The 57,671-nt window shown below is 56.4% G+C and carries 54 protein-coding genes (2 of these 54 only partly in view); 18 read left to right on the forward strand and 36 right to left on the reverse strand.

Translation table 11 applies throughout. The features are described from left to right. On the forward strand, positions 1-410 hold the 3' portion of the coding sequence (gene yajL, locus N5C09_RS05535; protein WP_203464227.1) for a protein deglycase YajL. 181 nt of this gene lie to the left of the window's left edge; the window shows 410 of its 591 coding nt (coding positions 182-591); its start codon lies beyond the left edge, outside the window; it ends in the stop codon at positions 408-410. 86 nt (positions 411-496) lie between these two features. On the opposite strand, the gene thiI is transcribed toward yajL, so the two are convergent. Then, a complete protein-coding gene (thiI, locus tag N5C09_RS05540; protein ID WP_112791900.1) occupies positions 497-1,945 on the reverse strand; it encodes a tRNA uracil 4-sulfurtransferase ThiI in 1,449 nt (482 codons plus the stop codon). Positions 1,946-2,123: 178 nt separating this feature from the next. On the opposite strand from thiI, the gene xseB reads away from it, so the two are divergent. The 4 genes from xseB to N5C09_RS05560 all read left to right on the forward strand — a co-directional run bounded on the left by xseB (position 2,124) and on the right by N5C09_RS05560 (position 6,190). Further along, positions 2,124-2,366, forward strand: a complete 243-nt coding sequence (xseB, locus tag N5C09_RS05545) for an exodeoxyribonuclease VII small subunit (RefSeq protein WP_003859094.1) — start codon at positions 2,124-2,126, stop codon at positions 2,364-2,366. Next, a complete protein-coding gene (ispA, locus tag N5C09_RS05550) occupies positions 2,367-3,266 on the forward strand; it encodes a (2E,6E)-farnesyl diphosphate synthase (protein ID WP_112791899.1) in 900 nt (299 codons plus the stop codon). Between the two features lie 24 nt (positions 3,267-3,290). Further along, a complete protein-coding gene (dxs, locus tag N5C09_RS05555) occupies positions 3,291-5,153 on the forward strand; it encodes a 1-deoxy-D-xylulose-5-phosphate synthase (RefSeq protein WP_131636073.1) in 1,863 nt (620 codons plus the stop codon). A 62-nt stretch (positions 5,154-5,215) separates the two neighbouring features. Next, entirely contained in the window at positions 5,216-6,190 is a 975-nt protein-coding gene (locus N5C09_RS05560; protein WP_279748617.1) for an aldo/keto reductase, read from the forward strand. Between the two features lie 90 nt (positions 6,191-6,280). On the opposite strand, the gene thiL is transcribed toward N5C09_RS05560, so the two are convergent. From thiL to nrdR, 5 genes are all read right to left on the reverse strand, one after another. Beyond that, positions 6,281-7,252, reverse strand: a complete 972-nt coding sequence (gene thiL / locus N5C09_RS05565; protein WP_279748619.1) for a thiamine-phosphate kinase — start codon at positions 7,250-7,252, stop codon at positions 6,281-6,283. A gap of 77 nt (positions 7,253-7,329) precedes the next feature. Next, positions 7,330-7,749: a transcription antitermination factor NusB gene (gene nusB / locus N5C09_RS05570; protein ID WP_006809908.1), complete on the reverse strand. Its 420-nt coding sequence runs from the start codon at positions 7,747-7,749 to the stop codon at positions 7,330-7,332. 21 nt (positions 7,750-7,770) lie between these two features. Then, complete coding sequence (gene ribE / locus N5C09_RS05575; protein WP_003859098.1) at positions 7,771-8,241, reverse strand: 6,7-dimethyl-8-ribityllumazine synthase; 471 nt, start codon at positions 8,239-8,241, stop codon at positions 7,771-7,773. 87 nt (positions 8,242-8,328) lie between these two features. Continuing rightward, positions 8,329-9,432: a bifunctional diaminohydroxyphosphoribosylaminopyrimidine deaminase/5-amino-6-(5-phosphoribosylamino)uracil reductase RibD gene (ribD, locus tag N5C09_RS05580; RefSeq protein ID WP_204643834.1), complete on the reverse strand. Its 1,104-nt coding sequence runs from the start codon at positions 9,430-9,432 to the stop codon at positions 8,329-8,331. 4 nt (positions 9,433-9,436) lie between these two features. Continuing rightward, positions 9,437-9,886 (reverse strand): transcriptional regulator NrdR, encoded by a 450-nt coding sequence (gene nrdR, locus N5C09_RS05585; RefSeq protein ID WP_003859099.1) that lies wholly within the window; start codon positions 9,884-9,886, stop codon positions 9,437-9,439. A 152-nt stretch (positions 9,887-10,038) separates the two neighbouring features. On the opposite strand from nrdR, the gene N5C09_RS05590 reads away from it, so the two are divergent. After that, positions 10,039-10,578 carry a DUF3251 domain-containing protein gene (locus tag N5C09_RS05590; protein WP_077221137.1) on the forward strand — a complete coding sequence of 180 codons (540 nt, stop codon included), beginning with the start codon at positions 10,039-10,041 and terminating at the stop codon, positions 10,576-10,578. A 268-nt stretch (positions 10,579-10,846) separates the two neighbouring features. Further along, positions 10,847-11,731: a nucleoside-specific channel-forming protein Tsx gene (locus N5C09_RS05595; RefSeq protein ID WP_063451799.1), complete on the forward strand. Its 885-nt coding sequence runs from the start codon at positions 10,847-10,849 to the stop codon at positions 11,729-11,731. A gap of 88 nt (positions 11,732-11,819) precedes the next feature. Here the strand turns inward: N5C09_RS05595 and N5C09_RS05600 are convergent, their stop codons facing one another. The 7 genes from N5C09_RS05600 to queA form a co-directional block, all read right to left on the reverse strand. Then, complete coding sequence (locus N5C09_RS05600; protein ID WP_112791894.1) at positions 11,820-12,500, reverse strand: YafY family protein; 681 nt, start codon at positions 12,498-12,500, stop codon at positions 11,820-11,822. A 10-nt stretch (positions 12,501-12,510) separates the two neighbouring features. Continuing rightward, on the reverse strand, positions 12,511-12,876 hold the full coding sequence (locus tag N5C09_RS05605) for a VOC family protein (RefSeq protein ID WP_112791893.1): 366 nt from the start codon (positions 12,874-12,876) through the stop codon (positions 12,511-12,513). A 142-nt stretch (positions 12,877-13,018) separates the two neighbouring features. Further along, positions 13,019-13,990, reverse strand: a complete 972-nt coding sequence (gene secF / locus N5C09_RS05610) for a protein translocase subunit SecF (RefSeq protein WP_003859105.1) — start codon at positions 13,988-13,990, stop codon at positions 13,019-13,021. Positions 13,991-14,000: 10 nt separating this feature from the next. Beyond that, the gene (gene secD, locus N5C09_RS05615; protein WP_003859106.1) at positions 14,001-15,848 is read right to left on the reverse strand and encodes a protein translocase subunit SecD; all 1,848 of its coding nucleotides are present in this window, start codon (positions 15,846-15,848) and stop codon (positions 14,001-14,003) included. Between the two features lie 27 nt (positions 15,849-15,875). Beyond that, positions 15,876-16,208, reverse strand: coding sequence for a preprotein translocase subunit YajC (gene yajC / locus N5C09_RS05620; RefSeq protein WP_003859109.1), 333 nt, complete (start codon positions 16,206-16,208; stop codon positions 15,876-15,878). A 22-nt stretch (positions 16,209-16,230) separates the two neighbouring features. Next, positions 16,231-17,358, reverse strand: a complete 1,128-nt coding sequence (gene tgt, locus N5C09_RS05625) for a tRNA guanosine(34) transglycosylase Tgt (protein ID WP_003859110.1) — start codon at positions 17,356-17,358, stop codon at positions 16,231-16,233. 53 nt (positions 17,359-17,411) lie between these two features. Then, entirely contained in the window at positions 17,412-18,482 is a 1,071-nt protein-coding gene (queA, locus tag N5C09_RS05630) for a tRNA preQ1(34) S-adenosylmethionine ribosyltransferase-isomerase QueA (RefSeq protein ID WP_279748620.1), read from the reverse strand. Between the two features lie 92 nt (positions 18,483-18,574). On the opposite strand from queA, the gene acpH reads away from it, so the two are divergent. Both acpH and N5C09_RS05640 read left to right on the forward strand, forming a co-directional pair. Then, on the forward strand, positions 18,575-19,156 hold the full coding sequence (acpH, locus tag N5C09_RS05635; protein ID WP_279748621.1) for an ACP phosphodiesterase: 582 nt from the start codon (positions 18,575-18,577) through the stop codon (positions 19,154-19,156). Positions 19,157-19,283: 127 nt separating this feature from the next. Next, the gene (locus tag N5C09_RS05640; RefSeq protein WP_003859113.1) at positions 19,284-19,886 is read left to right on the forward strand and encodes a peroxiredoxin C; all 603 of its coding nucleotides are present in this window, start codon (positions 19,284-19,286) and stop codon (positions 19,884-19,886) included. 40 nt (positions 19,887-19,926) lie between these two features. On the opposite strand, the gene N5C09_RS05645 is transcribed toward N5C09_RS05640, so the two are convergent. The 7 genes from N5C09_RS05645 to phoB form a co-directional block, all read right to left on the reverse strand. Beyond that, entirely contained in the window at positions 19,927-21,312 is a 1,386-nt protein-coding gene (locus N5C09_RS05645) for a DUF3999 domain-containing protein (RefSeq protein WP_279748622.1), read from the reverse strand. Continuing rightward, on the reverse strand, positions 21,309-23,912 hold the full coding sequence (locus N5C09_RS05650) for a DUF2339 domain-containing protein (RefSeq protein ID WP_279748623.1): 2,604 nt from the start codon (positions 23,910-23,912) through the stop codon (positions 21,309-21,311). The genes N5C09_RS05645 and N5C09_RS05650 overlap by 4 nt, the downstream gene beginning before the upstream one ends. A gap of 91 nt (positions 23,913-24,003) precedes the next feature. Beyond that, positions 24,004-25,821 (reverse strand): maltodextrin glucosidase, encoded by a 1,818-nt coding sequence (malZ, locus tag N5C09_RS05655; protein ID WP_279748624.1) that lies wholly within the window; start codon positions 25,819-25,821, stop codon positions 24,004-24,006. A 164-nt stretch (positions 25,822-25,985) separates the two neighbouring features. After that, positions 25,986-27,359, reverse strand: a complete 1,374-nt coding sequence (gene proY, locus N5C09_RS05660; RefSeq protein WP_063451712.1) for a proline-specific permease ProY — start codon at positions 27,357-27,359, stop codon at positions 25,986-25,988. Positions 27,360-27,440: 81 nt separating this feature from the next. Further along, entirely contained in the window at positions 27,441-28,760 is a 1,320-nt protein-coding gene (brnQ, locus tag N5C09_RS05665) for a branched-chain amino acid transporter carrier protein BrnQ (RefSeq protein WP_063451713.1), read from the reverse strand. Between the two features lie 409 nt (positions 28,761-29,169). Further along, entirely contained in the window at positions 29,170-30,465 is a 1,296-nt protein-coding gene (gene phoR / locus N5C09_RS05670) for a phosphate regulon sensor histidine kinase PhoR (RefSeq protein WP_063869094.1), read from the reverse strand. Between the two features lie 21 nt (positions 30,466-30,486). After that, a complete protein-coding gene (gene phoB / locus N5C09_RS05675) occupies positions 30,487-31,176 on the reverse strand; it encodes a phosphate response regulator transcription factor PhoB (RefSeq protein WP_003859122.1) in 690 nt (229 codons plus the stop codon). Positions 31,177-31,363: 187 nt separating this feature from the next. Between phoB and sbcD the strand changes: the two genes are divergently transcribed. Next, on the forward strand, positions 31,364-32,569 hold the full coding sequence (gene sbcD, locus N5C09_RS05680) for an exonuclease subunit SbcD (RefSeq protein WP_102749802.1): 1,206 nt from the start codon (positions 31,364-31,366) through the stop codon (positions 32,567-32,569). Continuing rightward, positions 32,566-35,697, forward strand: a complete 3,132-nt coding sequence (sbcC, locus tag N5C09_RS05685; RefSeq protein WP_279748625.1) for an exonuclease subunit SbcC — start codon at positions 32,566-32,568, stop codon at positions 35,695-35,697. Before sbcD ends, sbcC begins: the two co-directional genes overlap by 4 nt. Before the next feature lie 85 nt (positions 35,698-35,782). Here sbcC and mak read toward each other — a convergent pair whose 3' ends face one another. Continuing rightward, a complete protein-coding gene (mak, locus tag N5C09_RS05690) occupies positions 35,783-36,688 on the reverse strand; it encodes a fructokinase (protein ID WP_279748626.1) in 906 nt (301 codons plus the stop codon). 123 nt (positions 36,689-36,811) lie between these two features. Between mak and rdgC the strand changes: the two genes are divergently transcribed. Continuing rightward, on the forward strand, positions 36,812-37,726 hold the full coding sequence (gene rdgC / locus N5C09_RS05695) for a recombination-associated protein RdgC (protein ID WP_006809928.1): 915 nt from the start codon (positions 36,812-36,814) through the stop codon (positions 37,724-37,726). A 40-nt stretch (positions 37,727-37,766) separates the two neighbouring features. Here the strand turns inward: rdgC and ppnP are convergent, their stop codons facing one another. The 5 genes from ppnP to N5C09_RS05720 all read right to left on the reverse strand — a co-directional run bounded on the left by ppnP (position 37,767) and on the right by N5C09_RS05720 (position 40,404). Then, positions 37,767-38,054: a pyrimidine/purine nucleoside phosphorylase gene (ppnP, locus tag N5C09_RS05700; RefSeq protein WP_003859131.1), complete on the reverse strand. Its 288-nt coding sequence runs from the start codon at positions 38,052-38,054 to the stop codon at positions 37,767-37,769. A gap of 72 nt (positions 38,055-38,126) precedes the next feature. Beyond that, positions 38,127-38,804 carry an AroM family protein gene (locus N5C09_RS05705; protein WP_063451718.1) on the reverse strand — a complete coding sequence of 226 codons (678 nt, stop codon included), beginning with the start codon at positions 38,802-38,804 and terminating at the stop codon, positions 38,127-38,129. Between the two features lie 236 nt (positions 38,805-39,040). Beyond that, positions 39,041-39,232 (reverse strand): protein YaiA, encoded by a 192-nt coding sequence (gene yaiA / locus N5C09_RS05710; protein ID WP_063451719.1) that lies wholly within the window; start codon positions 39,230-39,232, stop codon positions 39,041-39,043. A gap of 44 nt (positions 39,233-39,276) precedes the next feature. Continuing rightward, on the reverse strand, positions 39,277-39,801 hold the full coding sequence (gene aroL / locus N5C09_RS05715; protein WP_063869102.1) for a shikimate kinase AroL: 525 nt from the start codon (positions 39,799-39,801) through the stop codon (positions 39,277-39,279). Positions 39,802-39,945: 144 nt separating this feature from the next. Further along, entirely contained in the window at positions 39,946-40,404 is a 459-nt protein-coding gene (locus N5C09_RS05720; RefSeq protein WP_063451721.1) for a YaiI/YqxD family protein, read from the reverse strand. Between the two features lie 97 nt (positions 40,405-40,501). Here N5C09_RS05720 and proC point away from each other — a divergent pair, with 97 nt between their 5' ends. After that, positions 40,502-41,311, forward strand: a complete 810-nt coding sequence (gene proC, locus N5C09_RS05725) for a pyrroline-5-carboxylate reductase (protein ID WP_063451722.1) — start codon at positions 40,502-40,504, stop codon at positions 41,309-41,311. A gap of 199 nt (positions 41,312-41,510) precedes the next feature. On the opposite strand, the gene psiF is transcribed toward proC, so the two are convergent. From psiF to N5C09_RS05745, 4 genes are all read right to left on the reverse strand, one after another. Then, positions 41,511-41,831, reverse strand: coding sequence for a phosphate starvation-inducible protein PsiF (psiF, locus tag N5C09_RS05730; protein WP_063869104.1), 321 nt, complete (start codon positions 41,829-41,831; stop codon positions 41,511-41,513). A 295-nt stretch (positions 41,832-42,126) separates the two neighbouring features. Further along, positions 42,127-42,387, reverse strand: coding sequence for an anti-adapter protein IraP (gene iraP / locus N5C09_RS05735; protein ID WP_003859148.1), 261 nt, complete (start codon positions 42,385-42,387; stop codon positions 42,127-42,129). A gap of 208 nt (positions 42,388-42,595) precedes the next feature. Then, complete coding sequence (locus N5C09_RS05740) at positions 42,596-43,810, reverse strand: multidrug efflux MFS transporter (protein WP_063869108.1); 1,215 nt, start codon at positions 43,808-43,810, stop codon at positions 42,596-42,598. A gap of 169 nt (positions 43,811-43,979) precedes the next feature. Continuing rightward, the gene (locus N5C09_RS05745) at positions 43,980-44,663 is read right to left on the reverse strand and encodes an extensin family protein (protein ID WP_112791884.1); all 684 of its coding nucleotides are present in this window, start codon (positions 44,661-44,663) and stop codon (positions 43,980-43,982) included. Positions 44,664-44,767: 104 nt separating this feature from the next. Between N5C09_RS05745 and ddlA the strand changes: the two genes are divergently transcribed. Then, positions 44,768-45,865, forward strand: coding sequence for a D-alanine--D-alanine ligase (gene ddlA / locus N5C09_RS05750; RefSeq protein WP_063869112.1), 1,098 nt, complete (start codon positions 44,768-44,770; stop codon positions 45,863-45,865). A 3-nt stretch (positions 45,866-45,868) separates the two neighbouring features. Here the strand turns inward: ddlA and N5C09_RS05755 are convergent, their stop codons facing one another. Beyond that, on the reverse strand, positions 45,869-46,090 hold the full coding sequence (locus tag N5C09_RS05755; RefSeq protein WP_063869114.1) for a DUF2754 domain-containing protein: 222 nt from the start codon (positions 46,088-46,090) through the stop codon (positions 45,869-45,871). A gap of 247 nt (positions 46,091-46,337) precedes the next feature. Between N5C09_RS05755 and N5C09_RS05760 the strand changes: the two genes are divergently transcribed. Further along, entirely contained in the window at positions 46,338-46,640 is a 303-nt protein-coding gene (locus tag N5C09_RS05760) for a DUF2755 family protein (protein ID WP_279748627.1), read from the forward strand. On the opposite strand, the gene N5C09_RS05765 is transcribed toward N5C09_RS05760, so the two are convergent. Both N5C09_RS05765 and sbmA read right to left on the reverse strand, forming a co-directional pair. After that, a complete protein-coding gene (locus N5C09_RS05765; RefSeq protein ID WP_279748628.1) occupies positions 46,641-47,738 on the reverse strand; it encodes a DUF1615 domain-containing protein in 1,098 nt (365 codons plus the stop codon). It lies immediately after the preceding gene. 12 nt (positions 47,739-47,750) lie between these two features. Beyond that, on the reverse strand, positions 47,751-48,971 hold the full coding sequence (sbmA, locus tag N5C09_RS05770; protein ID WP_193036392.1) for a peptide antibiotic transporter SbmA: 1,221 nt from the start codon (positions 48,969-48,971) through the stop codon (positions 47,751-47,753). Positions 48,972-49,322: 351 nt separating this feature from the next. Here sbmA and ampH point away from each other — a divergent pair, with 351 nt between their 5' ends. Beyond that, on the forward strand, positions 49,323-50,483 hold the full coding sequence (gene ampH, locus N5C09_RS05775; protein ID WP_279748629.1) for a D-alanyl-D-alanine-carboxypeptidase/endopeptidase AmpH: 1,161 nt from the start codon (positions 49,323-49,325) through the stop codon (positions 50,481-50,483). A 2-nt stretch (positions 50,484-50,485) separates the two neighbouring features. Here ampH and N5C09_RS05780 read toward each other — a convergent pair whose 3' ends face one another. Continuing rightward, positions 50,486-51,112, reverse strand: a complete 627-nt coding sequence (locus tag N5C09_RS05780; protein WP_279748630.1) for a helix-turn-helix domain-containing protein — start codon at positions 51,110-51,112, stop codon at positions 50,486-50,488. Positions 51,113-51,201: 89 nt separating this feature from the next. Beyond that, complete coding sequence (locus N5C09_RS05785) at positions 51,202-53,976, reverse strand: autotransporter outer membrane beta-barrel domain-containing protein (protein WP_279748631.1); 2,775 nt, start codon at positions 53,974-53,976, stop codon at positions 51,202-51,204. 452 nt (positions 53,977-54,428) lie between these two features. On the opposite strand from N5C09_RS05785, the gene hemB reads away from it, so the two are divergent. Further along, positions 54,429-55,403, forward strand: a complete 975-nt coding sequence (gene hemB, locus N5C09_RS05790; protein WP_063869123.1) for a porphobilinogen synthase — start codon at positions 54,429-54,431, stop codon at positions 55,401-55,403. 73 nt (positions 55,404-55,476) lie between these two features. Continuing rightward, complete coding sequence (locus N5C09_RS05795) at positions 55,477-57,177, forward strand: lysophospholipid acyltransferase family protein (protein ID WP_063869125.1); 1,701 nt, start codon at positions 55,477-55,479, stop codon at positions 57,175-57,177. 59 nt (positions 57,178-57,236) lie between these two features. On the opposite strand, the gene tauD is transcribed toward N5C09_RS05795, so the two are convergent. Continuing rightward, positions 57,237-57,671, reverse strand: the 3' portion of a protein-coding gene (tauD, locus tag N5C09_RS05800; RefSeq protein WP_102749794.1) for a taurine dioxygenase. The gene runs 414 nt beyond the window's last position; 435 of the gene's 849 nt are visible here — the last part of the coding sequence; its start codon lies beyond the right edge, outside the window — the gene reads right to left on this strand; the stop codon is at positions 57,237-57,239.

Below are 57,671 nucleotides of genomic sequence, written 5' to 3' on the forward strand. Positions count from 1 at the left end.
AGGTGGCGGACGGCGATTACGACATTATTGTCCTGCCGGGCGGCTTAAAAGGCGCGGAGTGTTTTCGCGACAGCCCGCTGCTGGTTGAAACCGTTCGTCAGTTTCATCTTTCCGGGCGTATCGTCGCGGCAATCTGTGCTGCCGCAGGCACGGTGCTGGTTCCACACGACATCTTCCCCATCGGCAATATGACCGGTTTCCCCGGCCTTAAGGACACCATTCCGGAAGAGCAGTGGGTGGATAAGCGTGTGGTCTGGGATCCGCGGGTTAACCTGCTCACCAGCCAGGGGCCGGGCACCGCCATTGATTTTGGCTTAAAGATTATTGACCTGCTGGTCGGGCGCGAGAAAGCGTACGAAGTGGCGTCATCGCTGGTGATGGCGGCGGGGATTTATAACTACTACGAGTAAAAAAACCGGGTGGCGGCTACGCCTTACCCGGCCTACAAGTGCACGGTACCGTAGGCCCGGTAAGCGAAGCGCCACCGGGCAATAGGCTACGGACGATACACCTTCACGTTCGCGAAGCCCTGCTCACGCAGGTACAACGCCTGCAAACGGCTCATCACCCCGCGCTCACACCACAGCAGATACGTTTTGCTCTGGTCGAGATCGCCAAATTGGGTGCTCAGCTTGTAGAACGGCAGAGAAACCACGTCCACGCCTTCCACCTGCAACGGCTTGTCATCCTGCTCGTCAATCGAGCGGATATCCAGAATGGCATCGTTAGCGCCGAAGCCGCTGACGGTTTCCACCTCAACCACGTCCTGCTCGGTCTGCTGGGCAATCTCGCGGATATCAATGTTGGACGCTTCCGCCACCACTTTTTCCAGAATGCTGAAATCGAAGTTCTCTTCTTCCGCTTCGATCTTCGCCTTCACCGCCTTGATGGTTGGGCTTTTTGAGATCACACCGCAATATTCCGGCATGGTACGGGCAAAATCTTCAGTACCGATTTTGCGCGCCAGATCGATGATGTGCTCTTTATCGTGGGAGATCAGCGGACGCAGGATCAGCGTATCTGATACGTTGTCGATAAGACGCAGGTTGGTCAGCGTCTGGCTGGAGACCTGGCCCAGCGCTTCGCCGGTGACCAGCGCCTGCACGCCGTAGCGCTCGGCCACTTTGGACGCCGCGCGTACCATCATACGTTTGAGGATCACGCCCATCTGGCCGTCATCCACTTTTTCAAGGATTTCGCCCACTACCGGCTCAAAGTTTATCGCCACAAAACGCACACGGTGGGAACTGCCGAAACGGTTCCACAGGTAATGCGCCACCTGACGGACGCCAATTTCATGCGCCGCGCCGCCCAGGTTGAAGAAGCAGTAGTGCACGCGGCAGCCGCGACGCATCAGCATATAGCTGGAGACGCCGGAGTCGAAACCGCCGGAGATCAGCGACAGCACATCTTCCTGCGTGCCGATCGGGAAACCGCCAATACCTTCATAACGACCCTTAACCAGCAGCAGACGATCGTTCTCGATCTCAAGGTTAACGGTGACGTCCGGGTTAGTCAGGCGCACGCGCGCCGTCTCAACGTGCTGGTTCAGACCGCCGCCGACGTAGCGCTCAACTTCAATCGAGCTAAACTCGTGCTTACCGCGACGCTTCACGCGTACGCAGAAGGTTTTGCCTTCGATCTGGTCGCGGTACTGTACCAGCGCCTTTTCGAAGATATCGTGCATATCGCTGAACGGAACGTCTTCCACTTCGAGAATATGATGAATACCAGGAATACGGGTCAGCGCGTCGCGAATATCAAGACGTTTGCTTTCGTCTTTCGCGCGGACTTCAACGTGGTCCCAGTGACGCACCACGGCGAGCGTTTCGTCGTAGTGTTTTAAAACGTTACGAATGTTCCCGGTGAGAATTTTAATAAAGCGCAAACGCACAGATTGGCTTTTGATGGTGATTTCAGGGAACAATTTAATGATAAACTTCATGGCGGCAATGTTTCTTAGGCAAGCTTATAAAGGCTTGTAGTGGAAAATGATACAGCAGCCCACACCCGTGGCTGCATCCAGGCGCGCAAGTATACCACCATCGCGCCACTCGCGTTATTTGATAATTGCCCCGAGTCCGTTACCATGTTGGGGCGAAGAATATAAGAGTTAATTCACTATGCCGAAGAAGAACGACGCACCGGCCAGTTTTGAAACTGCGCTGAGTGAGCTTGAGCAGATTGTTACCCGCCTCGAGAGCGGCGATTTACCGCTGGAAGATGCCCTCAACGAATTTGAACGCGGTGTGCAGCTTGCGCGCCAGGGGCAGGTAAAGCTCCAGCAGGCCGAGCAGCGTGTGCAGATCCTGCTTTCCGACAGCGAAGACGCTAAAACCACGCCATTCACACCGGACGCCGAGTAAATGGATTTTTCCAACGCGCTTCAGGCGCGCGTCGTTCGCGCCAACGACGCCCTGCGCCGTTTTATTGAGCCGCAGCCTTTTCAGAACACTCCACTGGTTGAAGCCATGCACTATGGCGCACTCTTAGGAGGTAAACGCCTGCGTCCGTTCCTGGTGTATGCCACGGGCAACATGTTTGGCATCAGCGATAACACGCTGGACGCCCCGGCAGCCGCCGTGGAGTGTATTCACGCCTATTCGCTGATCCACGACGATCTCCCGGCGATGGACGATGACGATCTGCGTCGCGGTCAGCCGACCTGCCACATTAAGTTCGGCGAAGCGAATGCCATTCTGGCGGGTGATGCTCTGCAAACCCTGGCGTTCTCAATTCTGAGCGATGCGCCGATGGTTGAGGTAAGCGATCGCGATCGTCTGGCGATGGTGTCCGAGCTGGCGATGGCCAGCGGCGTCGCCGGCATGTGCGGCGGCCAGGCGCTGGATTTAGAAGCTGAAGGTCGTCAGGTGACGCTGGAACAGCTGGAGCGCATCCACCGTCACAAAACGGGCGCACTGATTCGGGCAGCCGTTCGCCTGGGCGCGCTGAGCGCGGGTGAACGCGGGCGCAAAGCCCTGCCGATTCTGGACAGATACGCAGAAAGTATCGGTCTGGCATTCCAGGTTCAGGATGACATTCTGGATGTGGTGGGCGATACTGCAACATTGGGAAAACGTCAGGGTGCGGATCAGCAGCTTGGCAAAAGTACCTACCCCGCCCTGCTGGGCCTTGAGCATGCCCAACGTAAAGCCCGGGATCTGATAGACGATGCCCGCCGGTCGCTGAATGAGCTGGCCGCGCAATCGCTGGATACCTCGGCACTGGAAGCGCTAGCGGACTACATAATCCAGCGTGATAAATAAACTATATATCTCGATGAGCCTTTGATGAGTTTTGATATTGCCAAATACCCGACACTGGCGTTAGTTGACTCCACTCAGGAGTTACGTCTGTTGCCGAAAGAGAGTCTGCCGAAGCTGTGTGACGAGCTGCGTCGCTACCTGCTCGACAGCGTTAGCCGCTCCAGCGGCCACTTCGCCTCCGGGCTTGGCACGGTTGAGCTGACCGTGGCGTTGCATTACGTCTATAACACGCCGTTCGATCAGCTGATCTGGGATGTGGGCCACCAGGCCTATCCGCACAAAATTCTGACCGGACGTCGCGATCAAATTGGCACCATTCGCCAGAAGGGTGGCCTGCATCCGTTCCCGTGGCGCGGCGAGAGCGAGTTTGACGTGTTAAGCGTCGGCCACTCATCGACATCCATTTCCGCGGGCATCGGGATTGCCGTTGCCGCCGAAAAAGAGAATAAACAACGCCGTACCGTCTGCGTCATTGGCGACGGGGCGATCACCGCCGGGATGGCTTTTGAAGCCATGAACCACGCGGGCGATATCAAGCCGGACATGCTGGTTATCCTCAACGATAACGAAATGTCGATCTCCGAAAACGTCGGCGCGCTGAATAACCATCTGGCGCAGCTGCTTTCCGGCAAGCTTTATTCCTCCCTGCGGGAAGGCGGGAAAAAAGTTTTCTCCGGCGTGCCGCCGATCAAAGAGCTGCTCAAGCGTACCGAAGAACACATCAAAGGCATGGTCGTGCCGGGTACGCTGTTCGAAGAGCTGGGCTTTAACTATATCGGCCCGGTGGACGGGCACGATGTGCTGGGTCTGGTGACCACGCTGAAAAACATGCGCGATCTGAAAGGCCCGCAATTCCTGCACATCATGACCAAAAAAGGGCGTGGCTACGAACCGGCGGAAAAAGATCCGATCACCTTCCACGCGGTGCCTAAATTTGACCATACCAGCGGCTGCCTGCCGAAAAGCAGCGGCGGAATGCCGAGCTACTCAAAAATCTTTGGCGACTGGCTGTGCGAAACGGCGGCAAAAGATAACAAGCTGATGGCGGTCACGCCTGCCATGCGTGAAGGCTCCGGTATGGTCGAGTTCTCCAAAAAATACCCGGACCAGTATTTCGACGTCGCCATTGCCGAGCAGCACGCGGTTACCTTCGCGGCAGGGCTGGCGATTGGCGGCTACAAGCCGGTGGTGGCGATTTACTCCACCTTCCTGCAACGCGCCTACGATCAGGTGATCCATGACGTTGCCATCCAGAAGCTGCCGGTGCTGTTTGCTATTGACCGCGCGGGCATCGTGGGGGCCGACGGCCAGACGCACCAGGGGGCGTTTGATCTCTCCTTCCTGCGCTGCATCCCGGACATGGTCATCATGACGCCAAGCGACGAAAACGAGTGTCGTCAGATGCTGTATACCGGCTACCACTATCAGGACGGCCCCTGCGCGGTACGTTATCCGCGCGGCAATGCCCTTGGCGTTGAACTTCAGCCGCTGGAAAAGCTGGACATCGGTAAAGGTCTGGTGAAACGTCGCGGCGAAAAAGTGGCGATCCTGAACTTTGGTACGCTGATGCCGGAAGCGGCAAAAGTTGCTGAAACCCTGAACGCGACGCTGGTGGATATGCGCTTTGTGAAGCCGCTCGATGAATCTCTGATTCTGAGCATGGCGGAAAGCCATGACGTGCTGGTCACGCTGGAAGAGAACGCCATCATGGGTGGCGCGGGTAGCGGCGTGAATGAAGTGCTGATGGCGAACCGTAAATGGGTTCCGGTGCTGAATCTCGGCCTGCCGGACCACTTTATCCCGCAAGGTACTCAGGACGAGGCACGTGCCGATATCGGCCTGGACGCCGCCGGTATCGAAGCCAGAATCCGCAGCTGGCTGGCCTGATCCCTCCCCTTTTCTGCTCCTGCTATGCTTAAACGTATTGTTTAATCAGCAGGAGCGGAACCATGCAATACACGACATTAGGAAAAACGGACCTCAGGGTGTCCCGGCTTTGCCTGGGCTGCATGACCTTTGGCGAGCCTGACCGGGGAAATCACGCCTGGACTCTGCCGGAAGAGAGCAGCCGCCCTATCATCAAGCGCGCCATAGACGGCGGCATCAACTTCTTCGATACCGCCAACAGCTACTCTGACGGCAGCAGCGAAGAGATTGTGGGCCGCGCCCTGCGTGATTTTGCCCGTCGGGATGAGATTGTGGTCGCCACCAAGGTTTACTACCCGTCAGGCGATCTGACTGAAGGCCTTTCTCGCGCGCAGATCCTCCGTTCCATCGATGACAGCCTCAGACGCCTGAACATGGATTACGTCGACCTGCTGCAAATCCACCGCTGGGATTACAACACGCCGGTTGAAGAGACGCTTGAAGCGCTGAACGATGTCGTGAAAGCGGGTAAAGCGCGCTATATCGGCGCGTCGTCCATGCACGCGTCGCAGTTTGCTCAGGCGCTCGATATCCAGGCGCAGCACGGCTGGGCACGCTTTGTCACCATGCAGGATCACTACAACCTGATTTACCGGGAAGAAGAACGCGAAATGCTGCCGCTCTGCGACCAGGAAGGCGTGGCGGTGATCCCATGGAGCCCGCTGGCGCGCGGACGCTTAACCCGTCCGTGGGGAGAAACCACGGCGCGACTGGTATCGGATGAAGTGGGTAAAAATCTGTACGACAGCACGGAAGCCAACGATGCGCTGATTGCCGAACGTTTAGCCGGGATCGCCGACGATATCGGCGCAACGCGCGCGCAGGTGGCGCTGGCGTGGTTGTTGGGCAAGCGGGGTGTCGCCGCACCGATTATTGGTACATCGCGGGAAGAACAGCTGGATGAGTTGTTAAGCGCGGTGGATTTATCGCTGACCCCGGAGCAGGTTGCCGAGCTGGAGACGCCGTATCAGCAGCATCCGGTGGTGGGGTTTAAGTAAACGCTTGCCGGGTAGCGCTGCGCGTACCCGGCCTACAAACAGGATGCGATCGTAGGCCGGGTAAGGCGAAGCCGCCCCCCGGCAAAACACTCACCCAAAATGATCGTACCCTTTCCAGTCAAGCGTAACCGGGGCACCATCACGGACAAACAGTAGCCCTTCGCTCTCCGGCATCACCTGCCCGATGCAGGTAAATTTCGCTCCCAGATGCGCTAACGCCACGTCCAGCGTCCCGCGATTCAGTTCGGGAACGGTAAAGCACAGCTCATAATCTTCCCCACCGGATAACGCCCAGCGCAGCGCCTGTTCAGGCTCGGCATGACGACGCAGCTGTTCTGAAAGTGGGAACAGATCAAGATCGATACGTGCGCCCACGCCGCTGGCTTTCAGGATATGACCAAGATCGGAGATCAGCCCGTCAGACAGGTCGATAGCCGAACTGGCCCGCTCGCGCAGCGCCTGACCGTGCAGAATACGCGGCGTTGGCCGCAGGTGACGCTTCACCAGGTACGCCGCATCGTCCGCATCGTCAACCGCTAAACGGTTCTGAAGGATCGCCAGACCTGCCGCGCTATCTCCCGGCGTGCCGGTCACGTAGATCCAGTCTCCCGGTTTTGCGCCCGAGCGCTTGAGCGCGCGCCCGGCAGGCACATAACCGTGAATGGCCAGGGTCATCGATAGCGGACCCGCAGTGGTGTCACCGCCAATCAGCTGCATATCGTAATAGTTCAGCTGTTCAAACAGCGCATCGCTGAACGCTTCAAGCCAGGCTTCATCCACCTCCGGCAGCGTCAGGGCAAGCGTCAGCCAGGCCGGGTCGGCACCCATTGCCGCCAGATCGCTGACGTTGACTGCCAGCGCCTTATACGCCAGGTCAGCAGGATCGATATCGGGCAGGAAGTGACGCCCACATACTAAGGTGTCGGTGCTGATTGCCAGCGTCTGTTTTTCGGGAACATTGAGAAGTGCACAGTCATCGCCAATGCCGGTTTCAACATCAAGACGAGAGGTTCTGACACGGTCGAAATAACGGGCAATCAGGGAGAATTCGCCGCATGCCATACGTTATGCCTCAGCAAATAAAATAAAAAACCGGAGCCGCACTGCCGTTTCGGCAATGCAGGACTCCGGTTTGCGGATCACTTTTTGTGGGGACGGATCGCAGGTGCGGCTTTATCAAGTACGCCGTTTACAAACTTGTGGCTGTCTTCAGCACCGAAGGTTTTCGCCAGTTCGATCGCTTCGTTGATGGCCACTTTGTACGGCACATCGTCACGTTTAGACAGCTCAAACAGCGCGATACGCAACACTGCTTTTTCCACCTGGCCCAGCTCTTCGAGCAGACGGGACAGGTATGGCTTCATCAGGCCATCGAGATACGCGCTATTAGTCGCCACTCCCGACAGCAGTTCACGGAAGTACAGAACGTCAACGTCTTTCACGTCCTGTTCTGACAGGAACTGGTATTCAACATCAGCGATGTCGTTCTGGGACAACTGCCAGGAGTAAAGTGCCTGGACGGCACATTCACGGGCGCGGCGACGAGCAGCAGGTTTCACGGAATTCCCCTTACAAAAAAATCAGGCCTTGATGGCTTTCAATACATTGATCATTTCAAGCGCGGTCAGTGCAGCTTCTGCACCTTTGTTACCGGCTTTGGTGCCAGCACGTTCGATGGCTTGTTCAATACTTTCGGTGGTCAATACGCCGAACGCGACAGGAATTTCAGCATCCTGCGCAACGTGCGCCAGACCGTTGCTTGCACCGCCCGCAACGTATTCGAAGTGCGCAGTGCCGCCACGAATAACGGTACCCAGCGCAATCACCGCGTCGTATTTACCGGTTTTCGCCAGCGCGCCTGCTGCCAGTGGCAGTTCATAAGCACCTGGTACCCAAACGACGGTAATGTTGTCATCTTTAACCTGGCCGATACGTTTCAGGGCGTCAACCGCACCTTCCAGCAGGCTATCGTTGATGAAGTTGTTGAAACGCGCAATGGTGATGGCGACGCGAGCGTCCGGGGTAGCTACAGCAGCTTCAATAATGTTCATACTCTTCCTTTACGGGTTCATTTGGCCCCGCAGGGGGGCGGATTTTATCATAATACTTTGCGCACTGCTTCCCTATTTCGGGAGCAATTACGCTGTCGTTAAATGGAGGCAGACATCCGGACCCACCGGACGAATCTCGCTGAATGAAAGTTGCGGCGCATCGGCCAGTTTTTCAAGGCCGGGCAGCACAAACAGGCCGCGGGCGTCGTTACCTAACAGTTTAGGCGCAACATAGACGAGAAGCTCATCCACCAGCCCCGCCTGGAGCAGCGCGCCGGCGAGCGTCGGCCCGGCTTCGACCCAGATGCTGTTGACCTGCTGTTTGCCGAGCAACATCATCAGCACCACGAGATCCAGATGTCCGTTATGCTCCGGCACCATAATGCTGCGCACGCCTTCCGGCCACACGCGCGTATCTTCCTTCGTGCGCGCAATCCAGGTTTCACCCGGCTGCTGCACGATGCGGTGCTCCGGCGTCACGCGGTTCTGGCTATCAATAATAATGCGCAGCGGCTGGCGCAGGTTCTCCTGCGGGTAGAGCGCCTGGGTATCCGCATTCAGCTCATCCCAGCGCACGGTCATCGCCGGATCGTCAGCCAGCACCGTCTCACTGCTGGTGAGAATAGCATGGCTTTGCGCGCGCAGACGTTGCACATCGCGCCTTGCCTGCGGGGACGTGATCCACTGGCTCTCGCCGTTCGCCATCGCCGTGCGGCCATCCAGTGAGGCACCCAGCTTAAGCTGAATAAACGGGAAGCCGGTGCGCATGCGCTTCAGGAAGCCTTTGTTGATGGCTTCCGCATCCTGCATCATCAGGCCGTGGCTGACGTCGATCCCTTCCTGTTGCAGACGATAAAGGCCGCGGCCCGCCACCTGCGGGTTAGGATCCTGCATAGCGGCGACCACGCGCGAAACCCCTGCCGCAATCAGCGCTTCACAGCACGGCGGCGTGCGCCCGTGGTGGCTGCATGGCTCCAGCGTCACGTAGGCCGTCGCGCCACGCGCGTTCTCCCCCGCCATACGCAGGGCATGCACTTCAGCATGCGGCTCGCCTGCGCGGTAGTGGAAACCTTCCCCCACAATCTCGCCATCTTTAACAATGACGCACCCGACGTTGGGGTTAGGGTGAGTGGTAAACCGACCGCGCTGCGCCAGCTTCATGGCTCGCGCCATGTACATCTCGTCGTGCATGGGCTTAATCCTGTAAGCGGGCGATCTCTTCGCCAAACTCTTTGATGTCTTCAAAGCTGCGGTAAACGGAGGCGAAGCGAATGTAGGCGACTTTATCGAGCTTTTTCAGCTGTTCCATCACCAGATTACCAATCATTTTGCTCGGCACTTCGCGCTCGCCTAACCCGCGCAGATAAGATTTAATGTGGTTTAACGCCATTTCGACGTCATCGGAACTGACGGGCCGTTTTTCCAGCGCCTTGAGCATCCCGCTGCGCAGTTTTTCTTCATTGAACGGTTCGCGCACATCGTTACTTTTTACCACGCGCGGCATGACCAGCTCTGCCACCTCGAAGGTGGTAAAACGCTCGTTGCACACCAGACACTGCCGGCGACGGCGCACGGAAGACCCTTCGCCTACAAGACGTGAGTCGATGACTTTGGTATCCACGGCGGAGCAAAATGGGCAATGCATACGATGTCCCTGTTATCTGGTTAACTGATTTCTATTTTACCCTGAACTGGCCCGACAACAAAGGAAGAGCTTTTTGAGACAAAGGATCTATGCCTGGCGGCACTATCCTGTCTACCATTGCAGCACTCTGTGATTTCAAGGAATTAAACGCAATGACAAGACGTTACCTGAAAATCGTGCTGGTGGGGAGCCTGTTCACGCTCAGCGCCTGCGCACAGCAAAGTGAAGTCCGCGAGATGAAACAAAGCGTGAATACGCTCAACGTGGCGATGAACAAACTTAACCAGGAAACCGTAAAAATCACCCAGCAGAACGCGCTGAATGCCAAATCCAGCAATGGCGTTTATCTGTTGCCAGGGGCTAATACGCCTGCCCGACTCAACAGCCAGATTGGCATGCTAAAAATGTCTCTGGTGAATGTTGCAGCCAATGCGGATGGTACGCGCGCAACATTGCGTATCCAGGGTGAGTCCAACGATCCGCTTCCGGCCTTTACCGGCACCGTGGAGTGGGGACAGATCCAGGGCACTACCGAGAACTATCAGGAAGTGAACGTGAAGAACCAGCTTTTCACCGCCCCCGCCAGCACGCTGGCACCAAGCGACGTGGACATCCCGGTTCAGCTGAGCGGCCTGACGCCGGAACAGTTAGGCTTTATCCGCATTCACGACATTCAACCCGCCGCGCAATAACCTTCACTTTTAGCGGAGTGAAATGTCACTCCGCTAACATTTACATTTCGTATGGATTGGCAACATAAATGATTGCCGCTACAATCCCGCCCGTCTAAAGTACGCAAACGTGAACGCAATCGATTACGTATGTGAGAGATATGTGAAACACCACATATTTTTGTGAGCAAGGATTCCTATAATAGGCTCCGCAGAAACACGAAATATTTAGAAACGCAATTCGCGCATTTTTCACTCCCGGAAGGGAATTTCAATCAGTGGCATGATTATGAAAAAAACATTACTCGCAGCCGGTGCAGTTCTGGCACTCTCCTCCTCTTTCACGGCTAACGCTGCGGAGAATACCAAGCCAGAATATGTTTCTGACTGGTGGCATCAGAGCGTTAACGTTGTGGGCAGTTACCACACCCGTTTCGGACCGCAGATCCGTAACGATACCTACCTTGAGTACGAAGCGTTCGCTAAAAAAGACTGGTTTGATTTCTACGGCTACATGGATGCACCGGTCTTCTTCGGTGGTAACACCGACGCGAAAGGTATCTGGAACCATGGTTCCCCTCTGTTCATGGAGATCGAGCCGCGCTTCTCCATCGACAAGCTGACCGGCACCAGCCTGGCGTTTGGTCCGTTCAAAGAGTGGTATTTCGCAAACAACTACATCTACGACATGGGCCGCAACAAGTCCGGTCGTCAGAGCACCTGGTACATGGGTCTGGGCACCGACATTGAGACTGGCCTGCCAATGAGCCTGTCCATGAACGTGTATGCAAAATACCAGTGGCAGAACTACGGTGCCGCGAACGAAAACGAATGGGACGGCTACCGTTTCAAAGTGAAATACTTTGTGCCAATCACCCAGCTGTGGGGCGGTAACCTGAGCTACATCGGCTTCACCAACTTTGACTGGGGTTCAGACCTGGGCGACAACGACTTCCGCGATCTGAACGGCAAGAAGGCGCGCACCAATGACTCCATCGCCTCCAGCCACATCCTGGCGCTGAACTACGATCACTGGCACTACTCTGTTGTTGCGCGTTACTGGCACAACGGCGGTCAGTGGAACGACGACGCCAGCCTGAACTTCGGCAACGGCGACTTCAGCGTGCGTTCTACCGGTTGGGGTGGTTACCTGGTGGTGGGTTACAACTTCTAATCAGTGCGGATTCCGCCCGGTGGCGCTACGCTTACCGGGCCTACGATCCGAATGTAGCCCGGGTAAGGCGTAGCCGCCACCCGGCTTTTTACTGCCTCACCTTGCGTAAAAAATCTGCCAATGACCTGTCCGCACTTTCGCTAAACCTCCTCTCCGTCTGCACAATATTGAGGCATCGGTCGAGCCGGAAACAGCGATAGTCATCGCGCCGTTCACACCACGCCGCCAGCAGCCAGCGCTCTCCCCAGAAGAACAAGCCCAGCGGCTGAACCTCGCGCTTTGAGAGCTGCCCAGCCTCATCACGATAATGCAGTGCCAGCACGCGCTGTGCGGAAATCGCCTGATGGATCACGTCGAAACCACTACGGGAATGTGGCTGAAGGGCAATATCCGGCGCGTAAATCCGCGTCTGCTCAGCTTTGCGGCGGCTCTCTTCTGACAGGATTGCCAGCACTTTTTCCTGGGCCGACTCCAGCTCGCGCGACAGCGATTCCCCGCCCCAGGTTTTGAGCAGGCGAATCGCCACCATCAGCGCCTCGGACTCTTTGTTGGTCAGCATCAGCGGGGGTAAATCAAAACCCGACATCAGCCGATATCCGCTTCCTGCCTCGCCTTCCACCGGCACGCCGGAAAGCGACAGGTCGCGGATATCGCGGTACACCGTGCGCTCGGACACGCCAAGCCTTTCCGCCAGATGCGCTGCCGTTGTCAGACGCCTGCCCCGAAGGATCTGCACAATCTGGAACAAACGGTCAGCGCGTCGGGTCATCGGTTTACTCTCATACCGGTTGATGGAGGCCGACGCGATTACCTTCGCTGTCGGTAAACAGGGCTATAGTGCCAATGCCTTGCGGCAGTTCCAGCGGGCCAAACACGCACTCACCGCCCGCAGAAGCAATACGATCGAGCGTGGCCGCCAGATTGGCAGTATGCAGGTAAATAATAGCGCCCTGCGAAGACGGTGTAACGCCGTCAAATTTCGCCAGCGCGCCGCCCGTGGCCGGATCCTCGTGCGGGAAAATAGCCAGATCAGCCACGTCCATCTTCTCGCGCCGCAGCGCGACCTGCATCACCGACTCATAAAATTTGATGGCGCGATCCATATTGGCGACCGGAATTTCAAACCAGTTAATAACACTTTTCATACGTCCTCCTGCCTGTTGTTAGGGTTGAGAAGGAGTCTACGACAGGGCTCCTGACAGCATACTGTCAGGAGTGTTTGTGAGATGCAGACAAAAAAAATCCCGGCCAACAGGCCGGGATTTCGATGCCGCGTAAGACGTTCGCTTACGGCAGAATAGACGGCTGATCCGCCCCTTCTTTCTCGACTTTCTGCTGGATCAGATGCTCGCGCTTCATGCCCAGCTTCAGCGCCAGCGCGGACGCCACGTAGATAGACGAGGCCGTACCGATAGACACACCGATCAGCATGGTCAGCGAGAAGCCTTCCAGCACCGGGCCACCGAACAGGAACAGCATCAGGATCACCATCAGGGTGGTACCGGAGGTGATCAACGTACGGTGCAGCGTCTGGGTCAACGACACGTTAAAGATTTCGTACGGCGTACCGCGACGGATCTTACGGAAGTTTTCACGAATACGGTCAGATACCACGATACTGTCGTTCAGTGAGTAACCGATAACGGACATCAGGGATGCCACAATTGTCAGGTCAATCTCAATATGGAACAGAGACAGTATGCCCATGGTGATCACCACGTCGTGCGCCAGGGCGATAACCACGCCTGCCGCCAGTCGCCACTCAAAGCGGAAACCAACGTAAATCAGGATCGAGATCAGCGCCACCAGCAGCGCCATCGCACCGGTCTGCGCCAGGTCTGCACCGACGCTCGGGCCGACGAACTCAATACGCTTAACCGTCGCGTCCTGGCTGGTCGTTTCGTTAATAACCTGAACGACCTTGCTGCCCAGCTCCTGGCTGCCGTTGGCATCGTGTACCGGAGGCATACGCACCATGATGTCGCGGCTGCTGCCAAAGTTCTGTAGCAGCGGCTCTTCAAAGCCCGCCTTTTGCAGAGACTCACGCATCTGGTCCATATCGACCGGTTTTTCCAGGGTAATTTCGATCACCGTACCACCGGTGAAGTCCAGACCCCAGTTAAAGCCTTTCACGCCCATAATGACGATGGACAAAATCAGCAGAAAACCTGAAATGCCGAAGGCCCAGTAGTCCCAGCGCATAAAGTCCCAGACTTTACGGCCGTGGTTCAATTGTTCAACAGTATATTCCTGTGCCACAACGCACTCCTCAGATAGACAGCTTTTTGACGCGCTTGCCGCCGTACAGCAGGTTCACGATGGCACGGGTGCCGACAATAGCGGTAAACATCGACGTTGCGACACCGATACCGGTAGTAATCGCAAAGCCTTTGATCGCGCCAGTACCCACTGCATACAGGATAAGAACCTTAATCAGTGTTGTTACGTTCGCATCGAAGATGGAGCTGAACGCCCCTTTGTAGCCTTCTTCAATCGCCTGCTGTACAGAACGACCGTTGCTCAGCTCTTCTTTGATACGTTCGTTTATCAGTACGTTGGCGTCGACCGCCACCGCAAGGGTCAGGACGATACCCGCGATACCCGGCATGGTTAGCGTCGCCCCCGGCAGCAGGGACATGATGCCGATGATCAGCACCAGGTTGGCAATCAGCGCAGACGTCGCAATCAGGCCGAACTTCTTGTAGAAGAAGATCATGAAGATGATGGACACCGCCAGGCCGGCCAGACACGCTTCCAGACCCTGTTTGATGTTCTGCATACCCAGGGTTGGACCGATGGTACGTTCTTCAACAATCTGAATTGGCGCAATCAGCGCACCGGCACGCAGTAGCAGAGAGAGCTGACGCGCTTCGTTCGGATTGCTGATACCGGTGATACGGAAGCTGTTACCCAGACGAGACTGGATGTTGGCGATGTTAATCACCTCTTCCTCTTTCACCAGCACCGCACGGCCGTTGGCGTCTTTCTTACCGCTGTCTTTGTACTCCACGAACAGGGTCGCCATCGGCTTGCCGATGTTGTCCTTGGTGAAGTTAGACATGATGTTGCCACCTGCGCTATCAAGCGAGATATTCACCTGCGGCTGGTTGTACTCATCCTGGCTTGAAGTGGAATCGGTGATATGGTCACCGGTCAGGATCACGCGTTTGTACAGCACAACCGGCTGGCCTTCGCGGGTCTGTTTCACTTCGGAATCGCCCGGGACACGGCCTGAGGCCGCAGCTGCCTGATCGACGTTGGAATTCACCAGACGGAACTCCAGGGTTGCTGTCGCACCCAGAATCTCTTTCGCACGTGCGGTATCCTGGATACCCGGCAGCTCAACCACGATACGGTCAGCACCCTGACGCTGTACCAGTGGCTCAGCCACGCCCAGCTGGTTTACACGGTTACGCAGAATGTTGATGTTCTGCTGAACGGCGTATTCACGCGCTTCACTCAGACGCGCGTCGGTCATGACCGCACGCAGCTGGTTGCTGCCCTGAGAGGTGATCACCAGATCGCGGTGACGCTGAGACAGATAAGTCACAGCCTGATCGCGTGCCGCGCTGTCGCGGAACGTGATGCTCATACCGTAGTTATCTTCTTTGCGTACGGTGGTGTACGGAATGCCCTTATCGCGCAGATCGCTGCGCAGGCTGTCGATATTCTGTTCCTGTAGCTTGCCGAGCGCGGTATCCATATCCACTTCCATCAGGAAGTGAACGCCACCACGCAGGTCAAGACCCAGTTTCATTGGCTCTGCGTTCAGCGCAGCCAGCCAGCGCGGAGTTGCAGGAGCAAGGTTAAGCGCCACGACGTATTTATCACCCAGCACGCCCATCAGCGCTTCACGTGCGCGGAGCTGCGTGTCGGTGGTGTCGAAGCGAGCAAGAATTGCGCCCTCTTCCAGTGCCACAGACTTAGCGGTAATTTTTTCTTCTTGTAACGTTTTCTGGACCTGGATCAGCGTTTGCTCACTGGCGGCGACACCGCGCGCGCCAGTGATTTGAACGGCCGGATCCTCACCATACAGGTTGGGAAGCGCGTACAGCAGGCCGACGATAATCACGACGACCAGCATGATGTACTTCCACAAAGGATAACGGTTTAACACGGCAGTTCCCTTTGGGAAAAGTTGGGATTACAGCGCCTTCATGGTGCCTTTCGGCAGAACGGCAGCTACGAAGTCACGTTTGATAACCACTTCAGTGGTGTCGTTGAGGGCGATAGCAATGTAGCCGTTTTCCGCTACTTTGGTTACGCGACCTACCAGGCCACCATTGGTCAGGACTTCATCGCCTTTCGCGATGGAGTTCATCAGGTTTTTGTGCTCTTTAGTACGCTTCTGCTGTGGACGCAGGATCATGAAGTAGAAGATCAGACCGAACACAACCAGCATCAGAATCAGAGACATCGGGCTGCCCTGCGCTGGTGCGCCCGTTGCTGCTACCGCATCAGAAATAAAAAAGCTCATTCAAATTCCCTCATTATTAAAATTAATCAACGTTCAACGGTGGAACATCCCGCCCCTGACGTTGGTAGAAATCGGTCACGAAGCTCTCTAATTTACCCTCTTCGATAGCCTTACGTAAACCAGCCATTAAGCGCTGATAATAACGAAGATTATGAATGGTATTGAGACGCGCGCCCAAAATCTCGTTGCAACGATCGAGATGATGCAGATACGCGCGAGAATAATTGCGACAGGTATAGCAATCGCACTCGGAATCGAGCGGGCTGGTGTCACTCTTATGCTTCGCGTTACGGATTTTCACCACGCCATCAGTAACGAACAGATGACCGTTACGTGCGTTTCGGGTAGGCATCACGCAGTCGAACATATCAATGCCGCGACGTACGCCTTCCACCAGATCTTCTGGCTTACCCACCCCCATCAGGTATCGTGGTTTATCCGCCGGGATTTGCGGGCAGACATGCTCCAGAATGCGGTGCATATCTTCCTTCGGCTCACCCACAGCCAAACCGCCGACAGCGTAGCCATCAAAGCCTATCTCTACCAGACCTTTAACGGAGATATCGCGTAAATCTTCGTAAACGCTGCCCTGAATAATGCCGAACAGGGCATTTTTGTTTTGCAGGGAATCAAAACGGTCACGGCTACGCTTCGCCCAGCGCAAGGACATCTCCATGGAGCGTTTCGCATAGTCCCAGTCCGCCGGGTATGGCGTACATTCGTCGAAGATCATCACGATATCGGAGCCGAGATCGTACTGAATCTCCATCGATTTTTCCGGATCGAGGAAGATCGGATCGCCGTTGATCGGGTTACGGAAATGTACGCCCTGCTCTGTGATCTTGCGGATATCGCCCAGGCTGAAGACCTGGAAACCGCCGGAGTCGGTCAGGATCGGGCCTTTCCATTGCATGAAATCGTGCAGATCGCCGTGGAGCTTCATGATCTCCTGGCCCGGACGCAGCCACAGGTGGAAGGTGTTGCCGAGGATAATCTGTGCGCCCGTGGCCTCAACTTCTTCCGGCGTCATCCCTTTTACGGTGCCGTAGGTGCCAACAGGCATAAACGCGGGGGTTTCAACCACGCCGCGATCAAACACCAGGCGACCGCGACGCGCGCGACCGTCGGTGGTATCGAGTTCAAATTTCATTTTTTCTCCGACGTCAGAAAAACAGTCCAACGTTGTCATACGGTGCCGCGGACTTATTCCCCGACACGCTCATTCAAAGCCTGCGGATTGTACGTGATAAACATCGCGTCACCGTAGCTAAAAAAGCGATATTTTTGTTCTACCGCAGACTTGTAGGCATTCATCGTATGCTGATACCCCGCAAACGCGGACACCAGCATAATCAATGTAGATTCAGGCAGATGGAAGTTGGTCACCAGCGCATCAATAACTTTGTACTGATAGCCCGGGTAGATAAAGATCTGCGTATCGCCAAAGAACGGCTCAATCAACTCGCTTTTCGCGGCCTGCGCGGCGCTCTCAAGAGAACGCACGGATGTCGTACCGACAGCCACGACGCGGCTGCCGCGCGCTTTCGCCGCCAGCACCGCATCCACAACCTCCTGCGGCACTTCGGCGTACTCAGAGTGCATGATGTGGTCTTCGATGCTGTCCACGCGCACCGGCTGGAACGTACCCGCGCCGACGTGCAGCGTCACGAAGGCCATCTCAATGCCTTTGGCGCGCAGCTTTTCCAGCAGCGGTTCATCAAAGTGCAGGCCCGCGGTCGGGGCCGCCACCGCGCCAGGCTTCTGGCTGTAGACGGTCTGATACAGCTCGCGGTCGGCCTCTTCGTCCGGGCGCTCAATGTACGGCGGCAGCGGCATGTGGCCGATGGTGTTGAGGATATCAAGCACCGTGCGCTCGTCGTCGAACGCCACCTCGAACAGCGCGTCGTGGCGCGTGGTCATGGTCGCTTTGATGCTCTCGTCATCGCCCAGCAGCAGCTCAGCGCCCGGCTTCGGCGCCTTGGAGGCGCGAATATGTGCCAGAATACGTTTATCATCGAGCATACGTTCGACCAGCACTTCAATCTTGCCGCCGCTGGCCTTACGGCCAAACAGGCGCGCCGGGATCACGCGGGTATTGTTAAAGACCAGCAGATCGCCAGGGTTTAGCTTGTCGAGCAGATCGGTGAAAGTACCGTGCGTCAGCGCGCCCGTTGGCCCGTCCAGTGACAGCAAGCGACAGCTGCTACGCTCAGGCATGGGGTAGTGAGCAATCAGGGATTCAGGTAGTTCAAAGGAGAAATCGGCGACGCGCATGACGTATACTCGTGACTTAAAAACAGGCGGCATAGTCTAGTGCTCGCGCCCTTTTGCTGCAACAACTAGCCGCCACCGGACAAATAAAACGCATGAATTTTCTCGCTCACCTGCATCTGGCTCACCTCGCGGACAGCTCCCTCTCCGGCAATTTGCTGGCCGATTTCGTGCGCGGCAACCCCGCGGAAGACTACTCCCCCGAGGTTGTCGACGGGATTTTTATGCACCGCCGCATCGATGTGCTGACCGATAACCTGCCGGAAGTAACGGAAGCCAAAGCCTGGTTCCGCCCCGAAACGCGACGCGTGGCGCCAATCACGCTCGACGTAATGTGGGATCATTTCCTGTCGCGCCACTGGTCACAGCTGTCGACTGACATGACGCTGCCAGAGTTTGTGCGCTACGCCCACGCGCAGGTCTCGATCATTTTGCCGGACTCCCCGCCGCGCTTTGTGAATCTGAATAACTATCTGTGGTCTGAACGCTGGCTGGAGCGATACCGCGAGATGGATTTTATTCAGAGCGTCCTGAACGGCATGGCGAGCCGCCGCCCGCGTCTGGACGCGCTGCGCGACTCATGGCATGACCTGGATGAGCATTACGATGCGCTGGAAACCCGCTTCTGGCAGTTCTACCCGCGTATGATGATGCAGGCAAAAAATAAAGAACTGTGATGCCGGTTTGATTGATAGGTAAAAACTGGTGGAACGATTGTTACCACCTCTTTGTCTTATTCCCGCGCAGTCTCTATACTGGCCCGCGTTGCGTTCCAAATAACCTTAGTATCTACAGGAGAATCATATGGTTCTGGTAACTCGTCCGGCCCCGGATTTTACAGCTGCCGCAGTTCTGGGTAACGGTGAAATCGTTGAAAACTTCAACTTCAAACAGCACACCAACGGTAAAGCAACCGTTCTGTTCTTCTGGCCAATGGACTTCACTTTCGTTTGCCCGTCTGAGCTGATCGCGTTCGACAAACGTTACGAAGAATTCCAGAAGCGTGGCGTGGAAGTGGTTGGCGTCTCCTTCGACTCTGAATTTGTACACAACGCATGGCGTAACACCCCTGTCGAAAACGGCGGCATCGGTGCGGTGAAATACGCGATGGTTGCGGACATCAAACGCGAAATCCAGCAGGCTTACGGTATCGAACATCCGGACGCTGGCGTTGCACTGCGTGGTTCTTTCCTGATCGACGCAAACGGCATCGTTCGTCATCAGGTTGTGAACGATCTGCCGCTGGGTCGTAACATCGACGAAATGCTGCGCATGGTTGACGCGCTCCAGTTCCACGAAGAGCACGGTGAAGTGTGCCCGGCTCAGTGGGAAAAAGGTAAAGAAGGTATGGCTGCTTCCCCAGACGGTGTAGCTAAATATCTGTCTGAGAACGTATCCAGCCTGTAATCGGCACGGTTTACGAAAACCCGCGAATACGCGGGTTTTTTTATGCCTTATGCGGCGCCGTCTTTTTTACCTCGCGCCAGACTCGCCATGCCATCCCCGCAAGCAGCAATACCCCGGCGATCAGTACGCCCCAGACCATCAGCGTTTTCATCCGGCTTTCCTGCTCTGCCGCGGACGTCGCGGTTAAACGCGCCTCGCCACCCAGCGGGACAACCTCCAGCGTATCGGCCATCGGCAGGGCTGCCAGATCGTAGGTCTTACGCAGCCCGGACGGGATCAGCATATCCATTTCCACGCTTGCCGGTTTAGCGGCCCCGTTCCCCCACGCGAGCAGGTACGGCCCTTTTCCCTGCGCGTTGAACACCAGATCGTAGCGCACGCGTTGCCCGGTCACGCCCGGCAGGTTCTCCGGCAGGCGCGCGTTCAGGGCGTTAATTTTCACCGCCTCGATCAGCCCGCCCGGAAGCGAAACGGGTTCAGACGTTTTACCGCCAAGCTGGTAGATCACCTCTTTTTTCAGCGTATGCCACCGATCTTTGTCCGAACTCCGCCAGGTTATTTCTACCGGGAGAACGCCGTCGCCATTCAGCATGAAGCCAATCGCGCTGAGGGGTTGCGGATGCGTCCAGCGCCACACGGCTTCGCTTTCGGATACACGCTCTCCCTCTCCCGCCAGGCTAATGTGTTCAGATCCCGCCTGTGCAGGGGCGTTAATGGCGTTGACGCCGGTTAACGTCAGGGCAGAACGCCCCGTGTTCAGCACCAGAAGCAGATAACGATTCGCCTCAGGGGATAACACCAGATCGGTATCGATGCGGTCGAGCTTAAGGCGATCCTGCCCGCTCATCACGTCCAGCAGCGGCATCTCTTCGCGCAGGGTAGACCAGTTTTTCAGATCCTCACCGTAATAGACCGATGCGGTCCCTTGCCACGAGCCCTGCGGCGCGTCCCAAATCAGCTGGAGCTGAGAGAGCGGAACCTCAGCCGCGTTTTCCGGCAGAGTCAGCAGATAGTGTTGTCCGGCAGCCGCTGCTGTCTGCCCTTCCAGCACAATTTCCACGCCGTTTCTGGCCCGCAGCATAATTTTCTCGCCGTTGTTTTCTTCCCCGCCCGACGAGGCGTTAAGCGCAAAAAGGCGCAGAGGCGTTGTGGTCGGTGCCGGCTGCGGACGCGTTGTGGTAACCAGGCTGAACGGAACCGCCTCACCCGCCTGATTAAACACGCGAACGTCGCGCAGATCGGGCGATGTGCTCTGCTGGTAAACGGACAACGGCAGCGTGACCCGATACCACGGCGACGCTGTTGAAGTATCAAGGGACAGGCCGAAGGCATAATCCCGGGGGGATTCCGCCGGTGCGCTCTCGCTTATCGCCGGACCGGACTGGGCCAGCAGTGCCGCACAAACAACCGCTTTCATCCATTTCATTTTTCTTCTCCTGCTTTAGGCGGTAGCGGCGAGAAATAGCCCACAATCAGGACCAGGATCGCCACGCCAATAAACGCGATGGCGCGCGCCAGGCCGCCTCCGCCCGCGCTGTCCACCAGCATCAGCTTGAGCATGACCACGCCCAGCAGCGTCGCACCGCCAAGCCACTGCTGGCGGGAGGCCCGACGGGTGGCGCGGATCATCACCACCAGCGCGCAGAACATCCAGAACAGGGCAAAGGTGGTCTGAATAAGCCGCGAATGCCACAATGATTCCATGTTCCAGGCCACCTCGCCGTACCACGCCAGCGCGCGCAGCAGCGCGCCGTTAAGCCACCAGAAGCCAAGCGCCATCAGCGCAACGGCGGGCCACGGTCGCGACTGGGCAAGCGATGCCGGATAGTAGCGATCCACGGCCCGATAGAAGACCACCAGCCCCAGCAGGGCGAACGCTGCCCCTTCCTCAAGCGGGTTCACCAGCGGCAGCCAGGTCTGTCGATAGACCACGCCGTCCTGGAAATTGGTGACCACCAGCAATACCAGGAGCACCACAACCACCGGTATCATGCTAAGACAGGCATAGAGTGCAGGCCAGACCCGGAACGGCCACGCGCGATGCCGAACGGCCGTGGAGAGCATCATAATCACCCCACCGCCAACAGCCATGGCGATGCCGCTTCCCCAGGCCGCCATCCCCCACGGCAGGGAGCGGGCAAACCAGTAAAGCTCAGCGCCCAGTGCCAGCAAAATCATCCACAACAGCGACAGGTGCAGCCCCATCGACAGGCGCGGAAGACGTTTTTCTTCGTCGCGCCGCAGCAGCATCAGGGCGGCAGGAAGCGCAATACACCAGGCCAGATTTGCCCAGCCGGCCGCCAGGATCTGCTGGTGCGAGACCTGATACAGCACCATCAGCAGCATCATCGGCCACAGCAGCCATTTACTGGCATCCAGCTCCCGCCATGCCAGACGCGCGGCAATCTGCCGCCAGCCCCAGGCCGACGCCGCCGTCAGCGCCAGCACGCCCGCCAGAACCGCTAACTTCGGCTTGAGGATCAGCTGCGACGCGCCCATCAGCGCCACCAGCCAGAACAGCAGCCCGCCGGCCAGCAGCGCCCAGCTGCCCGGCAGCGCGATTTTCCGCCACAGCCAGGCCGCAGCCAGCCAGCAGAGGCTGAGCACCGCGAAGATCAGCAGCAGGCTCAGCGACGTGACGCCGTTCATCTGCGCCCAAATGGCGCTGCCGAGCGCCAGGACCAGCAGCGCCGTCCCGCTATAACTCATGCGCCTCTGCTGCTGTTGTACGCCCAGCCACAGGATGCCCAGCCCTTCCAGCGCCCAGGCCATCGCCGTCCAGCGTGCCGACAGCGCCAGCGGTATGGCCAGCGTGGCAAATCCGCCGCCAATCGCCAGCGCCGCCATAACCAGCGGTCGTCCGATGGAGGGGTAACGCCGCAGCGCGAGAAACGCCAGCGAGAGGTAAAACGCACCGTAGCCCAGCGCGCTGAGCGCCGGGCCGTACGTCCAGTGCGAGGTCATGCCGTACTGCATCCCAAACCCCACCAGCGGCGGGGCAAACAGCAGTACGCCGTCAATAATCTGCTTGCCTTTTTCCTGCGCCCGCAGCGACAGCGCCACGCTAAACACGCCGAAAATCAGCGTATTGGCGATCAGAAACAGTTGGCAGATGACGTAGTCTTCAGGCTGGTAGTCGCTCAGCCCCCACAAGCCGCCAACGCCGAACGTAAAGAGCAGCCCGAGCAGATTGAGCTCGCGCCAGTGCTGCCAGATGCTGATGACGAGAATGCCGATGGACAGCAGAAGATAGAAGGAGAACAGCGCCACAAAGCTTCCCCCGCCCGTCGACAGAAGCAGCGGGGCGAGATACCCGCCGAGGCTCGCCAGCATGGCAAGGCTCAGGGCCCTTTGCAGAACGGCCAGCCCAACGCTCGCCGCGCAAATCACCACCAGCAGCGCAAACGCCAGGGTCATCGGCAGCATCTGCCACAGCCGGAATGCGCCAAAGACGGTCAGGTAGAGTACGCCGGTCGCCCCGCCCTGGAGAATAAGGGCATAGATCCGCTGCCTGTGCCGCAGCCGCCAGCCAATGACCAGCAGCACTATGGCAAACAGCGCCGTGGCAGCAAGGCGCAGCTCAAGCGGGAACAGTGAATGTTCAACGGTATAACGCAGCAGGAAAGAAAGACCCAGGAAGAGCAGCACTATCCCCAGCTTCGCCAGTGGATTGCCCTGCATGAACCAGCGCGCCAGCGAGGAGAGAATGCCGCCAAAGGCGGAAGGCCGTTTTGCCGCCCGTACAGGTGCAGGTTTTGCTTCGGTGACGGGCGGTTCGGGACGCCAGGGATCGACAGGTGCGGTAACGGCCTCTGCCGCTGGTTCCTCCACCGGCGTGACGGCCTGCACCGGCTCCGGCACTTTTTCAGCCACACCACGCTGCTCAAGCGCCTCAATGCGCTGGCGAAGCCGGGCGATCTCCTGCTTCGCCGCCGTGCTTCGGTTAAAGCCGATAACCGCCAGCACGGGTGCCACTACCAGCGCAAAAACCAGGAACAAACAGCCAAGGATGTAAAGCTCGTCCATGTTTCCACCTTCACCGTAAACGATCCGTTAAGATTGACACAAATAGTTGCATTTGCGCCATCTTAAAAGGTGAAAACCCTTCTGCCTGCGGTTAACCGCCGAACCAGACCGCCGCAGAGATAGCGGGAAGCGTGAGCACGCTCTCCTGGAACGTCGCTTTGCCCTCTTTACTCTTCCACGTTTTACCGGCCAGCAGCGGGGAATTGTCCAGTACGACTTCGCACGCCTCGCCCCGGTTGATTGCGACCAGCACGCGCTGCTGGTTATAGACGCGAACAAACACCACCACGTTATCGTGGGCGTACATCACCTGACAGCCCCCGTAGCGCAGGGCCTGGCTCTGCTTGCGCAGCGTCGCCATGCGCTGGTACAGGCTGAACAGATCCTGATCCTGCTTTTCAGGCTCCCACGGGAAGGTTTTACGGCAGAACGGATCGTTGTTGCCGTCCAGCCCGACTTCATCGCCATAGTAGATGCAGGGTACGCCCGGCCAGGTGAAGAGCCAGGTCACCGCCAGCGGCAGGCGCGCCACATCTTTACCCAGCAGCGGCTTAAAGCGCGCGGTATCGTGGCTGTCGAGCTGGTTGAACATCCGCAGCTGCTGCTGATGCGACAGGCTGGCGCGATAGTTCTCCATCCACGCCATGCAGGTTTCGGCGTCAATATGCTGCGGATCGTAAGAGATATCGGTGTTAGCGAGGAAGCCCCACAGCGGGAAGGTGAAGCCGCGATAGTTCATCGCCGCGTCTTCCGCATCTGCCTGCAACCACTGGCGCGCGTCGCCAAAGTGCTCCCCGAAAACGAATGCCTCCGGGCGGGCCATTTTTGCCGAGCGGGTAATGGCGGCGACATGCTGTAGATTATTTCGCGCCCCACCCGCTTCCCCCAGCATATGCACCACGTCAAGCCGCCAGCCGTCCATATTCCACGGCGCCTTGAGCCAGTGGCGCACGATGCTGTCTTCACCGCCGTAGATCTCGTTCACCAGCGAGGGCGACTGGAAATCAAGCTTCGGCAGGCTCGGGTAGCCCAGCCAGTCCAGAGCGCGCCCCTCCTCGTCAAAACTGTACCAGTCACGCTGCGGTGAGTCAGGATTATGGCAAGCGCCCCCCATCGACTGATTGTGACGATCAAACCAGCCGTGAGAATCCCCGCTGTGGTTGAACACACCGTCGAGGATCAGACGCATACCTTCTTTTTGCGTGTTGTGACGCAACCGCAGCAGCGCCTCGTCACCGCCAAACTGCTCGTCAACGTGGCGATAATCCTGAGTATCGTATTTGTGCACACTTGGCGCTTTAAACACTGGGTTCAGGTAGAGCGCCGTCACGCCGAGCGTTTTCAGGTACGGCAGTTTTTCGCTGATACCGTCGAGATCGCCGCCGTAAAAGGTCGATCCCCCCGCCTGGGCGGTCAGCGGCTCATCCCATTTTTTCAGGATGATGTCGTGACCGGCCGCATGATGGTAGTAGACCTTATCCTGATCGGCGGTGCGCTTTTCAGAACGCGCAAAGCGGTCCGGGAAAATCTGGTAAAAGACCTGATCGTTAACCCACTGCGGGCCGCTATCGGGGCAGTCCACAGCAAACTGTTCCAGGCGCGCGGGCGGAAAACGGCTAAATCCCTGTGGAGTAAACCACAGTTGACGGTTATTCCACAGCAGCTTAAAGCCGTAACGGCGTCGCGGCTGCCCGCTGCGCAAATCAATATTTGCCCGCCACGCCGTAATGCCCGGCTGCGGCTGGCTGCGCACTTTGTGCATTTTCAGCGACGTTTCTTCGTTATCCACTTCGGCGCGCAGCGTCACGCGTTCAGGCTGATTTTCCCCCGCCAGCCAGAGCGTAATCACAAGGTTGTCTTTGTTTTGCTTAACAAATGGGGCAACCGGAAGGTGCCAGGCGTTTAACATCACGAATCCCCTTTGATGAAATTGACGTCACCTTGCCACAGGGTTGTTAAGGTTAGCTCACCATGACGGAATTTATTGGGGGAGGAGGACGGGGGATGAGACTTTTTGCCGGGGCAAAAGGGCGTGTAGGCCGGGTAAGCGCAGCGCCACCCGGCATTTTTATCTTACTCTGCTTCCGCCAGCTGACGGTCGCGGCGGCATTTAAACATCCAGCCCACCAGCAGCAGGACGATCCACGCGAAGCCCACGTACAGGGAGATACGGGTATCCGGGTGATAACCAATCAGGCCAATGATGAAGACCAGGAAGATGAGGCCGACGATGGTCGTTGGCACGCCCCCCGGCACTTTGAACTTGAGCGCTTTGGCCTCTTCTGGCGACAGGCGACGACGGAACGCAATCTGCGACAGCAGGATCATGATCCACACCCACACGGTGGCGAAGGTCGCCAGCGACGCGATCACCAGGAAGACGTTCTCCGGCATGATGTAGTTCAGGTAGACCGAGAACAGCAGCGCCACGGTCATCACCAGCACCGTTACCCACGGAGTGCCGCGACGCGACGTTTTGGCAAACACCTTCGGCGCGCTGCCCTGCTCCGCCATGCCGTGCAGCATGCGGCCCACGCCGAACACGTCACTGTTGATGGCCGACAGCGAGGCGGTCAGCACCACAAAGTTGAGAATACTGGCCGCAAACGCAATGCCCATATGCTGGAAGGTCAGAACAAACGGGCTGCCGTTGGTGCCCACCTGGTTCCACGGGTAGATGGACATAATCACAAACAGCGTGCCCACATAGAACACCAGGATGCGCATCGGCACCGAGTTAATGGCGCGCGGAATGGACTTCTCAGGGTCTTTCGCTTCCCCGGCGGTGATGCCGATAATCTCGATACCGCCATAGGCGAACATGACCATCTGAAGCGACATGACCATCCCAAGCCAGCCGTTGCTGAAGAAGCCGCCGTTGCTCCACAGGTTATGAATGCCGGTTGGCTGCCCGCCGTTGCCGATACCCCAGATAATGATGCCGAAACCGGCGAGGATCATGATGATAATGGTCGCAACCTTGAAGAAGGAGAACCAGAACTCCAGCTCGCCAAACACCTTCACGCTCATCAGGTTAACGGCGCAGATGATCAGCACCACGCTCAGCACCCAGATCCAGTGCGGCACGGCGGGGAACCAGACCCCCATATAGATGCCAAACGCCGTTACGTCAGCAATCGCGACAATCAGGATTTCGAAGCAGTAGGTCCAGCCGGTGATAAAACCGGCCAGCGGGCCCAGGTTTTCCTGCGCGTAGCGTGAAAACGAGCTGGCAGACGGGTTATGAACCGACATCTCACCCAGCGCACGCATGATGATATAAGCCGCGGCGCCGCCGATGATGTAGGCCAGCAGAACGCTTGGACCGGCCATTTTGATGGCATCTGCCGAGCCATAAAAAAGACCGGTGCCGATAGCCGAGCCCAGCGCCATAAAGCGGATGTGGCGGGTGCTCAATCCACGTTTAAGTTTGTTAGTGCTTTCCATTAAAATCTTGCCATTCAACACGAAAAAAACAAAAAACCACGGGGCCTTAAGCCCCGTGGTTAAACAATTTGTTGCCGTTGATTAATGGGCGTTGGAGGTTACCTGACGCCCGGCAGCACGGTCCCAAACAATCGCCAGAACCAGCGCAACAACGGAAGGCATCAGCCAGGCCAGGCCCTGCTCGGACAGCGGCAGACGCTGTGTCCAGGCTGGCAGGATTTCTGCAAATGCTGATGCTTTGATCCCGTCAAGGATACCAAAAATCAGGCTGATAAACATGGTTGGCGCAATAATTCGCGTAGAGTTATGCCACCACGGACGCGTGAAGCTCAGCACGACCAGCACGATACATGGCGGATAGATCGCCGTCAGCACCGGAATGGACACCTGAATCAGGTGGCTCAGACCGAGGTTCGACACCGCCATGGAGAAGATGCCGAGGATAAACACCAGCGTGCGGTAAGAGAGCGGCAGATACTGGGCGAAGAACTCTGCACAGGCGCAGGTCAGGCCCACCGCCGTTACCAGGCACGCCAGGAAAATCAGCGCTGCCAGCAGCATGCTGCCTGCCCCACCAAAGGTGTGCTGCACGTAAGCATGCAGGATCGCCGCGCCGTTTGCGCTCTGATCGACCAGCGTTGCGCTATCTGAACCCAGACGGAACAGCGCCAGATACAGCAGCGTCAGGCCGACACCGGCCATCAGGCCAGCCCAGATGGTGTAGCGGGTCAGCAGACGCGCTTCGGTCACACCGCGAGAACGCGCGGCGTTAACGATAACAATACCAAACACCATCGCGCCGAGCGTATCCATCGTCAGATAGCCATTCACGAAACCGTTTGAGAACGCGGCGTTCTCATACGCGTCCATCGCGGAGCTGATAGGACCCGCAGGCCAGACGATAGCCGCAACCGCCAGCACAATCAGCGCCACAATTTTCAGCGGAGCCAGGAAGTTACCGACGGTATCCAGCAGTTTGCCCGGATAGAGAGAAACCAGAATCACGATGGCGAAGTAAATCAGGCTGTAAATAAACAGCGGCATCGCGCCATCACCGGTCAGCGGAGCGATACCCACTTCAAAGGAGACGGTCGCCGTACGCGGGGTTGCGAACAGCGGGCCAACGGCCAGATAGCAGACGGTTGCCAGCAGAACGCCGGCCACTTTGCCAATCGGGGTGCTGAGGCTGTCCACACCGCCGCCCACTTTCGCCAGCGCGATGACGGTCAGTACCGGTAGACCCACGGCAGTCAGCAGGAAGCCAAACGCAGCCGTCCAGACGTGTTCACCCGCCTGTAAGCCAACCATTGGCGGGAAAATGATGTTGCCTGCGCCAACGAACAGCGCAAATGTCATAAAGCCCAGCGCGATAATGTCACGCGATTTCAAGTGATGGGTCATAAAACCTTACTGCCTGTGGATGTGGTGTTGAAAACGTTGAGATTTTCGCCATCCCTGACGGGACAATGCAGCGGAAAATTTGCTCAATTTCAGCGGGATATGCTCCCGTCCTGGCGTGGAGAAGAATAGTTTTTCGATTTACCACGCATATACAGTCGGTCTGACAGTATATGGGGGGCAATTTAAACGCTTATAACGTTTAAAGGCAAGGATGGATCGTAAAACCAGAACAATATGCCAGCATGAAAATGCAGACCGAAATAATATGCTATGTATAAGAAAAACTCATGGCTAATCATGCGAACAAAAAAGCAGCAGCCGTATAATATTCAGCCGCGTTTCGCTTGACTGCAAAGCAAACGGGCCAGCAAGTGCTGGCCCGTGGAAAGGTAAACTGACACGCCTGCCATCAGGCGCTTTTTTTGGCAATTAATCGTTCCGGAAGCACGAAGCTGAAGCGCGTGCCCTTACCCAGAGTACTTTCGATATCAAGACGGCTGTCGTGGTGGCTCACCGCATGCTTGACGATTGCCAGCCCCAGCCCGCTCCCCCCGGTCTGCCGCGAGCGCGCTTTATCCACCCGGTAGAACCGTTCGGTAAGACGCGGGAGATGTTCTGGCCCAATCCCCGGGCCGTTGTCCTCTACACTAAATTCAGCGCCCGCCGGGGTATGCTGCCAGCGCACCGTAATATGCGTCCCTTGCGGGGTATGGTTCACGGCGTTATACACCAGGTTTGAGATAGCACTGCGCAACTCATCTTCACTGCCGAGCACTTTCAGCGTGTTATCAACGTCAAAAGCCAGCGTGTGCTGATTATGGCTCAGCGTTTGGGCCTCGCGCTCTACCACCCGCAGCATCATCGGCACGTCAATGATGTCGTTTAGCGCCAGCGACGGAGCCGCCTCAATCTTTGAAAGCGTCAGCAGCTGTTTGACCAGCCCTTCCATGCGGAACGTCTGCTCCCGCATGGTATGCAGCGCTTTCTCACGCGGCGCCCCCTCCAGCGTTTGTTCCTGCATCATCTCCAGGTAGCCCTGAAGCACCGTCAGCGGCGTACGCAGCTCGTGACTGACGTTAGCAAAGAAGTTACGGCGCGCGCCCTCAAGCTGGTGCATCTGGGTTACGTCACGCGCCACCATCAGCCACTGCCGATCGCTGTAGGGCATCACGCGGATTTCCAGATGACGACCGTTGTTGAGCTTAAGGTTATGCGGACGGGTAAAATCGCGCTTTTTCAGATACAGCGTGAACTCGGGATAACGCAGAAGGTTAAGGATATTTTGGCCGTTATCATCCGGCCAGCGCAGGCCCAGCAGCTGTTGCGCGAGGCCATTACACCAGAAGATGGTCCCTTCTTCCGTCGTCAGGATCACCGCGTCCGGCAGCGACTCCGCGCCGCTGCGAAAGCGTTTGATCAGGCTTCCCAGCTCACGACGGCGCTTTTTATTACGCATCTGCATCTGGTGCAGACCGTAGAGCAGCGGCTCCCAGCTCCCGCTTCCCGGCGGAGGTGTCATACTCCTGTCGACCCATAGCCACCAGGAGAGGCGTAGTAAATTCCAGAAATGCCAGACGAGCAGTCCCGTCACGGCCACCAGTAAAAACCACGGCAGATAGCCAAAAACAGCCCCCAGAATGAGGGCCGGAATACAGCATAAGATCAGTTCAAAGACGAGCCTTTTCCATGACAGACGTTCCAGCACGCGTCACACTCCTGTCATTGTTCAGAAACGGGTCGAGAAACGATAACCCGTGCCGCGGACCGTCTGTACCATGCGATCGTGGCCGCTCAGTTCCAGTGCTTTACGCAGGCGGCGAATATGGACGTCAACCGTTCGGTCTTCGACATAGACGTTAGTTCCCCAGACGTTATTCAGCAACTGTTCGCGGCTGTAAACGCGTTCCGGGTGTGTCATAAAGAAGTGAAGGAGTTTAAATTCGGTGGGTCCCATATCGAGGGGATTTTCACCGGTCATGACCCGGTGTGAGGTAGGATCGAGGCTCAGCCCCTGCATCTCAATCACCTCTTCCACCGCCATCGGTGAAATACGGCGCATCACCGCTTTGATTCGAGCCACCAGCTCTTTCGGGGAGAACGGTTTGGTAATGTAATCGTCCGCGCCGGTTTCCAGACCGCGCACGCGATCCTCTTCCTCACCGCGCGCCGTCAACATCACTACCGGGATATCGCGGGTCATCGCCTCGCGCTTAATATGCTTGATAAACTGCAATCCGGAACCGCCAGGCAGCATCCAGTCCAGCAGGATCAGGTCGGGCCAGGGTTCATTCAGCTGGTTCACCGCGCTGTCATAATCTTCCGCTTCAACCGGCTGGAAGCCATTTTGTTCAAGCACGAAGCACACCATTTCACGGATCGGAGCTTCATCTTCTACGACCAGAATACGTCTCGCCATACTTTGCCCTGTCTTATCGTATTTAAGTTACAAGTCTGTAATGCGGCGTCATTATGCGTCAGATTTATGACAGATTTATGAAAAACATTACCACGGTAAATGGCAAACTGTTGTTTTATTACAGCGGTTATTTTCCGCTCCCCGAAAGTTTATAATCCTGCTTTCTTATTATTGCCACGGATCTCTTATGCGCATACTTCACACCTCAGACTGGCACCTGGGTCAAAATTTTTACAGCAAAAGCCGCGCCGCGGAACATGAAGCGTTCCTGAACTGGCTGCTGGAGACGGCTCAGGCTCACGAGGTGGACGCAATCATTGTGGCGGGCGACATTTTTGATACCGGATCGCCGCCGAGCTATGCGCGTGAACTGTACAACCGTTTTGTGGTCAACCTCCAGCAAACCGGTTGTCATCTGGTGATTGTCGCCGGAAACCATGATTCCGTGGCGATGCTGAACGAATCCCGCGATATTCTGGCGTACCTCAATACCACCGTGGTAGCCAGCGCCGGCCACGCGCCGCAGATCCTGAAAAAACGCGACGGCACGCCGGGCGCGGTGCTGTGCCCTATCCCGTTTTTACGCCCGCGCGATATCGTGCAAAGCCAGGCCGGCCTGTCCGGCAGCGAAAAGCAGCAGCATCTGTTGCAGGCCATCACGCGCTATTACCACCAGCAACATACGGAAGCCTGTGCCCTGCGCGGTGAACAGGCCATTCCGATCGTTGCCACCGGACACCTCACCACCGTCGGGGCCAGTAAAAGTGACGCGGTGCGCGAAATTTATATCGGTACGCTGGACGCGTTTCCGGCGCAGAACTTCCCGCCCGCCGACTACATTGCCCTCGGGCACATTCACCGGGCGCAAATCATCGGCGGCTGCGAGCATATCCGCTACAGCGGCTCGCCCATTTCGCTCAGTTTTGACGAAACGGGCAAAGCCAAATCCGTGCATCTGGTGAGCTTCACCGACGGCAAACTCAGCGCCGTTGAGACGCTTGAGGTCCCGGTCACCCAGCCGCTGGCGGTGCTGAAAGGCGATCTGGCCGCCATTACCGCCCAGCTTGAACAGTGGCGCGGCGCAGCGCTTAACCCCCCCGTCTGGCTCGATATCGAAATCGCCACCGACGACTACCTGTACGATATGCAGCGTAAAATTCAGACGCTGACGGAAGACCTTCCCGTGGAGGTGCTGCTGGTACGCCGCAGCCGCGAGCAGCGCGAGAAAATTCTGCTGAGTGCTCAACGTGAAACGCTGAGCGAACTCCGGGTTGAAGAGGTGTTCGCGCGGCGGCTTGCACATGAAGAGATGGACGAGGCCAGGCAAACGAGGCTTAACGAGCTGTTTGCCCAGACCCTGCATACCCTCAATGACGAGGAAGAAAACGCATGAAAATTCTGAGCCTGCGTCTGAAAAATCTGAATTCACTGAAAGGCGAGTGGAAAATTGATTTCACCGCGGAGCCGTTCGCCAGCAACGGGCTGTTTGCCATCACCGGTGCCACCGGCGCAGGTAAAACCACGCTGCTGGACGCTATCTGCCTGGCGCTCTACCACGAAACGCCGCGCCTTAATAAGGTCTCCCAGGCCCAAAACGACCTGATGACGCGCGATACCGCCGAATGTCTGGCAGAGGTGGAGTTCGAGGTTAAAGGCGTCGCCTATCGCGCTTTCTGGAGCCAGAACCGTGCCCGCAACCAGCCGGACGGAAACTTACAGGCACCGCGCGTGGAGCTGGCCCGCTGCGAAGACGGCAAAATTCTGGCCGACAAAGTCACGGATAAGCTGGAACAAACCGCCGCACTGACCGGGCTGGACTATGGACGCTTTACCCGCTCGATGCTGCTCTCTCAGGGGCAGTTTGCCGCTTTCCTGAATGCGAAACCGAGCGATCGCGCTGAGCTGCTGGAAGAACTGACCGGCACGGAAATTTACGGCCAGATTTCCGCCATGGTCTTCGAAAAACATAAAGCGGCACGCAGCGCGCTGGAGATGTGTGAAGCGCAGGCCGCAGGCGTGGTGCTGCTGAGCGAGGAACAGCAACAGCACTTGCAGCAAAGTTTGCAGGCGCTCACTGACGAAGAAAAGCTCCTGCTGGCCCGGCAGCAGAGCCAACAGAAAGATTTTCAGTGGCTTACGCGTAACGACGAGCTAATACGTGAACAGCAGCGCGCAGCCGTTTCGCAGCAGCAGGCGCAACAGGCTCTGACGGACGCCGCTCCCCAACTGGCGAAGCTTCAGCTGGCCCAGCCCGCCGCCCAGCTGCGCCCCCTGTGGGAGCACCAGCAGGAGCAGACCGCCCGCCTGTCGCAGACCACAGAGCGAATTGCTGAAGTAAATACTCGCTTACTCGACAGAGCGGCACAGCGCGCGCGTATACGCAACGGTGCGCTGCGCAACCGTGAACAGTTGCAGACAGAGCACACGGCGCTGACGCAGTGGCTGACCGAACACGATCGTTTCCGTCAGTGGGGACAGGAAATTGCCGGCTGGCGGGCGCATTTTACGCAGCTGAGTCGCGATAAAAATCAGCTCGCGGCCCAGTCGGCGCGCATTGCTGAGCTCCGCCAGAAGCTGGCCGGGATGCCGGAAAGTACGCTGACGCTGACGGCTGAGGCCATCACGACGGCAATGGAGCAACAGGCACACACGCGGGCGCTTCGCCAGCGCCTGACCGCGCTTCACGCTCGCTATCAGCCGCTGCAAAAACGGCTGCGCCAGAATGCGGAAAGCGTGAAGAAAGCACAGGCTGAGCAGGTCACGCTCAACGACACCCTGACCCTGCGCCGCCAGCAGTATAAAGAGAAAAATCAGCACTTTGTCGATCTTAAGGCGCTCTGTGAGCGTGAAGCGACAATCAAAGATCTTGAGAACTATCGTGCTCAGCTGGAAGCCGGTAAGCCTTGCCCGCTCTGCGGCTCATGCGAACATCCGGCCGTGGTGCAGTATCAGGCACTCGAACTGACCGACAATCAGCGCCGCCGCGATGCCCTCGAAAAAGAGGTTGCCGCGCTGAAAGAGGAAGGATTGCTGGTGCTCGGGCAGGTCAATGCGCTGGCCCAGCAGATCCAGCGCGAGACAGCGGAAGCCCAGTCCCTCTCTCAGGAAGAGCAAGCACTCACTAAAGAGTGGCTGGAGGTCTGCACTACCCTGAACATAGCGCTGAATATTCAGGATGATATCGCCCCCTGGATGAGCGAACAGGAGCAGTACGAACGCCAGCTTTATCAGCTAAGCCAGCGTCTGACGCTGCAAAACCAGCTCAATGAACAGGAAGGACAGGCGCGCCAGCACCAGCAGCAGCTGGCGGCGACGCGTCAGGCGCTGGCGGCCTCGTTACGGTCGCTGTCGCTTTGCGAGCCCGATGAGGGTGCTGAAAACGCCTGGCTCAGCGCGCGCGAAAACGAATACGCCCGGTGGCAGGAAAAACAGGCCCAGCACGGTACGATTCAGGAGCGTATTAACGCCCTGATGCCCATTCTGGATACGCTGCCGGTTTCTGATAATGCAGAAGCCGACGCGGTGATCCCTGAAAACTGGCGTGCGATCCACGACGAATGCGTGTCGCTGCAAAGCCAGCTCGCCACCCTACAGCAGCAGGAGACCCTGGAGCGTGAACGGCTTCAGCAATCGCAGGCTCAGTTCAGCGCCGCGCTGACCGCGAGCTGCTTCGCCGATCGCGAGGCATTTCTCGCCGCCCTGCTGGATGATGCGTCGATCCGCCAGCTTGAACAGCAAAAGCAGACGCTCGAGAACCAGCTTCAGCAGGCCATGGCGCTCTCGGTACAGGCAAGCCAGCAGCTTCAGGCGCACCAGGCACAACGCCCGGAGGGGCTGGAAACCGATGTCGCAACCCTTCAGGCACGGTTACAGCAGCTGGCGCAGCAGCTTCGGGACAACACCACGCATCAGGGGGAGATCCGCCAGCAGCTTAAACAGGACAGCGATAACCGTCTGCACCAGCAGGCGTTAATGCAGCAGATTGAGGAAGCGGCGCGTCAGGCCGACGACTGGGGCTATCTCAATGCGCTGATAGGCTCCAGCACCGGCGATAAATTCCGTAAATTCGCTCAGGGGCTGACGCTGGATAATCTGGTGTGGCTTGCCAACCAGCAGCTCAACCGTCTGCACGGCCGCTACCTGCTCCAGCGTAAAGCGAGCGACGCGCTGGAGCTGGAGGTGGTCGACACCTGGCAGGCCGATGCGGTACGCGATACCCGCACCCTTTCCGGCGGGGAGAGTTTCCTGGTCAGCCTGGCGCTGGCCTTAGCGCTTTCCGATCTGGTCAGTCACAAAACGCGGATTGACTCGCTGTTCCTGGATGAAGGGTTCGGCACGCTCGACAGCGAAACGCTGGATACCGCGCTGGATGCGCTCGACGCGCTGAACGCCACCGGGAAAACCATCGGCGTGATCAGCCACGTCGAAGCAATGAAAGATCGTATTCCGGTGCAGATCAAAGTGAAGAAGATCAACGGGCTGGGATACAGCAGGCTGGACAGGGAGTTTGCGGTGAGTTAAATGATGGGGCGCTGCGGTCTGGTGCCCTCACCCTGGCCCTCTCCCCGTGGGAGAGGGTACAAAAACTTGCGTTGCTGTTTTGCGTTTATTCCGGCCACAACCACGCTGCGCCGCGCACGCCGCTGGAATCACCGTGGACGGCTTTGCGGATCGGCGTTTCGCACTCGCCGCCAAATACCCACTGTTTTATCAGCGTGGGCACCGTCGCGTACAGCCGGTCGACGTTGCTCATGCCGCCTCCCAGCACAATCACGTCGGGATCGAGAATATTGATCACATGCGCCAGGGATTTTGCCAGCCGCATTTCGTAGCGGCTGAGCGCCAGTTCTGCCACCGGATCCTGCTCCTCAACCAGACGCATAATCTCGTTACCTTTCAGCGGCTGGCCGCTCAGACGATGATAATCGGTGGCAAACCCCGTACCGGAAATAAAGGTCTCAATACAGCCCTGCTTGCCGCAGTAGCACGGTACTTCGGCGCGGTATTTGAGTTCATCTTCGTCCATCCACGGCAGCGGGTTGTGTCCCCACTCGCCCGCGGTGCCGTTGCCGCCAATATGCGAGCGTCCGCCGATAGCCACGCCCGCCCCGCAGCCGGTGCCGATGATGACCGCAAAAACGGTCTGCGCGCCTGCCGCGGCGCCATCGACGGCCTCGGACACCGCCAGGCAGTTGGCGTCATTTGCCAGACGCACTTCCCGATTCAGACGTTGACTTATGTCTTTATCAAACGGCTGACCGTTGAGCCAGGTGGAGTTGGCATTTTTCACCACGCCAGTATAGGGCGATATGGAGCCGGGGATCCCAATCCCCACGGTCCCCGTCTCGCCCGTTGCCTGCTCTGCCATATCGACCAGGCGAGCAATCGTTTCGAGGGTCTGGTGATAATCATCGCGCGGCGTAGGCAGACGGTGGCGAAACAGTTGCTCTCCCTGCTCGCTCAGCGCAATAACTTCTGTTTTGGTGCCGCCCAAATCAATCCCAATACGCACAAGACACTCCTCATTATTTTGATTATCAACAGAGTAGAAGCCCGCATCCCGATTAGCAATGCAAGCGATGCGACAATTCGTTATCATGCCCGCTGATTTAACGACAAGGCCGTGGAAATTATCATGCTGTGGTTCAAAAATTTGATGGTTTACCGTCTCAGCCGCGACGTTTCGCTGCGTGCAGAAGAGATGGAAAAACAGTTAGCCGCTTACTCCTTTACCCCTTGCGGTAGCCAGGATATGGCAAAAACCGGCTGGGTTCCGCCAATGGGTTCTCAAAGCGATGCGCTGACCCACGCCAGCAGCACGGGGCAAATCATCGTTTGCGCCCGTAAAGAAGAGAAGATCCTGCCGACGCCCGTGGTTAAGCAGGCGCTCGAAGCGAAGATCTTCAAGCTGGAAGCTGAACAAGGCCGTAAGCTTAAAAAAACCGAAAAAGATTCGCTGAAGGATGAAGTGCTGCACTCGCTGCTGCCGCGCGCCTTTAGCCGCTTTAGCCAGACCATGATGTGGATCGACACCGTTAACGGGCTGATCATGGTGGACTGCGCCAGCGCCAAAAAAGCGGAAGATACGCTGGCGCTGCTGCGTAAGAGCCTTGGCTCATTGCCGGTGGTTCCGCTGGCGCTGGAAACGCCGATTGAGCTGACCCTGACGGAGTGGGTGCGCAGCGGGACGGCCGCTCAGGGCTTCCAGATCCTTGATGAAGCAGAACTGAAAGCGTTGCTGGAAGACGGCGGCGTGATCCGCGCGAAGAAACAGGATCTGGTGAGCGACGAAATCGCCGTGCACATTGAAGCGGGCAAAGTGGTGACCAAACTGGCGCTCGACTGGCAGCAGCGCATTCAGTTTGTGATGTGTGATGACGGCTCGGTGAAGCGTCTGAAATTCTGCGATGAACTGCGCGATCAGAACGAAGATATCGACCGCGAAGATTATGCCCAGCGCTTTGACGCAGACTTTATCCTGATGACCGGCGAGCTGGCGGCGCTGATCCAGAATCTGGTGGAAGGCCTCGGCGGCGAAGCGCAGAGGTAATTCTCCATCACCCTCTCCCCAACGGGGAGAGGGAAAAACATCACTTCAGATAGCGACACAGATAAGAGGTTGGCTCTGCAACCTGTAAATGGAACTCGCTGTGGCCCGGCACGTTGAATACCTGCCCGGCGCTATAGACTTTCCACTCCGTTTCACCCGGCAGTAAGACGTTCAGCGCGCCGCTGACCACCGTCATCTCTTCCGCTTCTGCGGTGCCAAAGGTGTATTCCCCTTCTGCCATTACGCCGACACTGGCGCGGCCAGTGCTGCTGCTGGTAAAACCAATGGATTTCACTTTACCGGAAAAGTATTCGTTACTTTGAAGCATGAACTGGCCCTTATATTTATAGAGAAAAATCCACTATAGGGGCCATGCTCATGACCTGTCACGCAAAATTCATTACACCAGTAATTCCGACGCCAGGCGCGCCATCAGGACGTTAGAGAGCAGCACCGGAACATCCAGCGCCTTTTGCAGTAAATCACGATGCCGCTGATGGAACCCAAGGCAGTCCAGCATCAGGACATCCGCCCCTCTGTCGATCAACTCCTGTCCCGCCGCAATCAGTTTCGCTTCGCTGTCCCAGAACGGATTTGCCAACGCGTACAGCGGAGTGTGCTCCAGCGCGGCCCATTTCACGGTCTGGTTATCCAGCAGTTCTTCAACGGGAACGATGACCCCAACCTGATGACCATCCACAATTGACGCCACCAGCGGCGGAATGATCCGCATCGGTTCAAGCAGAATGGCGTTACGCGCGCTAAGCCCTTTAACCGGTGCCGTGCTCATCAGCAAAATAACGTCATAGTCTTGATTATCGAGCACTTCGATCACGCCCTGTAGCGCGCGCTCAATTTTCTGGCGCGACACATGCGCCAGTTTACCGTCGCTTAATAACGTTGCCAGGGGCTCATCCCCCGCCTCGACAGCGTAGTCTTCCATGACCTCTTCCCGACTCATCTTCCCTAACAGGCTAAGATGCTTAATCTGTTGTTCAGAGATATGCTCCGTGAGGAGCGGTAATACTTCGCTTACAGGGACCACACCGATTGTGAGGATCGCCAACGTCGCCTTCATTTTGATCGCCTTTCGTTACTACCACAACTGCCACACAGGTACAGGCTCACTACACTGTACCGTTCATTTATTCAACAAAACAGCACCAAGCGTAGCAGGGGATCTCTACACCGTAGTGTAAAGATCGACTGGCCTTTCCGAATCCACCTGTAATAACTAAATATTAACTGCTACTTAACATTGGCGATAAGTTAAAAGTGTGATGCAGGCACGGTTGTAACGAATTCGGACTTTTATCAGGACTTCTCTGGATCCTCATAGCGCCGTTTCGCATCCCGCGCTTCCTGTTCGGTTTCATGTTCGCTGATCAGCGAATCCGGTTTGGGGTGATCGGCACGCAGCTGATACCAGGTTACGGTCTCATCGCCGTTACCTTTTTCAACGGTAACGATGCGGGCTTCACGTGGATAGGGAGGTCTGGTTGGCATAGCTCATCCTTTTTTTATGTCTGAGCTATGAGTATAGACGGCTGTTAGCTGGCGCAAGCCAAACGCAGGGCGGTAATAATCTGAATCGCAACTTTTTCGGGTGACGCCGAGGCATCCACAACATGGTGTGCCGCCTCGCGGTATAGCGCATCGCGTTCGGCGAGCACGTCGCTGACCTCTTCACTCAGCGGTTTCGCGGTCAGCGCCGGGCGCTGCCCCTCTTCCGGAAACGCTTCCAGCCGCCCCACCAGCGTCGATACCGGGGCACAGAGGTAGATCACGACACCTTTTTCGCGCATAAACTGACGATTGTACGGTGCCAGAATAATGCCCCCACCGGTTGCAATCACGGTTGACGGTGCGGTCACCGCTTCCAGCGTAGCCGTTTCGCGCGCGCGAAAGCTCTCCCACCCCTCATTCTCCACGATATCGGCGATGGTCTGACCGGCATTCTCCTGGAGCCAGTGGTCAGTATCGACGAACTGACTCTGGCACAAACGCGCCAGCTCCAGACCAACGGTCGTTTTCCCACAGCCGCGAGGGCCAACTAAAAAGATGGGTGGGTTCATAACCAGGTGTTCCCCTTGACGCCGGATAACTGAAGGCTGTAAAGAAATGATTGCAGAAGATGTTGCGCTAACTTTACTGCAAAGCGGTACGGAATGACAAGCCTGTGGAAGCCACACTGTACCACAAAACAGCCCGGAGGATGACTACGCCGGGCGGCGTTTCACTTCCAGCAGCCATTTATCCAGCTCGGCGGCAAACTGCTGACGATCGCGCTGCGACAGGCTATCCGGCCCACCGGTCTGCACGCCGCTGGAACGCAGCGTATCCATAAAATCACGCATGGTGAGTTTCTCGCGGATCGTTGCCGGAGAATAACGTTCTCCGCGCGGGTTCAGCGCCGCCGCCCCTTTCGCCAGAACATCGGCCGCCAGCGGGATATCCGCGGTGATCACCAAATCCCCCGCGCTGCACAGGCGTACTATTTCGTTATCCGCCACGTCGAACCCGGCCGGAACGCGCAGAGAACGAATGTATCTGGAGGGCGGCACGCGGATATTCTGATTCGCCACCAGCGTCAGCGGCATCTGCACGCGCTCGGCAGCGCGAAATAAAATCTCTTTGATCACGTTCGGACACGCGTCCGCATCAACCCAAATCGCCATAGTCACTCCCCAATATGATTCTGGCGACTATTGTCGCCTGCATTTCGTTGTTAAGCTATCAGTGAGAGATAACAACGCATAATAACGGAGAGACGTGATGGATAAGAAAATCGGGTTTATCGGCTGCGGGAACATGGGTAAAGCTATCCTCGGTGGACTGATTGCCAGCGGCCAGGTGCTGCCGGGGCAGATTTGGGTCTATACCCCGTCACCGGATAAAGTCGCGGCGCTGCGTGATGAGTATGGTATCAACGCCGCCGAAAGCGCGCAGGAAGTGGCTCAGGTGGCGGACATTGTCTTTGGCGCCGTTAAGCCGAATATCATGATTAAAGTCCTGAGCGAGATCACCTCCAGCCTGAATAAAGATACCCTGGTGGTGTCGATTGCCGCAGGCGTGACCCTCGATCAGCTCGCCCGCGCGCTGGGCCACGACCGTAAGATTGTTCGCGCCATGCCAAACACCCCGTCGCTGGTAAATGCCGGCATGACCTCCGTGACCCCGAACGCCCTGGTGACGTCTGAAGACGTGGCGGATGTACTGAATATTTTCCGCTGCTTCGGCGAAGCGGAAGTGATTGCCGAAGCGATGATCCACCCGGTAGTTGGCGTGAGCGGCTCGGCGCCGGCGTATGTCTTTATGTTTATCGAAGCCATGGCGGATGCCGCCGTGCTGGGCGGCATGCCGCGCGCGCAGGCTTACAAATTTGCGGCGCAGGCGGTAATGGGCTCGGCCAAAATGGTGCTGGAAACGGGTAAACATCCGGGCGAACTGAAAGATATGGTGTGCTCGCCGGGCGGCACGACCATTGAAGCCGTGCGCGTGCTGGAAGATCGTGGCTTCCGCTCCGCCGTGATCGAGGCGATGCAAAAATGCATGGAAAAATCAGAGAAGCTGAGTAAGTCCTGACGAATAACGCCGCCGGAACGGAACGAGTCATCCAGTAAAAGCTGCTGGTGCCCGCTTCCCGAATGTGCTCGTGATTTCATAACATTCATCGCTCATCTTTCTTGGGAAAATTATGAAACCATTTCCCCAACTATAGTGAGGGAATGACAGCGAAAGTATGAAATTTTGGGTGAGCCACTGCCGTGGCTCACCCTTAGCACTACGCCTGTTTCTTCAGGCACGCGCTCATGAACTTGCTGCGATCGTCGCCTTTCAGCATCTGCTGCGTCGCCTGAGCATTACACTCGCGCATTTTTTGCTGCTGCGGGGTCAGGCTTTTTTCACCCGGTTTGGTCGCACCCTTCTTAAGGCAGTCGCTCATATACGTTTTACGGGCATCCCCTTTCAGACTTTGCGATGTCGCCTGTTGGTTACAGGTTGTCATGCGCTGCTGCTGGGGCGTTAACGTTTTCTCTTCCGCGTGTGCTGAGGCCATCAGACACAGGCCAGAAAGCAGGGTAACCAGTATTGTTGTTTTCATTGCACCATCCTTTATGTGAAGTTCCACGTTAAGTCTGGTTCGTTACGGGAAAAAAACCACCCTGCAACCATGATTTTCGCCGGGCTTCCCGGTTATTTCAGTTCCGTTGCGGTGCGATTAACATTACCCGGTTACGCCGGAAGGACAAAAGTAATTAATATCGTAAATAATGCGGTGAAAAGTGTGCTCTGCTTCAATTTAATTACCCCATAACAAGTGGGTAAAAATAAAAACAGCGCGACGCCAGGCATCCTGCATGACAATTCTGTGACACGTCATTTTCACCTCTGGCAGGTTAGCTGCGAGGATGCCTTAAAAGCTTCTTTACGTATTGCTGAAGCAGCTCCGCATCTTCTGCGGGCACCTGTGAATCAGGGCGAGCCTTCTCCAGCGCGCCTTCAACGTTGTCTATCAATGCCTCCTGCTCCGGTTTTGCCATCTGTCGCAACAGTGCCGTAACGACGATTTCCAGCGCCTCGACCTGGGCAACCAGCTCTTTCGACTCTTCTTCCTTTTGGGCAAGCTTAACCAACAACTCAGCAATGAGATTTTTCATGGTGCTATTTCCTTTTATGATTCCCCCTGAAATTAACACCCTCAATGAATAATGCAAAGCATGGATTGATTTTCTCTTATGCAAAAGTGACATCGCTGCCAAAAAACATATTCCGAACCGGGAGCGAAACGTTTTTCTAAAAGAAACGCGCCGCATTTCGTTATATAAAAATGCGGCGTTCATAAGAATAAATAATATATTATCGTGTTTACCGGGCTGACTTTGCCTCAGCGATTTGCCTGCGACGGCGTAAGGCAAAGGCCAGTTGAATAATATTAATAAGTACCACCACCGCCGTTGCGGCAAATACCCAGCGGAAACCCGCCATCGCCGAGACCGATGCGCCAATCAGCGGGCCCGCTACGTTGCCTAAATACATGAACGACTGGTTGTAGCCAAAAATGCGGCCTGTTACCTGGTCACTGGAATATTTCACCAGCAGCGTCTGAACCGCAGGCAGCATGGCGCCATCCGCAAAACCAAGGAGGAAGCGCAGCACGCCAAGCTGAAGCGGTGTGGTGACGAACGACATGGCAAAGAAGAGGATCACGGCGATGATGAGCGTTGCCATCAGAATGCGCGCCGTACCGATCCTGTCACCCAGTTTTCCCAGACGCGGCGCGGACATCAGCGCCGACACGCCCGGCACGGCGGCAATCATCCCGCTCAGAAAAGCAATGTTGCTGCTGTCCGGCGCCATCGACTTGATAAACAGCGCCAGGATCGGCCCCACCGAGCCGTTGCAGAGCTGGATCACCATCGTGGTGACAAAGAGGCTGATCATCAGGCCAGGATAAGGCAGCGAGGCGAAAACCGCCTTTCCGCTCAGTCGTTCGGATTTACTTACAGCAGGCCGCCCGCCCTCTTTGATCAGAAAAAGGGTGACCATAAAGCTGATTGTCAGCAGGATGGCGGTAATGATAAAGACCGCTCGCAGCCCGACATGGTCAGCCAGGAAGCCGCCGAGCAGCGGGCCGCCGATCACCCCGCTGATCTGTGCCGTGGAAAGCGTGCTGAGCGCCCAGCCGCTCCGCTCGCGCGGTACCTGCGAGGCCACCAGCGCCATGGCGTTCGGAATGTACCCGGAAGTCAGCCCCATAATCGCCCGCAGAATAAACAGCTGCCAGACGTTGGTGGCGAAGGCCTGGAGCAAAATGGCTATCGCCATCCCCAGCGAGGCGCGGAGCAACATTAATTTGCGCCCCTTACGGTCCGCCAGACTTCCCCACATCGGTGACACTATGGCAGATACCAGAAACGTCACGCTGAACGTCAGGCCGGACCACATGGAGAGCGCTTCATGGGAAGTGACCCCCAGCTGCGACACGTACAGCGGCAGGAAGGGCAATATCTGGCTGATAGCCAGTCCGGTGAAGAAACAGCCGAACCAGACTGAGATGAGGTTAACTTTCCAGGATTCCATAACAGAAATAGTCTTCATTTTTAGGCGAATTCGCCGACAGATTAGCAAGTTACGCGCGATGGCATAGCGCCAGAGATGCGGCCTTGCAGACTTTGGTGTTTTATCTTCCCAGTCATCATATTTGTGAAACAAGTCACAATTTATCCACTTTTCGGTGGAAGATTATGCTTCATCGACATAATCCGTATCCGCGCATCCCCAAATGGAAATGGTTGGCATGGGCGGCATTATAGTTCGGCCCCAGACCGTTACCGTAATAGCCGCAGCTTGCCGACAGCAGCGCCTGTAGCCAGGGCTGCGTCTTTTCCGCTTTCCAGCCATTGAGAATGGTAACGCGCTGTCCGTTTGCCAGCCGGAAGGCGCTGATGTCCAGCGCATCCGCCGTGGCATGTTCACTGCGCCGCGCATCCGGGCGGCTATAGATATTGCGGCAGGCAAAGCTGCCCAGATGTTCAATGCGCGTAAGCTCGCTTCCCGTCCAGGTTTTGGTGAGCGGTCGGGCCTGCTGGCTGACAAACAGCGCCGAACTTAACGCCAGCGGGCAACTGGCAAGAAAGCTGCCGTTCAGGCTGACCGGGCCAAAATCGCGCACGCGCACCACGTTACTCAGCGGGCACTCCCCGGCGCTGTCAGCAACAGCCTGGGTACGGATAAGCTGGCGTTGATTCGCCTGCGCTAACAGATTTTCGCACGCCTGCGGCGTTAAGCGCCGAAGTTTAAACTGGGTTATTTTTCCGGGCGGATCGTCAAGCGTAAGCGGCACGAAAGGATTGTAATACGGCGGCAACCAGCGGTAGCCCACCGCGGCGATCCCGGCAATAACGATAAGAATAAGCAGACCTTTTCCTCTCACGCGCCCCCCTTCAACATCCCTTAAAACATTATGGCAGAAGGCCGCGAAACCCGCCGGGCATCGTGGTATGTTATTGGCTTTTCGTCAGACTGGAAGAGAGTGAGATGGCAAAGCAGCGCGTAGGTATTGTCTTTGGGGGAAAATCGGCAGAGCACGAGGTGTCATTGCAATCGGCTAAAAATATCGTTGATGCGATTGATAAAAGCCGTTTTGACGTAGTGCTGCTGGGCATTGATAAACAGGGCCAGTGGCATGTTAACGATGCCAGCCAGTATCTGCTACATGCTGACGATCCGGCGCACATCGCCCTTAATCCTTCTGATATCAGCGTCGCAACGGTGCCGGGCGTGGAACAAGGACAGCTTATTAATGCCGGGAACGCGCAAGCGCTGGCACAGATTGACGTAGTGTTCCCCATCGTTCACGGCACGCTGGGCGAAGACGGTTCCCTGCAAGGGATGTTGCGTATGGCGAACCTGCCGTTTGTCGGCTCCGATGTGCTTGGCTCTGCCGCCTGCATGGATAAAGACGTCACTAAACGTCTGCTGCGCGACGCCGGTCTGAACATTGCGCCGTTCGTGACGCTTACGCGTGCCAACCGCGATAAACACAGCTTCGCGCAGATCCAGGCGCAGCTTGGCCTGCCGCTGTTCGTGAAACCCGCGAATCAGGGCTCTTCCGTGGGCGTCAGTAAAGTGACCAGCGAAGCGCAGTTCAACGATGCCGTTCGTCTGGCCTTCGAATTCGACCATAAGGTGGTGGTTGAGCAGGGAATTAAAGGTCGCGAAATCGAGTGCGCTGTCCTGGGCAACGATTTCCCCCAGGCGAGCACCTGCGGTGAAGTGGTTCTGAACAGCGACTTCTATTCCTACGACACCAAATATATTGACGACAAAGGTGCCCAGGTTGTGGTGCCCGCCGCGCTCGATCCCGACGTTAACGACACGATCCGCGCGATCGCCGTTGAAGCCTATCAGGCGCTGGGATGCTGCGGGATGGCCCGCGTCGACGTGTTCCTGACGCCGGATAACGAGGTAGTGATTAACGAAATCAACACCCTGCCGGGCTTTACCAATATCAGCATGTACCCGAAATTGTGGCAGGCCAGCGGGATAAGCTATCCGGAACTGATCACCCGCCTGATTGAACTGGCGCTGGAACGTCACGCCGCTGACAGCGCCCTGAAAAGTTCGATGAACTAACGGTTACTCGACGTTCTCTGCCGTCGTCGTCTCATCGGGACGACGACGGATAATGAATCCCGCCAGCCAGAAACTGATGACCCAGGTCACCAGCCCCACCGCATAGGTTTGCCAGCCTTTCGCTTCAAACCCGAGCAGCCCGACAACACCGTTAAGAATAAAGATCAGCCCGATCGCAAAGGCGTAGTAATGCCAGTCACGGCGTAGTTTGGAAGTGAGCTTCATGACAACTCCGGCAGAAAAAAACCATCCTCTCACAGTTTACTGAAGACGTCTGTGGCTGATACGTAAATTCTGAAATGCAGCACAGTTTCACTTATGTTATCAATTTGTGACATGATGCATAAATCGACAATCCAGGAGGAATCCTGAGCCGACTTTCCCACGATTCTGATATTGACAAATGCTATGACCTGTCACACTCACCCTGTACGACGCGTAATAAAACAGAGTGATATTTTCGGGAGGTCTTATGGCAGACTTTACATTGTCGAAACCGATTTTTGGCGGAAAACAACCAAAAACCTCCACTGCGGGGAACATTGCCTATGCCCTGTTTGTTCTGTTTTGCTTCTGGGCTGGAACCCAACTGCTGAATATGCTGGTGCACGCTCCTGGCGTGTATGAGCACCTGATGCAGGTTCAGGATACCGGCCGCCCGCGCGTTGAAATCGGTTTAGGCGTGAGCACCGTGTTCGGGCTCATCCCCTTCCTTGCGGGCAGCATGGTGCTGGGCGTCATTGTACTCGTCCTGCGCTGGCGCCACCGCCGCTGATTACAGTCCCATACAGCGAGCCCGACGATCGTCCACGCGTTTCGCGAACCAGGCGGTCGTCAGGTTACGCGTGATTTTCGGGCTTTCCAGCTGAATGCCCGGCAGAATGGCTCTTGGTAATGCCTTCCCACTTTTCTTCTCGGCGAGCGCAAAGACCTGCTTATACAAATCCGTTTTCTCAAACGCCAGGCTATCGCCCTTCTCCAGCTGACGGCGGATATCGCTGTTGCTCATCTCCAGCTTCGTCGAGAGTTTACGCACCGCACGTTCGGTGGTGCCCGCCTCGCTGCTGCCGTAAGCAATGAGATCGCCGTCCAGAGCCAGCTTCACACCGCTAGCGCGACTCACCGCATTCTGGAAGGCTGCATTTCGGCTGGCATACCAGCCCGCGTTAAAGTCCGCAAAGCGATACAGCGGTTTATCGTAGCTGGCCGGATAATTCAGCAGATGATACGTTCCAAACCACAGTCCCCCGCGCAGGGAAAAGACTTCCTGACGCACCGTACCGTCGATATCCCACGGATAGCCGTCGGTATGTTTTTCCGCAAATGCGATACTGACCTGCATCGGGCCGCCGGTATGCACCGGATTCAGCGAACCGAACAGCTTCTGCCCCATCGGCACCATATTGATCAGGTCGTCGAAAATGGCGCTCAGCTGTTTCTCAGTTTTCACCGTATCCAGCCGTTCGCTGTAGCTTTTACCGTTTGGCGAGGTGATTTTAAGGGCGGTATGCACCAGGAAAACCGGGATATGCATCGATTCGGCCCGGCGGTCGATCTCCTTCCAGGCGATTTTGTTCAGGCCAGGCACGACAGGATCTGACTGATACATCGATTCCTGTTGCGCCACCGCCAGCACCGAGCAGATATTCTCCTCGGTAGGCGCGATCTTCTGGCTTTTGAAGGTCGTTGCCAGCGCATCAGCCCACTCGCTGCGATCCTTCACGCTGGCGGGCATTTTTTGCCGCACCACGCTTGCCACATCAACGGGCTTCTCGCCTTCTTTGAGCGGGGCGGCCCCTTTATCGGCACAGCCCGCCAGCACGAAGGCAGCGATTAACGTCAGCGGTAATCCACGTGGTACGGCAAATGGCATAGCAATTCCTTTTTAACCTAATGTATGGGTGACTTCCTGCAAGTCCTTATCGTCCAGCTCACGCTCGAAACTGCGTAAACGTTTATAGATGGACATCAGCTCCACCAGCGTAGTCCAGGAGCTTATCAGGTACTGGAACGAACCGCGAACCTGACCAAAGACGTTGGTGATTTGGGTCATCAGACCGAGCGTGATCGTACCCGCAACGATGGACGGGAACAGCAGGAACAACCCGAAAACGTTATCCACCTGAAGATAAAGAATGCGCGCGATATTGAAATACATGTAATGAAAATAGAGGCGGAAGTAGTTACGACGTACGGCGCCAAACAGCTCGCGCACGGTAGGTGGTGACGCACGGTTGGCATCGTCTTCGCCATACACCAGCTCTTTACGGTAGGCCGCTTCCACGCGCTGATTTTTAAATTCCAGCCCCGGCAGCTTGATCCCCACGACCGCCAGCAGCCCCGTTCCCATCAGCGACCAGACAATCGCGGCAATCACCAGGCCATAGGGCAGATGCCCGACAATCGGCAACTCCGGAACGTGCGACGAGAGCGTCACCAGCACCGGCAGGAAGGCGATAAGCGTCATGATGGCGTTGATAAAGCTCACGCCCATATTTTCAAGCGTAGAGGCAAAACGCATGGTGTCTTCCTGCACACGCTGTGCGGCACCTTCGATATGACGCAGGTGCTGCCAGTGCGCCATATAGTGTTCGTTCATCGCGGTACGCCAGCGGAACACGTAATGGCTGACGAAAAAGTTATTCATCACACCGATCACCACGGCAATAAGGGCGATGCCGAGGAAGATCCCCACCTCATGGTAGAACTGGTTTATGGTCACCTTATGCGGCGAACTCAGCGCCGTCTGGATCAGATCGTAAAACGGCGCATACCAGGCGTTGACCGCCACGCCCACTTCCACCAGGAACCAGGTGACAAAGATAATTAACGACGTGCCGAGAATCGACCAGTATTGCCAGCGGTGAGGAGAATAGATGAACCAGAACATGGCGAACAGCCCTACGCAGAGCAGGTAGTAAGCGTAGAAAAGCAGATAGCTCATGGACCAGAAGCGCGCTGCGCTAATGGGGATCTCGCCCGTTGCCCCCGTAAGACGGGTCAGCCACGCGCCGCCACCGGCCTGCCAGAAAATGACAGCCAGCAGTGCCCAAATAAATGCCGACAGGAAAAAGGGCCCCGGCTTTGGGAAAAATGACTTAAACATTGTGCTTCCTTCTTGTTGTTATGGCTGTTGCTGTGTTCAACATATCGCCACGCGAAACCTTGCCTGTGCCAGCCGCCCGGCTCAGGCAAAAAAGTCAGACCTGCGGGTGAATTATTAGTTCGCTTTCCCGTTTTCGAGAATTGTTTCGGTGCGTTTCATTCGCAACAGCAACCGTAGCGTCTATCATACGGTCGATGTCACAAAATGGGAGTCTGGCCGCAAGTAAATTGTTCAAATTTACCCACGGTTACGTTTTTCTCGCTATCGTTATGCAAATCGGGCCATTGCCCGACGCCGATTAGTAGTATAAATACCCGTAACTCTCCTTATTCACTTGATGGATGCTTTTCGTTGAAACGTTGTCTGCTCTCTTTCGCCGCGCTGTGTGCGGTGACCCTGTCCACCGCCCAGGCAGCCCAGCCTCTGACGGCCCCGGCTCTGGCCTCTGACATTGCCGATCGCTACGCGAACCTGATTTATTACGGCAGTGGTGCGACGGGAATGGCGCTGGTCGTGATCGACGGTAACCAGCGGGTGTTTCGCAGCTTCGGTGAAACACGACCGGGAAATAACGTTCGCCCGCAGCTGGATTCCGTCATCCGCGTCGCGTCGATAACCAAGCTGATGACCAGTGAAATGCTGGTGAAATTACTCGATCAGGGCGTGGTGAAACTCGACGATCCGCTCAGCAAATATGCCCCACCCGGCGCGCGCGTGCCGACATATCAGGGCACGCCGATCAGACTGGTGAACCTGGCGACCCATACCAGCGCCCTGCCGCGAGAACAGCCTGGTGGCGCCGCGCATCGCCCTGTTTTTGTCTGGCCAACCCGCGAACAGCGCTGGAATTACCTGAGCACCGCTACCCTGAAATCGGCTCCGGGCTCGCAGGCCGGCTATTCTAACCTCGCGTTTGATCTGCTGGCTGACGCTTTAGCGTCGGCATCAGGCAAGCCTTATCCTCAACTGTTTGAAGAGCAGATCACGCGTCCGCTGGGGATGAAAGATACCACTTACACTCCATCTCCGGACCAGTGCAAGCGACTGATGGTGGCGGAAAAAGGGGCCAGCCCGTGTAATAACACGCTGGCCGCCATCGGCAGCGGTGGGGTTTATTCAACGCCCGGCGACATGATGCGCTGGATGCAGCAGTTCCTCTCCTCGGATTTTTACGCGCGCAGCAATCAGGCTGACCGGATGCAGACGCTCATCTACCAGCGTGCCCAGTTACGTCGCGTCATCGGTATGGACGTTCCCGGTAAAGCCGATGCTCTCGGTATGGGCTGGGTGTACATGGCACCAAAAGAGGGCCGCCCGGGTATTATTCAAAAAACCGGTGGGGGTGGCGGATTCATCACCTACATGGCGATGATTCCGCAATCAAACGTAGGCGCTTTTGTGGTGGTCACCCGGTCGCCGAACACCCGCTTCGTGAATATGAGTGATGGCGTAAATAACCTGGTGGCCGAGCTCAGCGCTAATAAAGCGCAGGTTCTAACGGCCTCTAACTGATCTCAATAGTCCGTGGGCAAACGGTTGATGCTGATCAGTTTGCCCCGGCTCATATTGATGTAGTTGCCCTGTCGCAGCGCCGCCAGCACTTCCGCAACGACCGAACGAGAAATCCGCGTGCTACGCTGAATATGATTCATAACACCAATTTTTGAACGTAGCGCGTCATCCCACTCAGCCATATTGATCAGCATTGCCCGTATTTGGCTATAGGAATTATTTCCGACCAGCTGTATATCACGTTTTCCCAGTATATGGTTTAGCCAGGACAGCCAGCAGAAAGCTTCTTGCCAAAGCTGTGCTTCCTGAATAAGTTGGCACGCAGTAGAGGCTGGTAAATAAAATCCGGCGCAAGGTGTTTGTGCTATCAGAGAATATTCAAGATAGCTGTCATTTATCCATGCACTTAAACCATGAATATACGGTGCTCGTGCAATACCCACCAGTAATTCGTCTGATTTACGGTGGACGGCTGTCATGCCGGACTGTATTACAAAGGTCAATGGTTCATCATCATTATTGCCGGGAGTTATTAATTGCTGTGGTTCGATCTTAAATGGGGTACCGGCGACTTCCAGACACTTTATGAGCCGGCTTAATTCAGAAAGTGGTTTCGCATTAACGTTCATGCATACCTCAAGTCATCTGTATATGTCGGTTCTTTATTATTTTTAAAGCACATAAAAAAGCGGGGGCAAAATCCCCCGCGCTTTCTGTATTACCAGGTATATTTCACACCCAGGTTTGCTCCCCAGTTCTGGTCAACGTCGCCGCCGCCCAGATAAGTCGCATCAGTGTAAGCACTGAAGTTTTTCGTGAAGCTGAACTGCGTGCCCAGACCTACGCGAACCGCAGAGCCTTCCACGCCATTATCAATGCTGTCGTCGTTGATATCCGCCTCGTTGTCGGCATCGTCATACACGTACGCCAGTTTGAAGTATGGCGTTAACGCCTGCTCGCCACCGTAGTTGAAGGTATAACCCGCATCCAGGCCAAGTTCATAACGCAAGCTGTCGTAAGACTGACCATCGATACGCATGTCGTTGCTCAGCTGGTAGTCGTCGCCTGACTGGAACAGGCCAGATACCGCCGCGTAAGGGGTGATGTAGCCTGACAGGTTTGGTTTCCAGTCATAGCCCAGCTTCATCCCGAAGCCAACAGCGTCAGAGGTGGTGTCACCGTCAACATACTGACCGTTGCTCATGGTTGCAGAAAGGTCGTTGTTAAAGCGGGTATAGTTCAGTGAGCTGTCGAGGAAGACGTTGTTCGCAAACGTCGCAGACGCATAGATCATCGCAGTCTGGCTGTCCTGATCGACCTGACCAGTACGATCGCTGATATCGCCCTTCGCGAAACCGGCCGCACCACCGACGATCCACTTCGCGTTATTACCGTCAATCTGAGTATCCAGACCGACCATAATGCCGCTTACGTCCTGATCGTAGCTAACGGTGCCATTATCCGCGTCAAAGTTGCCGCCAAAATAGCTCACCCACGCTCCGCCGTTATCTGCCAGACCGTGACGGCTGTTGGTCAGACGCGTACCCACGGTATCCTGTTGCAGATTCCAGATGTTGGTATTAGCAGAAGGAATGCTCAGCGCCATGTTGGCGTAGTCAGTCAGCTCTTTCTGCTGGAGAACAACGGTGTCACCCTTCTGCTGTGCCTGATAGGTGTAAGCACCTAAATCGGCTTTGTTTGCGGCAGTAAAGCTGGCTGCGGTATCCGCGTTATTGTCATAGACGCGAATGATCTCTTTGTTTTCGTAGTCAGCAACGGAGCCTGCACCGGTGGCATCGTCGATGCGCACTTTATAGTTACCGGCAACGTCACCGTTCACCGCCAGATGACCGTCAGAGTTCAGCGCGACAACACCATAGTCGTATTCCGCTTTGTAACGATCGTTGGTGATGTAGCGTGCGTTGTTCAGGTCGCTGTTCAGCACATAATCGCGGCTGGCAACGTTGAGCACACCACCATCGGTGAGCACCATGTTGTGCGTATCAACCTGACCCAGACCCAGCGCCAGCTCTGCACCGTTGTCCACTGTGATGGTGTTGGCATACAGCCCAGCGGTTTCTTCGGTCAGTGCCGCACGGCTATAGCTGTCCAGATACAGGCTGTCGGTGGCAACCCCACCCGTGTCTCCGATATTCAGCGAAGAGCCGTTGGTCAGAGTGATTGAGTCAGCCAACAGGCCTGAGTTCTCAACGTTGACCTGAGACTGATTATTCACCGCCAGGGTGTCGATGTTAGAGATCTTGCGGGTATCCCATTCGGAACCGTTCTCCAGCGTCACGTTAAACAGGCCGCTCTGATACACCTCATTACCGACTACATGACCGTTGGTATCAACGGTCGAGCCAGGCCATATGCTGTTAGGGGAGAGCGTGTGCCAGTCAACTTCGCTGTAGCCCTCACCGTACATCTGCGCAGTGCCGATGGCTTCAACGCTGGACTGCGCTGCACCGACCCACTTGCTGCCGTTGGTTAGAGTGACGTCCAGTGTATCCGTGTCATCCCAGCCGTTGGTGGTTGGGTTGTATACGCCGTCATCGGTGGTATCGGTTGCCGGGTCGCCATTCTCGTAGAAGTTATTATCGAAGGTGCTGGTGAAGAGGATATCGCCGGTAATGGTGGAGTGATCGAACGTAGCAGTGGTCTGCATCGCGTTATCAGAGGCGCCGGCAGACACGATCAGCGCAGCGTCGTCCGCCGCTGTAGCATTGACTTCACCGTAATCGCTCGGCTTCGCCGTTTGACCGTAGAACCCGTCAGTGCCCAGATCGCTGTACGCACCAGAGGTCAGTACAGAGTCTTTCACCACCAGCGTATCGGTAAAGACATTGCTGCTGTTAGCAACGCCTTCAACGCCGTCGTACGGGGTGTTATCCAGTTCCTGATAACCCTGCGTCAGCGTGATACCCGCGACGTGGGAGTTGTTCTGAATAACGATATCAGATTCAACGTCCAGGGTAATTGCGTTACCCAGACCATAGGTGTCCAGATAATGCGTTTCAGTATTCTCGCCATTGACGACATCATACGCGTAATGCTCGTAGGCATCGTTGATGGTGGAGTTATCAACGGTCAGGCTAAAACGATCGTACTGGGAATGCGTGGTGCCGTCGGTATCCACGCCATCTGCACACGTCGTGGTCATACATTCTGACGTGATCATGCCGTTAATGGTGCTGTTAGAAATGCTCAGCGCATTCGGGCGACCATTAACGCCGTCATCCAGATAGTATGTTGAAATAACGCCGTTCACCGTTGATTTATTAATCACCGGATAAATATCGCCATCGTGAGTGGCATCGGTGTTATCCCAGTCAGCATAACCATAATACCAGGGAGTAGACGCAGTATTGTCATATCCAAAAGTATTATAGGTCGTGCCGGATATATCTTTCGCATTGGCCTGAGAAGCGATAGCCAGTGTGCAGGCTAATGCAAGTTGTGATACAACCAGTTTCTTTTTCCATGTTTGCATTGGGTCATCCCTCCTCAGGGACGTAAGCAAGTTTGTCCATCAAATCATTTGGCAATGTTTAATTGCGGAAAGAATTATGCAGTTTCACTTCGAAAAGGTTCAATGAATGATTCAATTAAGTCCGTATCCAGACAACTAAGCTTAAAAACCCAGCACAATATCAATCATTATGAATAAATATTATAAATTCAACTGATTGCAAACCACTTCGGTCGGTTCGATACCTATCATAAAATACAATAAATCATTAATAGTTATAACCTCCATCTAATGTAGAAGCTTCGCCAATATTTCACACCACGTTAAACCCCATAATAAGACGTATAATATAGACAAAATACATGTGAAGAATATTAGTCGATTTCGAAAATCTAAAAGACAACTTTAGTAAAACACCGCTTCCTGCTTTCAGGTACACTATACCTCTTTGTTCCACAAACATCAGGCATACCATGACCGATTTAATTGCACGTCCCCGTCGCCTGCGCAAGTCACCCGCACTGCGCGCCATGTTTGAAGAGACAACACTGAGCTTAAACGATCTGGTGTTGCCGATTTTTGTTGAAGAAGAGATCGATGACTACAAAGCCATCGACGCGATGCCGGGCGTGATGCGCATTCCTGAGAAGCATCTGGCCCGCGAGATTGAACGCATTGCCAACGCGGGGATCCGCTCGGTGATGACCTTCGGTATCTCCCACCACACCGACGCCACCGGCAGCGATGCCTGGAAGGAAGATGGCCTCGTGGCCCGCATGTCGCGCATCTGCAAAGAGAGCGTGCCGGAGATGATCGTTATGTCCGATACCTGCTTCTGCGAATACACCTCTCATGGCCACTGCGGTGTGCTGTGCGATCACGGCGTGGACAACGATGCGACCCTGCTGAACCTCGGCAAGCAGGCGGTGGTTGCCGCCGCTGCGGGTGCAGATTTCATTGCGCCGTCGGCGGCAATGGACGGACAGGTTCAGGCTATTCGTCAGGCGCTGGATGCGGCAGGCTTTACCGACACCGCCATCATGTCCTACTCCACCAAATTCGCCTCTTCGTTCTACGGCCCGTTCCGTGAAGCGGCGGGCACGGCGCTGAAGGGCGATCGTAAAACCTACCAGATGAACCCGCTGAACCGCCGCGAAGCGATTCGTGAGTCTCTGCTGGATGAGGCTCAGGGCGCAGACTGTCTGATGGTGAAACCGGCCGGCGCGTATCTGGATATCCTGCGCGACATTCGCGAACGCACTGAACTGCCGCTGGGCGCTTACCAGGTGAGCGGCGAGTACGCGATGATCAAATTCGCCGCGCAGGCGGGTGCCATCGACGAAGAGAAAGTGATCCTCGAAAGCCTGGGGGCGATCAAGCGCGCGGGTGCGGATCTGATCTTCAGCTACTTCGCGCTGGATCTGGCCGAGAAAAAAATCCTCCGTTAATCTTCACCAAACTGCAATACAACCGACATCTCCTCCTTCTACTGTCTGGGCAAGACGGCAGGAGGAGTGATCAATGTTTAGTCTCGACAGCGTTCTTGATGACCTTTGGCCTCAGGCGAGGCCCGCACCCTGGCAAAAAAGTCTGTTAAAAAGACTGCTCCACGAAGACGAATTTCAGCAGTTTGCCGCCCGCCACCGTCACCTGAAAGGGCTGGATATGGTGGAGCAGGTTCTGGAACACCTTGATATTCTCTGCACCGTTTCCGCCCGCGATCTCGAACAAATCCCCGAACACGGCCCACTCATTGTGATAGCTAACCACCCGACCGGCACCCTGGATGGGCTGGCACTGCTTTACGCCGTTTCGCGCGTGCGCCGCGACGTTAAGGTTGTCACCAACCGGATGCTGTCCCACCTTGAGCCCCTCAGTTCGTTGTTTATCCCCGTGGATAATATGGGCGGAAAAACCGCAAAAGCCTCGCTGATACAGATGGAGCAGCACCTGCAAAACGCCGGCGTGCTGATCTTCTTCCCGGCGGGCGAAGTCTCCCGCCCAACGCGCAAAGGCATCCGCGATAAAAAATGGCATCCGGGCTTTATCAAGCTGGCCAGCAAACTGCGGGTGCCGTTACTCCCGGTACATATTCAGGCGCACAACAGCCTGCTGTTTTATGCCAGCACGCTGGTATCGCCCACGGTATCCATGCTGCTGCTGATGCAACAGATGTTTCGCCGTCGTCACAGCCAGCTGCCGATCAAAATCGGCCAGCAGATTGCCTGGAATGACAGGTTTAGCGCTACCCTTTCATCGCGTGAAATGGCCGAGCAGTGCCGTCAGCACGTGATACGACTTGGCAAGGGATTGCCTGGCGTCTTTAAAACCCAGTGCGCCATTGCCCGCCCGGAAGATCGGGCCACGCTGAAGCGCGAACTGGCGCAGGCCGAGTGTCTGGGCAAAACCAGCGATGGTAAAACCATCTACCTGTGGCAGCGCAACGGGCAGGAGGAGGCACCTCTTCTGCGCGAGCTGGGACGGCTGCGCGAGATTGCCTTTCGTGCCGTGGAAGAAGGCAGCGGCAAGCGCCGGGATATGGACAGCTACGATGATGACTATCTGCACCTGATCCTCTGGGATGATGACGATCTGGAAATTGTCGGCGCGTATCGCTTTATGCCGACGGCGATGCAGGTAGAAAAGCGCGGCGTTGACGGGTTGTACAGCTACAGCCTGTTCCACTACGACGAAAAAATGCAGGACATACTGGAGCACGGCATTGAGCTGGGGCGCAGCTTTATACAGCCGCGCTACTGGGGACGTCGCGGTCTGGACTATCTGTGGTCAGGCATTGGCGCCTATCTGGCGCGCTATCCACACTACCGTTACCTGTTTGGCCCGGTGTCCATCTCCGGCGGCTTACCGCCTGCCGCACGAGATCTGCTGGTGGCGTTTTATCGCCTCTGGTTTCCGGCCAGCCATCCCTTAGCCGCCTCGCGTCAACCCTACCCGGCCTCGCTTCCGGACGTGCTGGCACAGTTTGGCGGAGTGGATTACGTGGACGACCTGACAAAGCTGAAATCCCTGCTGGGCAATCTGGGATGCGGCATTCCGCCGCTCTATAAACAGTATTCCGAGCTATGCGAGCCAGGCGGCGTGCAGTTTATCGATTTCGGCAGCGATCCGGCGTTCAATAACTGCGTGGACGGGCTGGTGCTGGTGGATTTGTGCTATCTGAAGGCGAACCGCTATCAGCGGTACATTGAGGCCCATCTGTAGCCCATTGCCGGGTGGCGGCTACGCCTTACCCGGCCTGCATGAACTGCGGAAACGACGGGTTATGGACGGTAAAACGGCTTATCCCCCAGGATCGTCGCCCGCTGCATAATCCTTCGCTGCGGCAGGTAATCCGCATTGGCGTAATGCTGCGTAACGCGGTTATCCCAGATCGCCAGATCGTTCTCCTGCCAGCGCCAGCGCACCTGAAATTCCGGTTTCGTGATATGCGCAAACAGGAAGCTGAGCAGCGCCTCGCTCTCTTTTTCCGTTACGTCCACAATGCGCGTGGTGAACCCTTCGTTCACAAACAGCGCCTGCTTACCCGTCACCGGATGGGTACGCACCACCGGGTGCAGCAGCGGCGGATGTTTTGCGACCGCATCCAGCCAGCGCTGGTGCTCCTCTTCCGTTTTACGGTACTTATATTCCTGGAACGATTTTTTAAAATCATGCTCTGCCCGCAGGCCACTTAGCAGGGTCTGGAACGGCGCGGA

It is taken from the genome of Enterobacter sp. GD03975 (assembly GCF_029838645.1).
Lineage (GTDB): Bacteria > Pseudomonadota > Gammaproteobacteria > Enterobacterales > Enterobacteriaceae > Enterobacter > Enterobacter quasihormaechei.

Bases quoted from the DNA above. Each gene is read 5' to 3' on its own strand.
- dxs (WP_131636073.1), top strand. From the start codon at position 3,291: ATGAGTTTTGATATTGCCAAATACCCGACACTGGCGTTAGTTGACTCC.
- N5C09_RS05795 (WP_063869125.1), top strand. From the start codon at position 55,477: ATGTTTAGTCTCGACAGCGTTCTTGATGACCTTTGGCCTCAGGCGAGG.
- rdgC (WP_006809928.1), top strand. From the start codon at position 36,812: ATGCTGTGGTTCAAAAATTTGATGGTTTACCGTCTCAGCCGCGACGTT.
- iraP (WP_003859148.1), bottom strand. From the start codon at position 42,387: ATGAAAAATCTCATTGCTGAGTTGTTGGTTAAGCTTGCCCAAAAGGAA.
- N5C09_RS05605 (WP_112791893.1), bottom strand. From the start codon at position 12,876: ATGAAAAGTGTTATTAACTGGTTTGAAATTCCGGTCGCCAATATGGAT.
- N5C09_RS05595 (WP_063451799.1), top strand. From the start codon at position 10,847: ATGAAAAAAACATTACTCGCAGCCGGTGCAGTTCTGGCACTCTCCTCC.
- N5C09_RS05740 (WP_063869108.1), bottom strand. From the start codon at position 43,810: ATGGAATCCTGGAAAGTTAACCTCATCTCAGTCTGGTTCGGCTGTTTC.
- N5C09_RS05600 (WP_112791894.1), bottom strand. From the start codon at position 12,500: ATGACCCGACGCGCTGACCGTTTGTTCCAGATTGTGCAGATCCTTCGG.
- thiI (WP_112791900.1), bottom strand. From the start codon at position 1,945: ATGAAGTTTATCATTAAATTGTTCCCTGAAATCACCATCAAAAGCCAA.
- N5C09_RS05780 (WP_279748630.1), bottom strand. From the start codon at position 51,112: ATGAACGTTAATGCGAAACCACTTTCTGAATTAAGCCGGCTCATAAAG.
- aroL (WP_063869102.1), bottom strand. From the start codon at position 39,801: ATGAACCCACCCATCTTTTTAGTTGGCCCTCGCGGCTGTGGGAAAACG.
- proY (WP_063451712.1), bottom strand. From the start codon at position 27,359: ATGGAAAGCACTAACAAACTTAAACGTGGATTGAGCACCCGCCACATC.
- ribE (WP_003859098.1), bottom strand. From the start codon at position 8,241: ATGAACATTATTGAAGCTGCTGTAGCTACCCCGGACGCTCGCGTCGCC.
- sbcC (WP_279748625.1), top strand. From the start codon at position 32,566: ATGAAAATTCTGAGCCTGCGTCTGAAAAATCTGAATTCACTGAAAGGC.
- N5C09_RS05785 (WP_279748631.1), bottom strand. From the start codon at position 53,976: ATGCAAACATGGAAAAAGAAACTGGTTGTATCACAACTTGCATTAGCC.
- ribD (WP_204643834.1), bottom strand. From the start codon at position 9,432: ATGCACGACGAGATGTACATGGCGCGAGCCATGAAGCTGGCGCAGCGC.
- N5C09_RS05705 (WP_063451718.1), bottom strand. From the start codon at position 38,804: ATGAAGGCGACGTTGGCGATCCTCACAATCGGTGTGGTCCCTGTAAGC.
- acpH (WP_279748621.1), top strand. From the start codon at position 18,575: ATGAATTTTCTCGCTCACCTGCATCTGGCTCACCTCGCGGACAGCTCC.
- N5C09_RS05765 (WP_279748628.1), bottom strand. From the start codon at position 47,738: ATGCCATTTGCCGTACCACGTGGATTACCGCTGACGTTAATCGCTGCC.
- tgt (WP_003859110.1), bottom strand. From the start codon at position 17,358: ATGAAATTTGAACTCGATACCACCGACGGTCGCGCGCGTCGCGGTCGC.
- ppnP (WP_003859131.1), bottom strand. From the start codon at position 38,054: ATGCTTCAAAGTAACGAATACTTTTCCGGTAAAGTGAAATCCATTGGT.
- N5C09_RS05650 (WP_279748623.1), bottom strand. From the start codon at position 23,912: ATGGACGAGCTTTACATCCTTGGCTGTTTGTTCCTGGTTTTTGCGCTG.
- yaiA (WP_063451719.1), bottom strand. From the start codon at position 39,232: ATGCCAACCAGACCTCCCTATCCACGTGAAGCCCGCATCGTTACCGTT.
- N5C09_RS05590 (WP_077221137.1), top strand. From the start codon at position 10,039: ATGACAAGACGTTACCTGAAAATCGTGCTGGTGGGGAGCCTGTTCACG.
- N5C09_RS05755 (WP_063869114.1), bottom strand. From the start codon at position 46,090: ATGAAGCTCACTTCCAAACTACGCCGTGACTGGCATTACTACGCCTTT.
- thiL (WP_279748619.1), bottom strand. From the start codon at position 7,252: ATGGCATGCGGCGAATTCTCCCTGATTGCCCGTTATTTCGACCGTGTC.
- N5C09_RS05720 (WP_063451721.1), bottom strand. From the start codon at position 40,404: ATGGCGATTTGGGTTGATGCGGACGCGTGTCCGAACGTGATCAAAGAG.
- N5C09_RS05560 (WP_279748617.1), top strand. From the start codon at position 5,216: ATGCAATACACGACATTAGGAAAAACGGACCTCAGGGTGTCCCGGCTT.
- N5C09_RS05640 (WP_003859113.1), top strand. From the start codon at position 19,284: ATGGTTCTGGTAACTCGTCCGGCCCCGGATTTTACAGCTGCCGCAGTT.
- sbcD (WP_102749802.1), top strand. From the start codon at position 31,364: ATGCGCATACTTCACACCTCAGACTGGCACCTGGGTCAAAATTTTTAC.
- psiF (WP_063869104.1), bottom strand. From the start codon at position 41,831: ATGAAAACAACAATACTGGTTACCCTGCTTTCTGGCCTGTGTCTGATG.
- nrdR (WP_003859099.1), bottom strand. From the start codon at position 9,886: ATGCATTGCCCATTTTGCTCCGCCGTGGATACCAAAGTCATCGACTCA.
- ddlA (WP_063869112.1), top strand. From the start codon at position 44,768: ATGGCAAAGCAGCGCGTAGGTATTGTCTTTGGGGGAAAATCGGCAGAG.
- proC (WP_063451722.1), top strand. From the start codon at position 40,502: ATGGATAAGAAAATCGGGTTTATCGGCTGCGGGAACATGGGTAAAGCT.
- N5C09_RS05760 (WP_279748627.1), top strand. From the start codon at position 46,338: ATGGCAGACTTTACATTGTCGAAACCGATTTTTGGCGGAAAACAACCA.
- N5C09_RS05645 (WP_279748622.1), bottom strand. From the start codon at position 21,312: ATGAAATGGATGAAAGCGGTTGTTTGTGCGGCACTGCTGGCCCAGTCC.
- ispA (WP_112791899.1), top strand. From the start codon at position 2,367: ATGGATTTTTCCAACGCGCTTCAGGCGCGCGTCGTTCGCGCCAACGAC.
- phoB (WP_003859122.1), bottom strand. From the start codon at position 31,176: ATGGCGAGACGTATTCTGGTCGTAGAAGATGAAGCTCCGATCCGTGAA.
- brnQ (WP_063451713.1), bottom strand. From the start codon at position 28,760: ATGACCCATCACTTGAAATCGCGTGACATTATCGCGCTGGGCTTTATG.
- queA (WP_279748620.1), bottom strand. From the start codon at position 18,482: ATGCGCGTCGCCGATTTCTCCTTTGAACTACCTGAATCCCTGATTGCT.
- xseB (WP_003859094.1), top strand. From the start codon at position 2,124: ATGCCGAAGAAGAACGACGCACCGGCCAGTTTTGAAACTGCGCTGAGT.
- yajC (WP_003859109.1), bottom strand. From the start codon at position 16,208: ATGAGCTTTTTTATTTCTGATGCGGTAGCAGCAACGGGCGCACCAGCG.
- sbmA (WP_193036392.1), bottom strand. From the start codon at position 48,971: ATGTTTAAGTCATTTTTCCCAAAGCCGGGGCCCTTTTTCCTGTCGGCA.
- malZ (WP_279748624.1), bottom strand. From the start codon at position 25,821: ATGTTAAACGCCTGGCACCTTCCGGTTGCCCCATTTGTTAAGCAAAAC.
- hemB (WP_063869123.1), top strand. From the start codon at position 54,429: ATGACCGATTTAATTGCACGTCCCCGTCGCCTGCGCAAGTCACCCGCA.